48 protein-coding genes, 1 tRNA gene and 2 pseudogenes are annotated in these 48,206 nt (G+C 68.9%); 23 read left to right on the forward strand and 28 right to left on the reverse strand.

Annotation, left to right across the window (positions count from 1 at the left end; genetic code table 11):
• Window positions 1-520 precede the first annotated feature (520 nt).
• The 3 genes from ACFWY6_RS09330 (at window position 521) to ACFWY6_RS09340 (ending at window position 3,613) form a co-directional block, all read left to right on the forward strand.
• Complete coding sequence (locus ACFWY6_RS09330) at window positions 521-1,204, forward strand: hypothetical protein (protein ID WP_384687605.1); 684 nt, start codon at window positions 521-523, stop codon at window positions 1,202-1,204.
• Window positions 1,205-2,304: 1,100 nt separating this feature from the next.
• Entirely contained in the window at window positions 2,305-2,697 is a 393-nt protein-coding gene (locus ACFWY6_RS09335) for a hypothetical protein (protein WP_384687606.1), read from the forward strand.
• 1 nt (window position 2,698) lies between these two features.
• Window positions 2,699-3,613: a hypothetical protein gene (locus ACFWY6_RS09340; RefSeq protein ID WP_384687607.1), complete on the forward strand. Its 915-nt coding sequence runs from the start codon at window positions 2,699-2,701 to the stop codon at window positions 3,611-3,613.
• Between the two features lie 510 nt (window positions 3,614-4,123).
• On the opposite strand, the gene ACFWY6_RS09345 is transcribed toward ACFWY6_RS09340, so the two are convergent.
• The 7 genes from ACFWY6_RS09345 to ACFWY6_RS09375 form a co-directional block, all read right to left on the reverse strand.
• Window positions 4,124-4,357, reverse strand: coding sequence for a hypothetical protein (locus ACFWY6_RS09345; protein WP_384687608.1), 234 nt, complete (start codon window positions 4,355-4,357; stop codon window positions 4,124-4,126).
• Window positions 4,358-4,626: 269 nt separating this feature from the next.
• The gene (locus ACFWY6_RS09350) at window positions 4,627-5,469 is read right to left on the reverse strand and encodes a helix-turn-helix domain-containing protein (RefSeq protein ID WP_384687609.1); all 843 of its coding nucleotides are present in this window, start codon (window positions 5,467-5,469) and stop codon (window positions 4,627-4,629) included.
• Complete coding sequence (locus tag ACFWY6_RS09355) at window positions 5,459-5,983, reverse strand: DUF6879 family protein (RefSeq protein ID WP_384687610.1); 525 nt, start codon at window positions 5,981-5,983, stop codon at window positions 5,459-5,461. Before ACFWY6_RS09355 ends, ACFWY6_RS09350 begins: the two co-directional genes overlap by 11 nt.
• Window positions 5,967-6,173, reverse strand: a complete 207-nt coding sequence (locus ACFWY6_RS09360) for a hypothetical protein (protein WP_384687611.1) — start codon at window positions 6,171-6,173, stop codon at window positions 5,967-5,969. Before ACFWY6_RS09360 ends, ACFWY6_RS09355 begins: the two co-directional genes overlap by 17 nt.
• Before the next feature lie 254 nt (window positions 6,174-6,427).
• Entirely contained in the window at window positions 6,428-6,931 is a 504-nt protein-coding gene (locus tag ACFWY6_RS09365) for a phosphoribosyltransferase (protein ID WP_384687612.1), read from the reverse strand.
• 8 nt (window positions 6,932-6,939) lie between these two features.
• Window positions 6,940-7,515 carry a dCTP deaminase gene (dcd, locus tag ACFWY6_RS09370; protein WP_121787742.1) on the reverse strand — a complete coding sequence of 192 codons (576 nt, stop codon included), beginning with the start codon at window positions 7,513-7,515 and terminating at the stop codon, window positions 6,940-6,942.
• 95 nt (window positions 7,516-7,610) lie between these two features.
• On the reverse strand, window positions 7,611-7,793 hold the full coding sequence (locus ACFWY6_RS09375) for a hypothetical protein (RefSeq protein ID WP_384687649.1): 183 nt from the start codon (window positions 7,791-7,793) through the stop codon (window positions 7,611-7,613).
• A 269-nt stretch (window positions 7,794-8,062) separates the two neighbouring features.
• On the opposite strand from ACFWY6_RS09375, the gene ACFWY6_RS09380 reads away from it, so the two are divergent.
• Together ACFWY6_RS09380 and ACFWY6_RS09385 are read left to right on the forward strand one after the other, a co-directional pair.
• Window positions 8,063-8,133, forward strand: a tRNA-Gly gene (locus tag ACFWY6_RS09380).
• A 91-nt stretch (window positions 8,134-8,224) separates the two neighbouring features.
• Window positions 8,225-8,959, forward strand: coding sequence for a transporter substrate-binding domain-containing protein (locus tag ACFWY6_RS09385; RefSeq protein ID WP_384687613.1), 735 nt, complete (start codon window positions 8,225-8,227; stop codon window positions 8,957-8,959).
• A gap of 66 nt (window positions 8,960-9,025) precedes the next feature.
• On the opposite strand, the pseudogene ACFWY6_RS09390 reads toward ACFWY6_RS09385, so the two are convergent.
• Both ACFWY6_RS09390 and ACFWY6_RS09395 read right to left on the reverse strand, forming a co-directional pair.
• A pseudogene (locus ACFWY6_RS09390) lies at window positions 9,026-9,988 on the reverse strand (serine hydrolase domain-containing protein); the annotation flags it as partial.
• A 171-nt stretch (window positions 9,989-10,159) separates the two neighbouring features.
• The gene (locus ACFWY6_RS09395) at window positions 10,160-11,524 is read right to left on the reverse strand and encodes a hypothetical protein (protein ID WP_384687614.1); all 1,365 of its coding nucleotides are present in this window, start codon (window positions 11,522-11,524) and stop codon (window positions 10,160-10,162) included.
• A gap of 191 nt (window positions 11,525-11,715) precedes the next feature.
• Here ACFWY6_RS09395 and ACFWY6_RS09400 point away from each other — a divergent pair, with 191 nt between their 5' ends.
• On the forward strand, window positions 11,716-12,120 hold the full coding sequence (locus ACFWY6_RS09400; protein ID WP_384687615.1) for an SHOCT domain-containing protein: 405 nt from the start codon (window positions 11,716-11,718) through the stop codon (window positions 12,118-12,120).
• Between the two features lie 45 nt (window positions 12,121-12,165).
• Here ACFWY6_RS09400 and ACFWY6_RS09405 read toward each other — a convergent pair whose 3' ends face one another.
• Both ACFWY6_RS09405 and ACFWY6_RS09410 read right to left on the reverse strand, forming a co-directional pair.
• Window positions 12,166-13,380, reverse strand: a complete 1,215-nt coding sequence (locus tag ACFWY6_RS09405) for a cation:proton antiporter (RefSeq protein ID WP_384687616.1) — start codon at window positions 13,378-13,380, stop codon at window positions 12,166-12,168.
• 11 nt (window positions 13,381-13,391) lie between these two features.
• Complete coding sequence (locus ACFWY6_RS09410) at window positions 13,392-13,538, reverse strand: hypothetical protein (RefSeq protein ID WP_384687617.1); 147 nt, start codon at window positions 13,536-13,538, stop codon at window positions 13,392-13,394.
• Window positions 13,539-13,709: 171 nt separating this feature from the next.
• Between ACFWY6_RS09410 and ACFWY6_RS09415 the strand changes: the two genes are divergently transcribed.
• Both ACFWY6_RS09415 and ACFWY6_RS09420 read left to right on the forward strand, forming a co-directional pair.
• Window positions 13,710-14,321: a TetR/AcrR family transcriptional regulator gene (locus ACFWY6_RS09415; RefSeq protein ID WP_384687618.1), complete on the forward strand. Its 612-nt coding sequence runs from the start codon at window positions 13,710-13,712 to the stop codon at window positions 14,319-14,321.
• Window positions 14,322-14,374: 53 nt separating this feature from the next.
• Window positions 14,375-16,021: an acyl-CoA dehydrogenase family protein gene (locus tag ACFWY6_RS09420; RefSeq protein ID WP_384687619.1), complete on the forward strand. Its 1,647-nt coding sequence runs from the start codon at window positions 14,375-14,377 to the stop codon at window positions 16,019-16,021.
• 55 nt (window positions 16,022-16,076) lie between these two features.
• Here ACFWY6_RS09420 and ACFWY6_RS09425 read toward each other — a convergent pair whose 3' ends face one another.
• Genes ACFWY6_RS09425 through ACFWY6_RS09435 form a run of 3 tightly spaced genes read right to left on the reverse strand, consistent with a single transcriptional unit; the run spans window position 16,077 to window position 22,425 of the window.
• Complete coding sequence (locus ACFWY6_RS09425) at window positions 16,077-17,057, reverse strand: tetratricopeptide repeat protein (protein ID WP_384687620.1); 981 nt, start codon at window positions 17,055-17,057, stop codon at window positions 16,077-16,079.
• A complete protein-coding gene (locus tag ACFWY6_RS09430) occupies window positions 17,054-21,541 on the reverse strand; it encodes a hypothetical protein (RefSeq protein ID WP_384687621.1) in 4,488 nt (1,495 codons plus the stop codon). Before ACFWY6_RS09430 ends, ACFWY6_RS09425 begins: the two co-directional genes overlap by 4 nt.
• The gene (locus ACFWY6_RS09435) at window positions 21,538-22,425 is read right to left on the reverse strand and encodes a hypothetical protein (protein ID WP_384687622.1); all 888 of its coding nucleotides are present in this window, start codon (window positions 22,423-22,425) and stop codon (window positions 21,538-21,540) included. Before ACFWY6_RS09435 ends, ACFWY6_RS09430 begins: the two co-directional genes overlap by 4 nt.
• A gap of 152 nt (window positions 22,426-22,577) precedes the next feature.
• Between ACFWY6_RS09435 and ACFWY6_RS09440 the strand changes: the two genes are divergently transcribed.
• Entirely contained in the window at window positions 22,578-23,108 is a 531-nt protein-coding gene (locus tag ACFWY6_RS09440) for a Pycsar system effector family protein (RefSeq protein ID WP_384687623.1), read from the forward strand.
• 15 nt (window positions 23,109-23,123) lie between these two features.
• Here the strand turns inward: ACFWY6_RS09440 and ACFWY6_RS09445 are convergent, their stop codons facing one another.
• From ACFWY6_RS09445 to ACFWY6_RS09455, 3 genes are all read right to left on the reverse strand, one after another.
• A complete protein-coding gene (locus ACFWY6_RS09445; protein WP_384687624.1) occupies window positions 23,124-23,822 on the reverse strand; it encodes a Crp/Fnr family transcriptional regulator in 699 nt (232 codons plus the stop codon).
• Window positions 23,823-23,925: 103 nt separating this feature from the next.
• On the reverse strand, window positions 23,926-24,144 hold the full coding sequence (locus ACFWY6_RS09450; protein WP_384687625.1) for a hypothetical protein: 219 nt from the start codon (window positions 24,142-24,144) through the stop codon (window positions 23,926-23,928).
• Between the two features lie 107 nt (window positions 24,145-24,251).
• Window positions 24,252-24,800 carry a DUF6232 family protein gene (locus ACFWY6_RS09455; protein WP_384687626.1) on the reverse strand — a complete coding sequence of 183 codons (549 nt, stop codon included), beginning with the start codon at window positions 24,798-24,800 and terminating at the stop codon, window positions 24,252-24,254.
• A gap of 258 nt (window positions 24,801-25,058) precedes the next feature.
• On the opposite strand from ACFWY6_RS09455, the gene ACFWY6_RS09460 reads away from it, so the two are divergent.
• Window positions 25,059-25,766 (forward strand): DUF4232 domain-containing protein, encoded by a 708-nt coding sequence (locus ACFWY6_RS09460; RefSeq protein WP_384687627.1) that lies wholly within the window; start codon window positions 25,059-25,061, stop codon window positions 25,764-25,766.
• Between the two features lie 65 nt (window positions 25,767-25,831).
• Window positions 25,832-26,197 (forward strand): PH domain-containing protein, encoded by a 366-nt coding sequence (locus ACFWY6_RS09465; RefSeq protein ID WP_266864213.1) that lies wholly within the window; start codon window positions 25,832-25,834, stop codon window positions 26,195-26,197.
• Here ACFWY6_RS09465 and ACFWY6_RS09470 read toward each other — a convergent pair.
• Entirely contained in the window at window positions 26,175-27,083 is a 909-nt protein-coding gene (locus ACFWY6_RS09470) for an LLM class flavin-dependent oxidoreductase (protein WP_384687628.1), read from the reverse strand. The genes ACFWY6_RS09465 and ACFWY6_RS09470 overlap by 23 nt on opposite strands.
• Window positions 27,084-27,182: 99 nt before the next feature.
• On the opposite strand from ACFWY6_RS09470, the gene ACFWY6_RS09475 reads away from it, so the two are divergent.
• Window positions 27,183-27,608 (forward strand): MarR family winged helix-turn-helix transcriptional regulator, encoded by a 426-nt coding sequence (locus ACFWY6_RS09475; RefSeq protein ID WP_266864217.1) that lies wholly within the window; start codon window positions 27,183-27,185, stop codon window positions 27,606-27,608.
• Between the two features lie 14 nt (window positions 27,609-27,622).
• On the opposite strand, the gene ACFWY6_RS09480 is transcribed toward ACFWY6_RS09475, so the two are convergent.
• Both ACFWY6_RS09480 and ACFWY6_RS09485 read right to left on the reverse strand, forming a co-directional pair.
• On the reverse strand, window positions 27,623-28,744 hold the full coding sequence (locus ACFWY6_RS09480) for an NAD(P)/FAD-dependent oxidoreductase (protein WP_384687629.1): 1,122 nt from the start codon (window positions 28,742-28,744) through the stop codon (window positions 27,623-27,625).
• Between the two features lie 97 nt (window positions 28,745-28,841).
• The gene (locus ACFWY6_RS09485; RefSeq protein ID WP_384687630.1) at window positions 28,842-29,228 is read right to left on the reverse strand and encodes a nuclear transport factor 2 family protein; all 387 of its coding nucleotides are present in this window, start codon (window positions 29,226-29,228) and stop codon (window positions 28,842-28,844) included.
• Window positions 29,229-29,455: 227 nt separating this feature from the next.
• On the opposite strand from ACFWY6_RS09485, the gene ACFWY6_RS09490 reads away from it, so the two are divergent.
• On the forward strand, window positions 29,456-30,370 hold the full coding sequence (locus ACFWY6_RS09490; RefSeq protein ID WP_384687631.1) for an SGNH hydrolase domain-containing protein: 915 nt from the start codon (window positions 29,456-29,458) through the stop codon (window positions 30,368-30,370).
• A gap of 13 nt (window positions 30,371-30,383) precedes the next feature.
• Here ACFWY6_RS09490 and ACFWY6_RS09495 read toward each other — a convergent pair whose 3' ends face one another.
• Entirely contained in the window at window positions 30,384-30,827 is a 444-nt protein-coding gene (locus ACFWY6_RS09495) for a PIN domain-containing protein (RefSeq protein WP_384687632.1), read from the reverse strand.
• A complete protein-coding gene (locus ACFWY6_RS09500) occupies window positions 30,824-31,090 on the reverse strand; it encodes a CopG family transcriptional regulator (protein ID WP_384687633.1) in 267 nt (88 codons plus the stop codon). Before ACFWY6_RS09500 ends, ACFWY6_RS09495 begins: the two co-directional genes overlap by 4 nt.
• 146 nt (window positions 31,091-31,236) lie before the next feature.
• Here ACFWY6_RS09500 and ACFWY6_RS09505 point away from each other — a divergent pair.
• Window positions 31,237-31,671, forward strand: a pseudogene (locus ACFWY6_RS09505) (hypothetical protein); the annotation flags it as partial.
• 213 nt (window positions 31,672-31,884) lie between these two features.
• A complete protein-coding gene (locus ACFWY6_RS09510; protein WP_384687634.1) occupies window positions 31,885-33,732 on the forward strand; it encodes an alkyl/aryl-sulfatase in 1,848 nt (615 codons plus the stop codon).
• 18 nt (window positions 33,733-33,750) lie between these two features.
• On the opposite strand, the gene ACFWY6_RS09515 is transcribed toward ACFWY6_RS09510, so the two are convergent.
• Entirely contained in the window at window positions 33,751-34,377 is a 627-nt protein-coding gene (locus tag ACFWY6_RS09515) for a MarC family protein (RefSeq protein ID WP_384687635.1), read from the reverse strand.
• A gap of 26 nt (window positions 34,378-34,403) precedes the next feature.
• Complete coding sequence (locus ACFWY6_RS09520) at window positions 34,404-35,315, reverse strand: LysR family transcriptional regulator (RefSeq protein ID WP_384687636.1); 912 nt, start codon at window positions 35,313-35,315, stop codon at window positions 34,404-34,406.
• Between the two features lie 162 nt (window positions 35,316-35,477).
• Here ACFWY6_RS09520 and ACFWY6_RS09525 point away from each other — a divergent pair, with 162 nt between their 5' ends.
• Entirely contained in the window at window positions 35,478-36,761 is a 1,284-nt protein-coding gene (locus ACFWY6_RS09525) for an SGNH/GDSL hydrolase family protein (RefSeq protein ID WP_384687637.1), read from the forward strand.
• Window positions 36,762-36,773: 12 nt separating this feature from the next.
• Here ACFWY6_RS09525 and ACFWY6_RS09530 read toward each other — a convergent pair whose 3' ends face one another.
• Together ACFWY6_RS09530 and ACFWY6_RS09535 are read right to left on the reverse strand one after the other, a co-directional pair.
• Window positions 36,774-37,190: a hypothetical protein gene (locus ACFWY6_RS09530; RefSeq protein WP_384687638.1), complete on the reverse strand. Its 417-nt coding sequence runs from the start codon at window positions 37,188-37,190 to the stop codon at window positions 36,774-36,776.
• Window positions 37,191-37,262: 72 nt separating this feature from the next.
• A complete protein-coding gene (locus ACFWY6_RS09535; RefSeq protein WP_384687639.1) occupies window positions 37,263-37,703 on the reverse strand; it encodes an SH3 domain-containing protein in 441 nt (146 codons plus the stop codon).
• A gap of 165 nt (window positions 37,704-37,868) precedes the next feature.
• On the opposite strand from ACFWY6_RS09535, the gene ACFWY6_RS09540 reads away from it, so the two are divergent.
• The 3 genes from ACFWY6_RS09540 to ACFWY6_RS09550 all read left to right on the forward strand — a co-directional run bounded on the left by ACFWY6_RS09540 (window position 37,869) and on the right by ACFWY6_RS09550 (window position 40,219).
• Window positions 37,869-38,885: an ATP-binding cassette domain-containing protein gene (locus ACFWY6_RS09540; protein WP_384687640.1), complete on the forward strand. Its 1,017-nt coding sequence runs from the start codon at window positions 37,869-37,871 to the stop codon at window positions 38,883-38,885.
• Window positions 38,882-39,733 carry an ABC transporter permease gene (locus ACFWY6_RS09545; protein WP_384687641.1) on the forward strand — a complete coding sequence of 284 codons (852 nt, stop codon included), beginning with the start codon at window positions 38,882-38,884 and terminating at the stop codon, window positions 39,731-39,733. The genes ACFWY6_RS09540 and ACFWY6_RS09545 overlap by 4 nt, the downstream gene beginning before the upstream one ends.
• Before the next feature lie 138 nt (window positions 39,734-39,871).
• A complete protein-coding gene (locus ACFWY6_RS09550; protein WP_384687642.1) occupies window positions 39,872-40,219 on the forward strand; it encodes a hypothetical protein in 348 nt (115 codons plus the stop codon).
• Here ACFWY6_RS09550 and ACFWY6_RS09555 read toward each other — a convergent pair.
• Complete coding sequence (locus ACFWY6_RS09555) at window positions 40,152-41,426, reverse strand: cytochrome P450 (protein ID WP_384687647.1); 1,275 nt, start codon at window positions 41,424-41,426, stop codon at window positions 40,152-40,154. The two genes, ACFWY6_RS09550 and ACFWY6_RS09555, sit on opposite strands and share 68 nt — an antisense overlap.
• A gap of 342 nt (window positions 41,427-41,768) precedes the next feature.
• On the opposite strand from ACFWY6_RS09555, the gene ACFWY6_RS09560 reads away from it, so the two are divergent.
• Both ACFWY6_RS09560 and ACFWY6_RS09565 read left to right on the forward strand, forming a co-directional pair.
• The gene (locus ACFWY6_RS09560) at window positions 41,769-42,797 is read left to right on the forward strand and encodes an endonuclease/exonuclease/phosphatase family protein (RefSeq protein ID WP_384687648.1); all 1,029 of its coding nucleotides are present in this window, start codon (window positions 41,769-41,771) and stop codon (window positions 42,795-42,797) included.
• Between the two features lie 38 nt (window positions 42,798-42,835).
• A complete protein-coding gene (locus tag ACFWY6_RS09565) occupies window positions 42,836-44,800 on the forward strand; it encodes an FUSC family protein (protein WP_384687643.1) in 1,965 nt (654 codons plus the stop codon).
• A 56-nt stretch (window positions 44,801-44,856) separates the two neighbouring features.
• Here ACFWY6_RS09565 and snpA read toward each other — a convergent pair whose 3' ends face one another.
• Window positions 44,857-45,528, reverse strand: coding sequence for a snapalysin (gene snpA / locus ACFWY6_RS09570; protein ID WP_384687644.1), 672 nt, complete (start codon window positions 45,526-45,528; stop codon window positions 44,857-44,859).
• Window positions 45,529-45,728: 200 nt separating this feature from the next.
• Between snpA and ACFWY6_RS09575 the strand changes: the two genes are divergently transcribed.
• Window positions 45,729-46,691, forward strand: a complete 963-nt coding sequence (locus ACFWY6_RS09575; protein ID WP_384687645.1) for a LysR family transcriptional regulator — start codon at window positions 45,729-45,731, stop codon at window positions 46,689-46,691.
• 223 nt (window positions 46,692-46,914) lie between these two features.
• Window positions 46,915-48,063, forward strand: a complete 1,149-nt coding sequence (locus tag ACFWY6_RS09580; RefSeq protein ID WP_384687646.1) for a hypothetical protein — start codon at window positions 46,915-46,917, stop codon at window positions 48,061-48,063.
• Window positions 48,064-48,206: the final 143 nt, after the last annotated feature.

Consider the following 48,206-nt stretch of genomic DNA (forward strand, 5'->3'; position numbering starts at 1 on the left):
GGTTGGGTCGATGCCATGCTGAGAGCAGGAGGACGCACCGCACCGGCCGACCAGCCGTTAAGCGGAAACAGGGTCAAGGGTTCAGAGCGGTAGCCGCTCCCCAGTCGCCCCGAGTTCAAGCAGGAATGGCACAACAAGGAAACGTACTGAGCATCTGCACTGACGAGACAGGGCGGGAGATTCGGAATGGCTAACGGAAAGATCATCGAATCCACCTATGACGGGTGGTCCTGGATGGATGAGAACGACACCTGTTGGGCTCGGATGACATGCGAGGGGTGTGAAATCAGTGGGTGCACGGGCTGCTGTCCGGCTGGCACTGAGACCAGGATCTATGACGGAGGAATCCTGTTCAACGTGGACCACGCATCTGCCATCTGTACGGCCTGGTACATGGTGGCAAAGCTTGAAGGTGCGATCGTCTAGCCGCTAGTTCCATCAGCAAGAGAGCCTCTCCTCTGGGGAGGCTCTTCTATTTAGGTTGCATCACTTTTGTTCCAATGAATGGGGGATCATACGAGTGACGACTGTTGCTATTGAGCTTGTGTGCTTTACCTGCAAGGAGCCGTGGACTTACGAGAAGCCCGAGGGGCGGAAGGGCAGGCACCCCCGCACCAATCCCGCTCACCCGAAGTGCAAGACCAAAAGGGAGAACAAGGGCCGCGTACGACGTCGAACCGAAGCTAAGGCCGAGGGTGTCCGGGAGTCTGAGCGCTCGCGAGAGGGCTGGAAACTCCCCAAGCATTCCGGGGTTACCGAGGACGAGCGTCAGGCTCTAGAGGACGCGACCAAGGGTCATATCAGGTGGAAGACATCAAGGGGCGAGGATGCCCTCACGGGTAGTCCCGTGGATTGGCATGGTGGTGAGCCTGCCAAGGATGATTTCAAGCGTCCTGATCCTTTGGAGGAGCACGCCAGTGCTCGGGATATCCAAGACAACCTCATGTACGACGACTACGCACCAGCGATGACTGAGGATTGGGAGCGGTTCCGGTACATCCCCAAGGGGAAGCGAGAAGCGGTTAAGACTTGGTTTCGTACCAATGACCACAGGCTAGAGTCAAGGGAGTACAGCGGGAGCTTCGACCGACCCAGGGCCAAGCATGTGCTCGGCTCGATGGATCCCTGGTATATCGCTGAGCTTCCCCGTATGGGGTCGGTGCAGCCGCTCCCCAAGATGGAACCTTTCGTCATGACGTTCTGATCTACACGGCTGTTCCGCCCCCGGTGTCTTCGGATGCCGGGGGCTTCCCTGCACCCCGGGCCAGCGGCATAGGGGCAGAAGCCAAGACGTTCCCACTGGTAATCTGCATACTCATCAGGTTCTGACGCTCATATGCCTTGACCTGGTGTTACATGCGTGCCGGCGGATCCCTTCCAGCGAATTGCATCGGTGACGGCCGTTGGCCCTGTCCTGTTTTAATCATTAGCTATGGAGGAGTGATCCTCTGGGGACAAGCGCACTCGGCGGTGTGCCTCTGTCGTAGTCGAGAGACTAGGCCTTATCCACAAGTCGAGAGCCTTGACGGTTCGCACGGTGGCTCACCGGATACTCCCTCTGAGAGATACCTGATGAGTAGCTCTACTCCTGAACTTCTAAAGTCTGGGGGTAGGGGGACCTTATCTTCCATCCGTTTCTCTTCTGAGTATCTATTGCCGCCCTTAAGGCGGCCACAGAATGATAGGACACTGGATAGGGTGCCAGACGAAACTGGACCCCTGGATCCCAACTTCGTTAGTCCGCTGCTGTAGTCGCTCCGCCACAATGCGCGGACGTTCCTAGCGCTGACCTCCTAACAGCGCTCCTGTCTCTCCCTGGTCCCGCACTGCCAGGGAGGGGCAGGCTCCTCTACTCGCAACACCGCAGCCTTCGGGCTGCTTTTTTATTTTGCTTTCACTGTTCAGCCTGAACCCAGAAAGGGAGTCCCGATGGAAGCAACTACCAAGGCATGCAGTCGGTGCCAGCATGACAAGTCTCTTAGTCAGTTCAACCGTAGCAAGCAACACAAGAGCGGTCGGCAGGCTTGGTGCAAGGACTGCTTTAGCGACTGGCACAAGAGCCATGACCGCCCCTACTTCCGGAAGAAGGACGCAGCATGAATGAAGCGTGCAAGCCTCGATGTATCGAAATCTCGGGCACGACTCATGAAGAGAAGCTCTACTACCGAACTAATCCATGGCGAGGCCATGAACAGGATTGCCCGAATGCAAGCCACCCCGGACGAGTGAGGCGACCCAGAACCTTTAACAGCTATGCCGACACGATCCGCATCGTTCAGGAGCAGATGAGGGAGGAAGCCAGGAATGACCAATAGCACTACACCACGGTTGCTCGATCCCAAGGGGAGTCGAGCTGTTTTTTATGCCCGCCCGAATCTCAAGACTTCTGAGGACCGGATTCCAGTACGACTCACCTACTCAGCTCGGGTGCTTCATCACGTAATCCCAGCTGTACCAGGAGCAGCCAACGGCGCCGCCGTGGGGTTCGCCCTGGTCGCCTTCCCAGACGGCTCCGCGCGGGTCTACAGCGGCCCCGTGGGGGAGTTCTTGGGGTTGGTCGAGCGGGGGCCCAGAGGCTGGCTCCAGAGGATCCGGCTAGAGAGACAGGCCCGGCGTAGGGCCATGCAAGAGCAGAACGAACTCAAGAAGCAAGAGCAGGCAGAGGCTATCGCTTCCGACATCCTGAAGGAGAACTGAAATGATCTATGGAAACGGTGAACTACTGGAAAGCTACATGCCCAAGCCGATGGACGATGTTCCTGACATGAGTTACGGCGCACAGCCGATTTCCATGGGCCATCTGGTTCAGGAGCGGGACAAGTTTGAGCGGGAGCTTTCCCAGCTTAAGGACCCTGCATACCGAGAGCCGTTCGAACTTCCTACCCTTCCCGCCGGATATCAAGAGCACAAGACCGATGATGCAGCCGTTAAGGCTGCTGGCAAGGAACTGAATCAGCGACTGAGTTACATACAGAAGAACTCGGATGAGTATGAGATCCAGTTGGCTGAATTCCAAGGTGCCGTGTCACGGCGTGCGAAGAATGAGGCCGATTACCAGGCTCGTGTAGCTACTGCGGTCGAGGCGGAGGAGGATATCCCCGATCCGGTAGAGCACGAGAATTTGCCTCCGCTCCACAAGGAGCTGAACAAGCTTGAGAATGCCATCACGGTTGGCGTCAAGATTGCCCATGAGAGTCGAGCCAAGCTGGACGAGGCCTACGAGAATCTGTATTCCTCGGAGCCTTACCGAAAGTGGGCTGACAAGGAGATTGCTGCTCTTACCGAGAATGCCGCGAAGGCTGTTGCGCTGCTCCGTGAGGTTCTTGCCAGTCGTGAGGCTCTGGTGGCCAAGCTTCCGGACGCCTTTGCCGACCTTGACGGAGTCCCTTTCATCGAGCCGGTTGCGCGGCGTAACTCGATTGGCTTCGGTGGAATGGATCCCTTCTCGGGTGAAGAAAAGTCGGTGTCCCTGGGAGAGGCGCTGGCAAAGCTTGAGAGTGTCACCATTCCGGGTGACGGCATTCGGCCTTGGAAGCTGGACCAGCTCAACGAGGAAGAGAGGCAGGTGTATGCGGAGCGAGCTGCACGGGCCAAGGTGAATGCCAGTGAGTGAGAACAATGCATTGGAGGAAGCAAGGGCTTGGGTTAGGCGACGCCGAGCAGGGGAGCGAGGGGAAGCCTATAGAGCGCCTGATAATGACACTGGTGTTGATGTTGTTGATTCCGGGTTGGGTACAGGAGGTCTCGACCCGACTGATTCGGTGAGTGTGATCGATCTGAGTATTGATCTGGATAACAGGACGCCGATCAAATGGCTTTCCTAGGGCACACGAGAGCCCCCTACCGCCAGTAGGGGGCTCTCGTGCTCGGGGTCAACAAGGGTCCGGGTTGACTCCCAACCTGGTGCGCTCAGGCGTGGGTGAGGCACGGTCCTCCCTCGCGCACCAGGGTCCTTAGCGGCTACTAGCGCGGTACTCGCCCGGCTGGCCACCGTGTTCGTCCACCCACCACGCCACGGCGCAGTCAAGACACCTGTATCGCCATCGTGGCTTACGTGTCGCAGGGTCATTGGGGCGCGACAGGATCACGTGAATGCTGCGGCATTTCGCGCACCGGACGGCCTTCACGAGCGGACTGACGGCGAGATCCGCACGGCCTCCGCTATCCGCTCGATGTGTTCGGCCTTGATATCAGGAAGAGAGACATACGCGTGCCCCTGGCGGCGGCCCACCATGGGTCGGATTCCGTCGCAGACTTCTGGGGGGATGCCTAGGGCGGCGAGCGCTTCTCGGAGCGCGTTGCTGGCGTCAGCCGCTGTCCTGAGACTGTCTCGCCATTTCTGCATTTCGATGTCCACGGGGCTCACCTGTGGTCGTCTTGGTGGTGCTGTCTGAGTTCCACGTTCGTGTCTGTCACGCCGCTGTAGTTGCCGGTGGATCTGAGGTTCTCTCGGTGGTTGCAGATTCCCAGACAGCGCTTACAGCCGGGGACTGCACGGGGTTCGGGGGGAAGCTCCGTGAGTCCGCTGTAGCTCTGTTGTTTCTGAGTCACGATGTGGCCTCTCCGCCGTCCACGTCCGCCCTGAGCACGTAACAGTGTCGTCCTGCGGATGACGGGGACCTATTCTTATTCGCGTTGTCGGGTAAAGATCATGGACCACTCGGCCAAGAGTTCTCTGCAATCGTCTCCGAACGTGGCGTACTGCTCGTACCTGTCGAAGTCTTCTCGGTATGCAGTCACGTCTCTGTGGTCACGCAGGATGAGCGCGCCTGTGCCCGTTTCGACGGTAGCTAGGCGGCGATCGTAGACCGTAAACGTATTGAGGGGTCTCTCTGGAATGTGGCCACTCAGAGGAAGTACCCCTAGGCGCACATTGGGGATCCGGGAGACGGACGCTAGACGGTCAAGCTGCATAGCCATTGCCAAGGGAGGAAGGATAGGCCACCTGACAGCTTGTTCAGTGAGAAGGAACGTGAACGACTTCTCGGGGTCGAGTAGCACGCTCTGACGCTCAAGCTTCTTCGCAATGGTCTTGGATTGATCCCCAGGAACGTCGGCAATGCTGGCACGCACATACTCGGGTGTGGCGAGTAGGCCGGTAATCATGGACAGCAGGAAGTACCGGAACTCTGTCGAGGCTGCTTCGAGCCTCGCTAGTTCGTTCTGCTTCTTGTCCAAGCCACGGCGACGGGATGCCCAGTGGTCTTGCCATTCGGTGTTCGCCGATCGGGCAAGGGTCAGTATCTCGACCGCGAAGGGGCCCTCTGCGCCGAGCGCTTCAAGGATTAGCTCAACGTCAATAATGGCGGGTGTGAGCTTCCCGCTCTCAATGTTGCTGATCTTTGTTTGTGACATGTTGCAGCGCTTAGCGAGCCGGATTTGAGTCCAACCAGCCCGCTTACGCTGATCTTTCAAGGTTGTCGCTAGGTCTGACCTTGACTGGCCTAGCTCCTCAGGCTCAAAGCTCAAGACCCTTCACGTACTCCTCAAACGGCACCGACTCAGCTACAGCGATCCGCTGGTATTCGATGAACGGTGCCGTGTCTCCGTCGTGCACTTCACGGCTGATCTGCCTACCGTCCGGGTGGTAGTTCATGAGCACCACTTCGGAGTGATCGAACATCCAGAAATCCTGTGCCCCTTCAAGGGGGTTGGGCCTGTCGGTCACATCGAGAATGCGGATCTGTTCACCGGCCAAGGCATGAGCCTTGTAGTAGTGGTGGAACTCGAACCTGAGGTAGTCAGACAGAGGTCGAGTGACCACGTGAACGCGCCCCTGTGTACGGCCCTCTGCGGCTTGTCGGCGTAGCCGGTCGGTGTACTCGTTCTCGACCGCGTCAGGGTCGATACGGGCGCCCGCACGGAACGCTGAGAACTCTTCTTCTTCCTGCGGCATGAGGTACTGCGGCAGGGTCTCCAGTCGCCACGCTTCCCGCGTGAAGCCCTCGAATCGCGCTGCCCACTGCTCACCAGCCAAGAGCACGGAAAGCCTCCCTCAGCGTCTCTTCGGGGATCTCGACCAGACCCTCACCGTTGGGCGCCATGAAGGCTTGGGAGATATCGCCCTGGACCACGAATGAGCCTGAGGCGGTCCGGTAGACGTTGGGACAGTCGTCCTTGCCGCACTCGCCGTTGCCATTGCCTGTCAGTCGGGTCAGTTCCTCGCGTGCCATGCCGGACTCCCCTTCGACTGGCCCCTGTTGGGGCGTCTGTCCCGACCGTACGAGCGGCCGTGAACAGCGTCCATGCGCTAGCCCGAATATTCGCGTCATCGCATAAAGACGAGAGCATCGTAGGAGCCCCTACGCTTCCTAGACCCCCGCCCTACGCAGAGGGCGGGGGCACTCTGGGTTGAGCGTGGCCCTACCGGTTCCGGACATAGCAAGAGGGACCACCATGGTGGTGGTCCCTCGGCCCTGACCTGCTGCTACGCGTCCAGGACAGTGGTGTGCTTCCTCACGATGGGCGGCTCAACCGACCACGGGAAATTAATCCAGACCGAGTCATCGGTCCGCTTCCACACGTACTCGCACTTCACGAGCGAGTGCGACTTCTCATAGATGACGGCGGACCGCACTTCAGCCACATGATCGAGGCAGAAGTCATGGACGAGCTTCAGCGTCTTCCCGGTGTCGGCGACATCGTCGGCGATCAAGACCTTCTTGTCGGTGAAGTCGATCGCGTTCGGCACGGGCGCGAGCATGACGGGCATTTCCAGGGTGGTCCCGACCCCGGTGTAGAACTCCACGTTCACCAGGTGGATGTTCTTGCAGTCGAGCGCGTAGGCGAGCCCGCCGGCGACGAAGACGCCCCCGCGGGCGATGGAGATGATGACATCGGGCTGGTAGCCGTCGTCGGCAACGGTCTGCGCGAGCTCCCGCACAGCACGGCCGAACTTCTCGTACGAAAGATTCTCGCGCACGTCACTCATGCTGGATGTCACACCTGTGTCCGATGGAAATTGAGGAAGGAGCGGGAGGCGGTCGGCCCGCGCTGCCCCTGATAACGCGACCCGTACCGCTCCGACCCGTAGGGCGACTCGGCGGGCGAGGTCAGCCGGAACATGCACAGCTGCCCGATCTTCATCCCCGGCCAGAGCTTGATCGGCAGCGTGGCGAGGTTCGACAGCTCCAGGGTCACGTGCCCGCTGAACCCCGGGTCGATGAACCCGGCGGTGGAGTGCGTGACGAGCCCGAGGCGTCCCAGGCTGGACTTGCCCTCCAACCGGCTCGCGAGGTCGTCCGGCAGGCTGATGACCTCGTACGTAGAGGCAAGCACGAACTCCCCGGGGTGGAGGATGAACGGCTCGTCACCCTCGGGCTCCACGAGCCGCGTCAGATCGGCCTGCTCGACGGAAGGGTCGATGTGTGGATACCGGTGGTTCTCGAACACCCGGAAGTAGCGGTCGAGCCGCACATCGATGCTCGAGGGCTGCACCATGGATTCGTCGTACGGATCGATCCGTACCCGTCCGGCGTCGATCTCGGCCCGGATGTCCTTGTCTGAGAGAAGCACGCACCGAGGATACGCAGAGCGCGCGGGCCCGCCCCAATCGGACGTGTCCGCGCGCCTCACTGCTGCCGCCTGCGACCGTCTCCGGTCGCGCCCCGCTACCGCTTCTGCGCCATGACCGGCACGGCATGCCGCAGCCGGGCACATCGTGGACAGCGGATGAGACGGCCGGGCCCGAGCCGGTCGGCCTTCTGCATCGGGAACGAAGCGGTGCTGAACACGTGCCCTTCGGCACAACGGACGACGGTGCGCTCCATCAAGTCCTCGAGTCCCTTCCCCAAAGCCGTAGTTGAGCTCGCAGCTCCTCGCACAGTGCACGCACGGTGCGCGTACGCGAGCTGACGACGAAGGGCCACATTACGGGACGAAAGGGGCGCCCCTCCAGGCGGCACTCCGACCCCCCACGGTACGCCCCAACTCCCGCGCCCCGCAGCGCCATCCACGCCCCGAACGCCCCCCGGACACCAGGAAGCCCCGGGGAGAAAACACCCGGGGCCTGGCATGAGGTAGAGTGTGCGGCATTACGACACCGTCTCGGACGGCGTCTTACGCGGGTGTAGTTTAGTGGTAGAACATCAGCTTCCCAAGCTGAGAGTGCGAGTTCGATTCTCGTCACCCGCTCTTCTTTGAACCCCCAGGTCATGGACCCGGGGGTTCTTTGCTGTCCAGGTTCGGTGGCTGCATGACAGCCGCAGCCGCCTAGGCTCGGGCCATGACGCCCATAGACGCGGAGCTTGCGCATGACCTGGCCCCCACCGGTGTGCTGCGCGCCTCCATCAACCTCGGCAACCCGGTCCTCGCCCAGGGCACCCCCGACGAGCCGTCCGGAGTCACGGTCGAGCTTGCCCGCGAGGTTGCCGCACGGCTGGCTCTGCCGGTGCGGTTCAGCTGCTTCGATGCGGCCCGCAAGTCGTATGCCGCGATGGCCGAGGGCCGCGCCGACCTGTGTTTCCTGGCCGTGGATCCGGAGCGCGAGAAGGAAGTCGCGTTCAGTGCGCCGTACGTGCACATCGAGGGGGTGTACGCGGCTCCGGTGAACTCGGCGTTCGTATCTGCCGATGACGTGGACCGGGACGGGGTGCGCGTCGGCGTCAAGAAGGGGTCCGCCTATGACCTGTACCTGAGCCGTGCCCTGCGTCACGCCACCGTGGTGCGCGGCGACGAGGGGGTCGACGTCTTTCACGCCGAGGGCCTGGACGTGGCGGCCGGCATCCGCCAGCCGCTGACCGCGCACGTTTCCCGGCGGGCCGAACTGCGCCTGCTGGAGCCCGCGTTCATGACGATCCGGCAGGCCATGGGCACCACGAAGGGGCGGCGTCCGAAGACCACGCGGTTCCTCAGTGAACTCGTGACCGAGCTGGTGGCGTCCGGGTTCGTCGCCGAGGCGCTGCGCCACTCCGGTCAGGATCCGACGCTGGCCGGGCCTGGACGTGGTCGGGGCTGCTAGCGCAGCGGTAGCGGGCGGTCGTAGGTGTTGTCGGGGGTCACGATCTCTGTGATGGCTCGGGCCACCTTGCTTCTGGGTCTCCGGGGTGAGGAGTGTGCCGGTCGCCACGACCTTGGCCCAGCGGCGCAGGTCGTGCATGTTCGAGATCATTGCCCCGGCCGTCCAGCTCCAACTCGGGTTCCAGTGAGTGGAGTCCGCGACGTTGCCGCTCAGTGTCTGGTTCGTGTAGCCGCGCGTGTGCGGCTCGGGGAACTCGGCGCCGTCGGGGAACAGCGTGTGGTCGAGGTGGGCCGGGCGGAGCACCCGCTCGTTGATGACGTCGGCGGCACGGTGGCCGGTCACCTTCTCGATCACCAGGCCGAGGAGGACCAGGTTGCTGTTGGAGTACTGGAACTGCGTGCCCGGCTTGAACGTGTTGTGGTGCTTGAAGCCGTTCGCGAGGACCTCGTGCGGGTTGAACGAGCTGCCCGGGTCGCTCAGCAGGTCGTGCACGAAGTCCTTGTCATCCGTGTACGGGAACAGGCCGCTGCGCATCTCGGCGAGGTGGCGCAGCGTGATCCGGTGGCCGTTCGGCACGCCGTGGACGTACCACGAGATCGGGTCGTCGATGCCGATCTTCCCGTCGTCGACGCGTTCCAGCAGCGCCGTGACCGTGAAGGTCTAGGTCTCGCTGCCGATCCGCGAGTAGAAGTCGGTGCTCATCGGCCGGCGGGTGGCCTTGTCGGCGACACCGGTCGCGCGTACGTAGCAGCCCTTGCCCGGCATCCACAGCCCGACGGCGACACCCGGGATGCCGGCCTCCTTGCGGACCCCCGCGATGGCCTTGTCGAGGCGGGCGGTCAGGCCGCGGCCCAGGCGCTTGTCCGGCGGGCAGTCGTTCTTGCCGTGTCCGTCGGTTCTGCCGTGCACGGCGCCGGCCGCGAGGCTGACCGCCGTCGCGGTCGTGGCTGGGGTCGCCGCCATCGGGGCCAGTACCGACGCCACGAGCAGCGCGGCCGCGAACAGACGTCGGGGGTGAGTACGTCGCATGTCGGGCGCTTCTTCCGGATCGGGGCCGAGGGGGCGACGTCAGGGGGCAACGTCAACGGCACCATCCGGAGTCCGGTGGGAGGTCCTCCTGACGTGCACGCCCCTTTGAGTCCACGCGATCGGAACGATGTTCGGCCGCCGACGCAGCAGCACCTGCTCGGTCAGGTCGCATCAGGTTGGGGTGGGGCCTCCTTTTTGTCCGGGGGCTGCGGGCGCGTCGAGCTGTGCCTCGTCCTCCGGATCGAGGAACTCGATGACGGCGAGCAGTGCCAGCAGGCCCAGGGCCAGCCAGAAGGTGACCATGCCCGTCGGGTGGTCCCACAGGGCGAAGGCGAGGGCCGTGAGGAGGACTGCCGCCCAGTTCAGCCAGGTCTTGTGGGCGTGGACCCACGGTCCGACCGGACCTGTCCGTACGCCGGACGCTCCACGTACGGCGCCGATTCCCGAGCGCCACATGGTGCGCGCCCTGACCGCCCACGTGCCGGGGCCGCTGAGCCAGCTCCCGAGGGCGACGAGCGCGCCGAGGGTGACGACGGCGCGGACGGTGTAGCGCAGGAAGCGGGTGAGGGCGTCGTAGACCGAGCCCGCGGCCGGGCGGCTGATCGAGGCGGGCACGGCGTCCAGGTAGAACGCGCGGAAGACGGCGAGGCCGATGCCGAGGATGCCGACCGCGACGGCGACGGCCAGGGCCGCGGTGATCAGTGCTCTGCGGCGGCGTACGGCGAGCAGGACGCCGCCGGCCGCCAGGACGACCGCGATGACCGGGAGCCAGGCGCCCATGAGCTGCAGGAGGCGGAAGCCGGTCTTCGCCCTGCCGATCTGGTCGGAGGTCATGACGGTGAAGTCGGTGTGCACCTCGGGGATCCTCGACGCGACAGTCAGTCCGCTGTCGACGAGGCGGTCCTTGACCTGTTCCACGACGGGCGCCAGATCGACGGTGACCTTGTCGCCCTTCAGCCGCACCGCGCCGTCGCCGCTGCCGGTGAGGGCTTCGTCCACCGTCTGGTGGACCCGGCGGTTGAGTTCCGTCCACAGGGTGTCGAAGGCGTCGCTGCTGACGAAGCGGGCGGTCACCGACTCGACGAGGCCGCGAAGGCCGCTGGTGAGGGGCCCTTCGAGCCCGCCGAGGGCGGCTTCGAGGCGGGGGCGGTCGGCCGGGGCGACCTGCTGGAGGAGCAGCTCCACGTCCACCCGCTCCATCACCGCGTCCGTCACCCGTTTGGTCACACCGGCCTGTACGTCGGGGTCCGAGGCCAAGGGGGCGACGGTCGCCACGTAGCGGTCCGTGTCCCCGACGATGCCGTTCGCCCATACGGCGACGACGGCGAGGGGTGCGAGCACGGCCGCGACGGTGATCAGTACGACGGCGAAGAACGACCGGGTGTGGTGCTTCCTGGGCTTTGCGGCACGGGCCTCGAACGCGCTGAGCCTGGTCCGCAGTTCGGCGAGCTCGGCCCGTTCAGCGGCGGACAGCGGGCGGTCGTCGGCGGCATCGGCGTCGTGATCGGCATCGGCATCGGCATCGGCATCGGTCATGGCACCTGCACCTGTCCTCGCTGACCGTGATCCGGAACGGACAGATCCAGATAAGGCCAGGGTGAGGTGGCGCGCCATTCGCGCGGCCCGCACAAGCCCGCACCAGCTCGCACCAGCTCGCACCAGCCCGCACCAGCCCGCACATACATCACCGACAGGACGAAACGGGTAGTTAGCGGGAAAATTAGGGCATGGACGATTACCCGCTCCTCGACGTCTTCCTGACCATGCTCTGGTTCTTCCTCTGGATCATGTGGCTCTTCCTGCTGTTCAAGGTCGTCGCCGACATCTTCCGGGACCATGAACTGAACGGCTGGTGGAAGGCGCTCTGGCTGATCTTCTGCATCGTGCTGCCGTATCTGGGCGTGCTGGTCTACATCATTGCCCGCGGCAAGGGCATGGGCCGCAGAGACATCGAGCAGGCCAAGGCATCGGAAGCGGCCTTCAAGGACTATGTCCGCAAGGCGGCCGGCAGTGCCGAGGGCGACGGCAGGGCGAGCCACGTCGACGAGCTGGCCAAGCTCGCCGATCTGAAGGAGAAGGGCGCCCTCAGCGAGGACGAGTTCCAGGCGGCCAAGCAGAAACTGCTCGCCTGACTGCCCCACCAGGCTCGTCTGACTGCCTAACCAGGCTCGCCTGACTCACCACGCCTCCGACTCCGAAGCAGGCCCCTCCGGCATCGTCGCCTTGCCCTCCTTGGCACGCACCCGCAAGGCGAGCAGCGGGAAGACCAGGACGGAGACCATGGCGGCGCCCACCAGGGCGGCCGCCTCGCCCTTCTCCAGGACCTTCTCGTCCAGGCCGATCGTGGTGATGGCCACGACGAGCGGCAGACAGGTCGAGGAGTACAGGGTCAGCGCCCTGCGGTCGGCGGGGTTCAGGTCGCGCGGTGCCAGTGCGTACGCCGGAAGTCCTCGTACGACGAGGAACAGGAGCAGGAAGACCGGGAGCAGCAGGAGGGCGCGGCCGCCGTCGAGCAGTGCGGCGAGGTCGAAGTTGATGCCGGTGACGATGAAGAACAGCGGGACGAGGAAGCCGAAGCCCATCGCCTCCACCTTGCCGAGGACCTCGTCGCCGCTCTCGGGGGCGGCCCCCTGGAAGACGAGCCGGGTCAGCAGACCCGCGGCGAACGCGCCGAGCAGCACGTCGAGGCCGAACGCGTGCGACAGGGCGAGCATCGCGACGAGCAGCAGCATCACGAAGCGGACGGCGAACTGGCCGCTGGTGTGCAGCGTCGTACGGATGATCTGGGCGAACCACGGCGGGTGGGGGCGAAGGGCCCAGTAGATCGCCGCCGCCGTGATGACCGCGAAGGCGGCGAGGACCACGGTGGACACTCCCGGGTCGCGGCCGCTGAGCAGCACCGCCATGGCGATGATCGGCCCGAACTCGCCGACCGCGCCGAAGGCCATGATCACGGTGCCGAAGCGGCCGCGCAGATCGCCGCTGTCGCGCAGGATCGGCAGGACGGTGCCGAGGGCCGTGCTGGTGAGCGCGGTGCCGATGACCACGCTCTTGGAGAGGTCGAGGCCGGAGAGGGCCAGGGCGATGCCGAGGCCTAGGGCGAGGGAGCACCCCCAGGCCCAGACGGAGCGGCGCAGGGTGTCGCCGCGGATCGCCGCGAACTCGATCTCGTACCCGGCGAGGAAGATGAGCATGGAGAGGCCGAGTTCCGAGAGCACCTCGATGAGATCGTCCTGATGCGCCCAACCGAGTACGTCGGGGCCGATGAGGATCCCGAGCACGATCTCGAAGATGACCAGGGGGACGCGCACCCAGCGGCCCGCGCCGTACGCGAGGAGCGGCGCGAGCACGGCGACGGCCATGATCAGGATGAGGGTTCCGGGATAGTCCATGCCGCTGCCGGTCAGTCCCTGCCGACGGCGGCGGCAGCTGGTCGCATCAGGTCGGGTTCGCTGTCGTCGTCGCACGCGGGGGGCGGCAGCAGGGTGGCGGCGAGGGCGACGGCAAGACGTGTACGGGTAGGTGTACGGGTACGGGTACGGGTGCGCATGGTCCGAGCGTCGGGGTGGTGGCGGCGTACCGCATGTGGGGGCGGACCGTGCGGGCGAATTGTGGGGGCGAAGTCGCTGTTCTGCCCTGTGGTTTGCTCCGTGCGCCGACACCGCAGGCCCGGTGCGACCGACCCCTGGCGGGAAATTCTGAATGCTGGTTCACTCCTTGCATGGCCTACCGCAAGACCCCTGCCGAGCTCCGTCGGCTCGAAGCAGCCCGGGAGCACCTGATCTCCTGCGCCACCTCCGTCGTCGCCGAGGTGGGCTGGTCACAGGCATCCGTGACCGCCGTCGCCGACTCGGCCGGCATCGCGGCCGGCTCGGTCTACCAGCACTTCCCGTCCAAGGCCGCGCTCGCCGTCGAGGTGTTCCGGCGGGCCGCGGGACGCGAGGTCGAGGTGCTCGGCGAGGTGCTGCACGGCCCCGGCGACCCGGTCGAGCGCCTCGGCCGCGGCGTCGAGGTGTTCGCACGGCGCGCCCTGGAGAACCGCGGCCTCGCCTACGCCCTGCTCGCCGCCCCCGCCGAACCGGCGGTCGGCGCCGAGCGCCTCGACTTCCGCCGCCGCTACCGCGCGCTGTGGGCCGAGGTGGTGCGGGAGGGCATGGCAAGCGGCCAACTGCCCGCCCAGGACGGCGAGATCACCGCGGCCGCACTCACCGGCGCGATCGGCGAAGTCCTCGTCGACCCGCTCGGCACCCCGGACGAGAAGGCCACCGACGAACTGCTCACCGAACTCACGGCCACGGCGCTGCGCTGCGCGGGCGCCGCTCCGAACGACTGATCCGGCCGACTGGCCCGACCGGCTGATCCACCCGCCACCCCAGAGGAGATCCCATGCCCGTGACCAGTCGCCCCGCCGCCGTGACCCACGAAGTGACCAACCAGGCGCCGCCGTTGACCGGGCACGACGTCGCCGATGACCCGGTGCTCCTCGAAGGCGTGCGCAGGGAGGGCGCCGAGTGGCACCTCGGCGAGTTGCACCGGTTCGGGCTGTTCGCCGGCAGTGAGGAGGCGCGCGCCTGGGCCGACCAGGCCAACCGCCACGAGCCCGAGCTGCGGACGCATGACCGGTACGGCAACCGCGTCGACGAGGTCGACTTCCATCCCGCGTACCACTCGCTGATGGAGGCCACCGTCGGCGCGGGCGCCGCCGGTACGGCCTGGGCGGACGAGCGTCCCGGCGCGCATGTGGCGCGCGCCGCGACCTTCATGGTGGCGACCATGCTGGAGCAGGGCCACATGTGCCCGGTCTCCATGACGTACGCCGTCGTCCCCGCCCTGCGGCGCGCCCCCGACCTCGCCAAGGTGTACGAGCCGCTGCTCACCAGCAAGGTCTACGACCCCGGTCTGCGCACCCCCGCCGGCAAGCGCGGCCTGCTCGCCGGGATGGGCATGACGGAGAAGCAGGGCGGCACCGACGTCCGCGCCAACACCACGTCCGGCGTCGAACAGGCCGACGGGACCTGGCGGTTGCGCGGACACAAGTGGTTCACCAGCGCGCCGATGAACGACCTCTTCCTCGTGCTCGCGCAGGCGCCCGGCGGCCTCTCCTGCTTCCTCGTCCCGCGCGTACTGCCCGACGGCAGCCGCAACACCTTCCGCATCCAGCGGCTCAAGGACAAGCTCGGCAACCGCTCCAACGCCTCCAGCGAGCCCGAGTTCGACGACACGGTGGCGTGGCTCGTGGGCGACGAGGGCAAGGGCGTACGCACCATCATCGACATGGTGACGATGACGCGTCTGGACTGTGTCCTCGGATCTGCCGGGCACATGCGCGAGGCCATCGCGCAGGCCGCGCACCACACCCGGTACCGCTCGGTGTTCGGCGCCAAGCTCATCGACCAGCCGCTGATGCGCAACGTGCTCGCCGACCTCGGCCTGGAGTCGGAGGCCGCCACCACGCTCGGCCTGCGCCTCGCCGGTGCCGCCGACCGGGCCCAGCGCGGGGACGCCGGCGAGCGCGCGTTCCTGCGCCTTGCCACCGCCGTCTCCAAGTACTGGGTGTGCAAGCGGCAGCCCGCCTTCGTCGCCGAGACCCTCGAATGTCTTGGCGGTAATGGATATGACGAGGCGTCAGGCATGCCGCGGCTGTACCGCGAGGCCCCGCTCAACGGCATCTGGGAGGGCTCGGGCAACGTCAACGCACTCGACATGCTGCGGGCGTTGGCGCGCGAGCCCGAGTCCCTCGAAGCCTTCCGTACGGAGATCGAGGCGGCGTCCGGCGCCGACCCGCGCCTCGACACGGCCTGGCGCGAGCTGCAGGGCGAACTCGTCCTGACCGAGGACGCACCTCTGCGCGCCCGCCGTGTCATCGAGCGGGCCGCACTCGTCCTCCAGGGCTCGCTCCTCGTCCGGCACGCGCCGCCCGCCGTCGCCGACGCGTTCTGCGCCTCACGCCTCGCCGGCGACCGTGGCCTCGCCTTCGGCACGCTGCCGCCCGGCACGGACTTCGCGGCGCTGCTCGACCGGCTCCCCGCCTGACGGGCGGCCGGGCGGCCGGGCGGCCGGGCGGGACGAGCACCGGAGAGCCTGGGGGTCAGAATTTGGGGATCCCCCCGTTGACCTCGTCGGCCTCCTCGTCCCGCCCGAGCGCCCTCAGGTTCGCCTCCAGGCGGCTGCGCGTGCGCTTGGTCGACGAGTGGTCCTTTCCCGCCGTGCGCTGGAACTTCGGCAGGAGGTCCGCGTTGATGGCGCGGGCCGCCTCGTGGTCGCCGAGCTTGTCGAGGGTCATGGCCACGTTGGCCTCGGCGCCCAGCGTCAGCAGAGAGTTCTCGCCCGATGTCCGTCGGCGCCGCTTGTGGATGTCCCGGTAGCGGGCCAGCGCCTTGCGGAGTTGACCGAGCCGGAGCAGGCTGCTCGCGAGGTTTCCACTGGCCAGGATCGTCGTCTCGTGGTCCTTGCCCAGGCGTCGCTCACATCTCCGTACGGTGTCCTCGTTCAGCCGGAACGCCTCTCGGTGCTCGCCGAGTTGGGTGATGCACGCGCCCAGGTTGCAGGCCGCGAGGAGGGCGGAAGGATCGTCGTCGCCGAAGGTCCTCGACCGCAGGAGCAGCACCCTCTCGAACAGTGGCCGGGCCTTCTCCGCGTCGCCCTCCGCGAACAGGCACGCGGCCAGTCGTTCCAAGGCCCTGAGGGTGTCGTGGTGCGTCTCTCCGATCCCGGCTTCCCAGTCGCGGTGGACGATCTCCGCCAGGAGCATGCCCGGCGCCGCGTCGTCGGCCTCGTAGAGGTAGCAGAGGACCTGGATCAGCAACGCGCGGAAGCGCTCCGGCTCACTGCTCGGTACGCCCGCCTCGCGCAGGTAGCCGATGAGCGTCTGTACGTCCTTCGTGATCAGTGCGTACGAGCTCCAGGTGCGCGGATCTCGATGGTCGAGGGGCGGGAGCGCCGCCAGCCGGTCCCGGGCCGCGCGGCATACGGCTGCCAGTTCGGCGGGACCGTCGGCCGGATTCTCGCGGAACAGGGCGATGACGTCCGCGTGCGCCTGCGACACCGCGGGGTCGACGGGATGCGTCATGGCGTCCGCCTCCGGTCCATGGTGCCGGTGGCGGCGAGTTGCGCCGGCCGTATGCCGTCCACGACTTCGGGTGCCGTGCCCTGGGGCGATGTGCAGGCGAGACCGCGGGCGATGGCCGCGCCGAGGGTGGCGCCCGCGTCGGCGTCCCATGCGTCGAGCAGGGCGTCCGGAGCGTGTTCCAAGAGCGCCATGGCGTAGGACCAGTTCGTCGAGGTGACTTCGTAGAACTTGCGCAGCGCGACCGCCGGGGCGCGCTCAAGCAGGGCGGGGAACAGGCGGGCGGTGGCGTCGCGGGGGATCCATGTCTCGCCCGGCCAGGCGAACTCGCAGCGTTCCGCTTCACGCAACAGGCCGACGGGATCGACCAGTTCACCGATGCCGGGCGCGGCCACCAGGGCGGCCAGTGCGTCCAGGCCGATCGCCGAACCGTCCCCGGCCTTCGCGACGACCTCGGCGGCCAGCTCGCGGAGTTCGCTGCGGTTCTCCGGCCTGGCTTCCGCGCCGAAAGCGAGCAGTTCGGCCGCAGCGGGCAGCGGCCCTGAGTCCAGCATCCCCCGCAGCCGCCGCGCGAACGCCGGGCTGAGGGGCGCTCCGGGGGCCGGCGTCACGAGGTCGATCGCGGCGGCGTAGATCGGGTCGTCGATGCGCACGCTCGCCGGGCGGAAGGCGTGTCCCGGCACCTCGCGTGCGATCCGGTGCTCGTGGTGTGCGGCCGCGGCCGCCGCGCTCTTGGCCATCTCGTCGATCTGGTTCAGCTCTCGTACGGGGCAGAGGTTCTGGAGATGGAACTCGCCGAAGATCTGCGGGGGGCGCCTCCCCTCGATCACGTCGGCGGCATACACCTCGGACGCCCATGCGCGCCTGGAGTGCTGATGGGCGATGGACAGGTAGGGCAGCTCCTCGACGGCCAGCATGTCCGACTCCCGGCAGCCCAGGGCGCGCACCGCGAGCTCGAAGCAGACACGGTGGTCGGGACGCACGTACGCCCATGCCTTCTTGTCCGCGTCATCCCCGAGGGGAACCGTCCACCGGTAGCGCGGCAGTTCGCTGAGCGCGCGATCGATCTCCTTGGAGAACGCCTCCGCATCGGGGCCGTGGTGGGACGCGCTGCCGGGGCCGTGCGCGGCCCGGTGCAGGTCGGCGAAGCCGATGGCCCGCTCTCCGGGATCCGCGATCGACTGGACGAGGGCGCCCGCCCGGGAGAGGTCACGCTGCGCGAGGCGCACCGCGAGGCGGCGTATCGCTCGGGCCGTGCTGCTGTACGAGCCGATCTCGACGGCGCGTACGACGTCGGCCGGATCGCGGTAGAAGTGCGCTCGCGCGCGGGCGGCCCAGTCATGGCTCAGGTTGAACAGGGCCGTGAAGCCGTGGATGTTCACCCGTTCCAGATCGTGCCGGGGAGCCGGTTCGAGCGACTCGGGCGAGGAACTCACGAAGGTCGCACCGTCACCGCCGCCGCCACCGAGCGGTACGGGCCGCTCCCCGCTCCTCAGCATCTCTTCCAGAAGCGCGGCGGCCTCGGCGCTCTCGCCTCGGGCGACGTGGACGTGCGCGATGTCCGCGAGGAGCGAGTACCGGTCGCGTCCGACGACCTCCTGCTCCGTGCTCGTGGTCCCTTCGATGGCGCCGCGTTCCCAGTCAGTCTGGGCCATCCCCCGCGCCATCTCCGCCGCCCGGCCGAGGTCGTGCCCGGCCATCCGCCGTGCCACCGCGGCCAGCTGGTCGTCACGCTCGCGGCTGCGCCATCCGTACGCCCGTGGATCGGCGGGCGGCGCCGGGACGGCGGCATGGACGCGCTCGATGATCCGCAGCTCCTCCGCCGGGCTCGACTGCCCGAGGGCTCGCATGACGTCGAGCTCCACCCAGTCGCCGTTCGCCCACGCGCGGTACCGGTCGACGAGGGCCCGCGCCCGCTCGGGCGCCCCCCAACGGATCCACAGCCCCGCACCGTCCAGGGCGGCGCGGTCCATATGGCCGTTGACCACCTCCGTGTCCAGGCGGGCGAGCAGAAAGCGTGCGGTGGGCCGGTCCACGTCCGCCAACAACCGGGCTGCCTTGACCAGTTGACGGGCAAAGCGGAACCCGTTCCTGTCCTCGTCATCGGCTTCGAAGACCTGCGCGCGCACCTCCGCGAGAAACCACCGGCAGGTGTCCGGATCGTGGTTCGCCCACGCCGCGGCCAGTCTCGCCAGGGCCAGCAGGCGGTTCGCCGCGCCCACGCCCTGCAGCGACGCCTCGGCCGCGCGCATCAGCCTGAGAACCGTTGCCGGGTCGTCGGCGCGATCGGCCAGGTCCAGGTAGTCCGCCCAGCGCTCGCCGCCGATCCGGTCGATGAGGGTGCGGGCCTTGTCCATGTCCTGCTCGGCGGCGGCGAATGCGGCGGCGCGGTACACGGCGTCCGGCTCCTGGTCCGGCTTGGTGCCGGAATCCCGCGGCTGCGACTTCTCCTGTCCGTACCGCCAAAGCCGCAGGGCACGTTCGAGGTCGTGCGGGGCGAGGAGCCGTGCGGCCGTCCCGATCCCTCCCCGTGCGTCGAAGTCGCGGTGGTCGCCGGTGCCGCTCAGCGGAATCGACAGCGCGCACTCGACAAGCAGGTCGAGCAGTTCGTCGGTCGAGGGGTCATCAGGTCCGGGACGCGCGTACCGCAGGATCTCCGCGAAGGCACTGCACTGCCACAGCGACGGCGCGATCCCGGCGGCGTGCTCCAGCGCCTCCTTGAGGCGTCCCGTCCGGGCGAGGAGGCCGATCACCCGTGGCGGCAGCGCGTTGCTGGCCTGCGCGGCCTGATGACGTACGACACCGAGATACGTCAGGACGGATAACCCGGTGGCGACGGAACCGCTGTCCGCTACGTGGTGGGCGATGCCGTCCACCAGCTCCAGAAACCTGGCCTCAGCCCCGAACTCGCCTCTCACGGCCCGCCGCAGACCGGGGCAGACCAGGTCGACGGCCTCGGCGGAGACGCGCGGCCCGGCGTTCAGGACGTGCGCGACGAGATGGACCAGGCCATAGCGATCCACCTGAGCCCACTCCACCTCCGCCCAGTTCGGCGCGGCGCCGCGATAGTGCCGCGCGATCTGTTCGTGCCATCTCGCCTCGTCGATCCAGCACTCCGGGTGCTGCTCGCGAGCTTCCTGTCCTACGAGGAATTCACCGATCGAGGTGTGGAAGAAGGCGATCCGGTCTCCTCGGCGGTCAAGGAGCCAGCGCAGGCTTCCGAGGACTTTCTGCGCGGGCGCCTCCCGTACGGGCGTACCGGACAGGGCGGAGAGCTGCCCCTCCGTCAGTGCCTCGCGCGCCACGGTCAGCACACCGATGATCGGCAGCCCCACCCCTTCCCAGCCGCCCGGCTCACCGGTCCTGCCCCGCTGCCGTGGCGTGAGCTCCTCGCGGACCAGCTCAACGAAGAATCCGTAGAGGCCGGTCAGCCGCCCTGGTACGCCGTTGAAGACGAGCAGCCTGTCGACGAGCTCCTCGTCCCGTCCGGCGGCGGCTTCGTTCAACGCCCTTGCGTAGGTGGCCAGATACAGGAAGTTCCCGGCGGCCCTGCGCACGGCGTACCGCTTCGTACTGCCGGGGAGGTTGCCTCGGGCCCGCTCAGCGGCGATGACGGCGGCCGTCTCCAGAACGCGGTTCGCATACGTGTGGAGATCGCCCACGACCTGGGGCGATCCGGCGTCGATGACGACATCCGTGAGCCGCTCCTCGCGCGCCGAGCGGAAAAGCCGGAGCCCCGAGTGCGGCCGCGACGTCATGACCACTTTTACGTTGGCGGGCAGTTCTGGAGAGCGGGCCAGCCAGCGCAGCAGCCCGTTCCTGGGCTCGGTCGTGTCGTCGTCGGCGATCTCGTCGAGGGCGTCGAGCAGGATGACGATGCTGGCCTCGGGGTCCTGTGCGGCAAGGACCTGCGCGGGCCCGATCAGCGCGAGGTGCGCGAGGTTGTCGGGGTCGAGGAGCCGGGGCTCCAGGTGGGCCGTGCCGATCTCGACTCCGACGGCCGTCCCCTCGACGGCGCCGATCCGCTGCTCCACCTCCAGGGTGGCGGTGCGGTGGAACGGGGACACCTTCAGGTCCTCGATCCTGATCCCGACCACGCGTCCTTCGGCCTCGACGGAGTCGATGTGCTGCTGGACCGCCACCGCGAGGCGTTCCGGCTCGAAGAGATCCGGGTGCACCCGGGCGAGCTGATGCCCGATGGCCAGGAGGAAGGACTGGATGTCACCGCCGGTGAGCGCGGTGCGGCTGTCCCGCCGGAAGAAGTAGCGCAGCCGCTCGGGACGGGCCTTGGCCATGCCCGCGAGCAGGCTGGTCTTGCCCGCCCCCGGCTCGCCCGTCACCAGGACGTACTGGCCACGCTCCGACTCCAGGGCCCGCTCGATCTCGTCGTACAGCCACCGGCGCTCGACGAAGTCCGCCTCCGTCCGGGCCCGGACCACGTCATCGAAGGCGCGGCCGCCGCCCGGCCGGGCGCGGTCGGCGGTCACTTCTCGCCTCCGGCGGTGCGGATGTCGACGCCGACGACGCTTCCGCCGGCCGCTACGCGGCCGATCTCGGCCGTGCTCTCGATGGTGCCGCCGGCCTGGTCGGTGCGTACGCCGGCGGCGTACCCCGCCACCTCATCCGCGACGAGCTTGACGCGGACGGCGGCCTGATTGGTGTCCGGCTTTGAGTACGGCTTTGGCTCCGCGCCCGGCTTTGGGTCCGCGCCCGGCTTTGGGTCCGCGCCCGGCTTCGGGTCCAACTCCCGTACTCCGCCACCCCCCGGAACCCAGATCCACGCCTCCCCCCGGTACTCCTTCTCCTCGACCCGCACCTGCCGGAACTCGTCCCTCCGCAGGCTCGTGTACGCCTCTCCGCGTACGACGTCGTGGAAGACGACGGCCGAGACCCCGACCGCAAGGCAGGCGTCCGACGCCTCCGCCAGGGCGCTGCGCAGAGCCGTGGAGTCGAGGATCCGTCCGATCTCGACCGGGGCCGAGCCGACGAATCCATTGGCGCCCAGCGAGGCCGGGCCGAAGTGGACGGCTGCCCGCAGCCGGAGCCAGGCCTGCCGCACCCGGTTGTGGTTGAAGGCCCGCAGTCCGGCGTCCAGGCCACGCATGAACGCGTCGACCAGGACGGGCTCGGCGGCGCCCAAGTCCGCAGGCAGGACCGCGAACAGCGAGTCCCCGCCCTCCTGCGTCACCCATCGCGCGCGGTCGAGCCCGGCGGCATCGGCCGCCTCCCCCGACAGCCGCGCGATCGCCTCCTGGAACTCGCGCTGCGTCAGCACATCGGCGCGGCCGTATCCCTCCGCGTCGACCGCCAGCAGCAGTCTGCGCCCGAACTCTCCCATGCCGCCCCGCCCATCCTGACCGTTCCCTGCCATGACACCTCTCGGGTTACACACATTCGTACACCCGCGCACGGCGTTGAACCCTGTGGAAATACGGATTGCAGAACCCACAGAAGTGACTGGTTCGGTACGGGAGTTCGCCCTGTAGTGGAAGAAGCACACCTTCAGCGACCGGAGGAACGTCCATGGCACGGACCGGGCAGGTCATCACCGGCAACCGCCCCGCGCAGTACATGTTCACCGCGCTGCAGACCACCCATCAGCACGCGGACGCCAAGGCGGGCATCCTCTCGGCGGCGCAGGCGGGCCTTGCCGTCACGGCGGGCTCGTGGAGCGGCCGAGCGGTGCAGATCTGGGACCGTGGCGGGGTGGCCGCGGCGGTGGCGGGGACGCTCCTGGCCCTGTTCGTGTGCGGTCTGATCGGCGGCGCGGTGAGTCTGGCGGCGGCGTTGAGCCCGCGGCTGCTGCGGGGCACGGACGTCAACCGGTACAGCTTCGTGCACCTGGCATCGGGCCCCGACATCCTGCCCAGCACCACCACCGAGGACGCTCGGCCCGACGAGGCTGCGGACCGGCGGGAGTTGTCGCACACCGTGCGGTTCCTCGCCCATGTCGCCGTACGCAAGTACCGCTGGCTGACGGCGGCGGTGGTGTGCACGGCCGTCATGGGAGTCAGCGCGGGGCTGAGCGTGACGTTGCAGCCGGCACTGCTGTGAGCCCGAACCGGCGGGCTAACGGGTTTCACCTGCCAGGTCCCCGAGTTGTCTGAGGCTCGGCAGGTCGCGGATGGTGGTGGAGCGGTAGCCGGTCTCCAGCAGGCCCTCGTCGCGGAGTTCACGCAGCACCTTGTGGATGGTCGTCTCGGCGGCGCCGACCAGCGTGGCCAGCTCGGGCTGCGTGAGCCGGCAGCCGATGACGACTCCGCCGCTCCGAGCGGATCCATAGGACGCGGCGAACTCCACCAACAGCCGGGCAAGGCGCACCTTCGCCGGATATCCGCGGAAGTCGAGGCGCCGCCGGTTCGCCCAGCGCAGCCGGTCGGCGACGATGCCGGTCAGCGCGATGGAGACCTCGGGGCGGCGCAGCTGCAGCTCGCGGAAGTCGCCGGTCCGCAGTACCCGGGCGGTGACCGGACCGCAGGCGGTGACGGTGGCCGAGCGGGGGGCGCCGTTCATGGCCGCCATCTCGCCGACGGTGTCCCCTGCGGCCCGCACCGCGAGGAGCGAGGTCTCGCCGTTCTCGACGCTCGCGGTGACCTTGACGAAGCCGGACAAGAGCAGCAGTACGTGCCGGTCGTCCATGCCCTCGCGGAGCAGTACGTCACCGGCGTCGAACCGGACTTCGGTGCCCAGGCCGAGGAGTTCCTGCCGCGCCGCGGGTGACAGCATCCCCAGCAGGCTGCGGGCGGGCCACTCCTCGGGCTTGGACATGGGCCAAAGGTAGTTCACGCCCCGGATCGGGGTACGCCCGTTCTGTCCGTCCGTCTGTCGGTCCGTCTGTCGGTCCGTCTGTCGGTCCGTCTGTCGGTCCGTCTCATCCGGCGATGAGCGCGAGGACCCGTTGGATCGCCGCGACCACGGGGGCCCCGACCTCGCCGACGACCGTCGCGACCCCGCCGATGGCGCTCAGGGCGAGCCGCAGGGTTCCGGGATCGACGTCGCCGCCGGCGCTTATGGTGCCCAGGGAATCATCGATGACGCGACGGTCCTCGGCGGAGACCTGACCCCGCAGCACCTGAATTGCCTGGATCATTTCCCTGAAGGCCGCCTGCGGGTCAACTGGCCCTTGATTCTTGTTGATTCCGACATTCCCCATCCCGCCGGTCTGCGTGACGGAGTCCCCATAGTGATTGCCGCCGTTCAACTTCCCACCCGCTTCCCCGTGTTACCGACGCCGCCGATCTGATTGATCTTGTCGCCGATGTGGCTGTTGTAGAAGTTAGTGATCTCCGTACGGAAACTGGCTGCCTGCGGATTCGATATCGCATCCGTGATCTGATGCACGAGCCCGCCCACTTCACGCCAGTCGGCGCTGACCAGCACGGCCCGCGGCGTCCCCGAAGTCTCGATGACCAACGCGTAGTACGTCCGCATCGCGAGGACCAGGCACAACTGGATCGTGAAGGCAGCGGCGAGGACCAGCACGACGATGGTCACGCCGCGCATGACGTCCTGCTCGTTGCCGTACTCACCGCCCGACCATTCGATCCTGTCGCTCACGGCAAAGGCGGCCACCGTCAGGATCGCCAGGATCACGGCGTACCTGATGAAACGCCACACGGCTGCCTTGCGGTCGGGTTCGATCCTGATCGTCGTGGCGCGGGCGATGTTGTGCAGCGGATATGCCTCGCCACCGACCCAGAGAATTCCTCGGGCCACTTGAACAACAATGACCGTACGTTTGGCCATGCTGATCCCTCCCCCGAAGCGGACATGGTCCGCCGTGAGGGAGAGCATCCTCCCGAACCGCCTTTGCTACAAGGGGAATTGAACAGGACGACCCGGTCGAGCTACGCGCGGAAACTCACCCACCCCTGACGCCTCAGAGGGACGTTAGCGAGACGTCAGCCTGGCGTGAGTGGGACGTCAGCGGGCCCCGGCAGGGTGGTGTTCACCGCGGAGGACATCCCCGCGGAGACCCAGACCACCGCACGGGGGAACCTCACAATGCGCACCAACCGAATCCGCGCCGCCGTCCTCGCCGCAGCCGCCACCACCCTCGCCCTGGGCCTCACCGCCTGCGGCAGCGGCAGCGGCAGCGATGGCGACAGCGCCAAGGCCGACACCGGCAAGAGTGTCGGCACCAGCGTCGACGGCTCGAAGGGCTCGGAGGACTCGGGCCACTCGGACAGCTCGGACGGCTCGGACGACTCCGAGGCAGCCGGGACTCCCGGCAGCACCGTGCAGGCCGACAACGGCAACGCCGGCTCCGGAGCCGCCACCACCGCCCAGCAGCCCTGCAAGGGCGACGAGATGTCGTACTCCGTACTGCACCGCTTCCCCGCAGAAGAGGGCGAGCACCTGCTGATCACCGCGACGAACGCCGACACCAAGCCCTGCTGGGTCACCTCGTACCCGTCCGTCATGCTCGGGGACACGACCACCGTCCTGCCCCATTCCTCCAAGGACGCCGACGGCGCCGCCAAGGTCACCGTCAAGCCCGGCGGCAAGGTCTACTCCGCGGTGAGCCTCTTCACCGACGGCGACAAGACCAACACCTCCTCGAAGCTCTCCCTCGCCCTGCGCGATCAGACCGGCGACAGCGGTCCGGGCTACGACAACGAGGCCTTCGACGGGAAGGGCGCGCCCTCGGAATTCACCTGGGACACCGCCGAGGTCACCAACTGGAACACCGAGAAGCCGTACGACTTCTGACCCCGTTACAGTCGGAAGATCCCGCTGGATCAGGTCCGGCGGGGCCAACCACATGGGGGATCGTCATGGCACTGTTCGGGAACGCGCACACGATCAATCCGGGCAAGGCGCAGCAGGATTACGCGCGGCTGCTCGGGCACGGTGAGCAGGTGCAGGCCGCGTATCTGCTGATCCGCGACACGATGCTCTTCACGGACCGGCGGCTCGTCCTCGTCGACAAACAGGGGATAACCGGCAAGAAGATCGAGTACCACTCGGTTCCGTACCGGAGCATCACGCACTTCGCGGTGGAGACCGCCGGGCACTTCGATCTCGACGCCGAGCTGAAGATCTGGATCTCGGGCGGCCATGAGCCGATCCAGAAGACCTTCACCAAGGGCGTCGACATCTACGAGGTGCAGGCGATCCTCACCCAGTACGTGGCCCGGTAGCCGCCCGTACCGCCGGGACGATCTCCTCTGCCCAGCGGCCGAGTGAGACGTCCAACGGGGCGTCGCCCACCGGGAAATGGATGATTCCGGACGCGCCGTGTTCGAGCACGGCGCCGGTCAGCTCTTCCGTCCACTGGGCGACCGAGCCGCCGAGCCAGCGGCCCTCGGCATCGCGGGTGGTGGCCAGCGGGGTCTCGGTGATGACGCCGGGGATGTTGTAGACCGTGGCGATGTCATCGGGGGACCGGCCCGCCGCTGCCGCCGCCTCGTCGATGACGGGGCGGGACTCGCGGTAGCGGGGGCTGAGCCAGTCCGCCGCGTGGCCCGGGATCCAGCCGTCGGCCACCCGGCCGGTGGCGGCGAGGGACTTCGGGCCGACCGAGCCCGTCCAGACCGGGGCGGCCGCGGCGGCAGCCGGTTCCAGACCGGTGACCTGGTAGAACTCACCGTCGAAGGTCACCGGATCGCCACCGCCCGACAGGAGCTTCACCAGCGTGATCGCCTCCTCGAAGGCGCGGACCGCCGCCCCGGGGCCAAGGCGCGGCGTCCCGAGTCGGGTGATCTCGTCCCAGAGGCCGCCGACGCCCATGCCCAGCACGATCCGGCCGCCCGACAGCGCGGACAGCGAGGTCACCGTGCGCGAGAGCATCGGCGCGGGGCGGCTCGGCAGGTTGGTCACGCTCACCAGGCCCGCGATGGACTCCGTACGGCCGAGGACGAAACCAAGCTGGGCGTACGCGTCGAGGCGGGCGCCGTAGTAGGGGTGGTCGGAGACCGTGAAGAGGTCGAGGCCCGACCGGTCCGCGCGGACCGCGAGCCGCAGCGTCTCCTCGATCTCGTCCACGGCCGTACTGATCCCGACTCCGAAATGCACCTTTTCAGCCATGCCCCTCACACACCCTTCTCAGTAAGTAGTTCGTGGTACGAATCTCATCACGCCGCCCTGCCGTATTCTGAGGCAATGGGGAATTCCGAGGGTGAAGAGATGAGGATCGCGACCGCACTGGTGCGCTCCTCGTTCCTGGTGAACGCCGTGTACGCGGAGGCCGCCCGGGAGTACGGCCTCACCGCTCAGCAGGGGCAGTTGCTGTGCGTCCTGATGGGCCGGCCGCTCGGGATGAGCGAGCTCGGCACCATGCTCGGGCTCGCGAAGTCGAGCCTCACGGGGCTGGTGGACCGGAGCGCCCAGCACGGGCTCGTGCGGCGCGAGCCGGACCCCCGGGACGGACGGGCGGTCCAGGTGGCGCTCACCCCGAAGGGCCGCGGCGTCGTCGAGCCGTTCTACGCCGAGACCTGCCGCCGCGTCGACGAGCTGCCGGTCGGCTTCAGCGAGGCCGAGCGCGCCAAGCTCGTCGAGCTCCTCGCCCGCGTGGTGCGGGACAACAAGGTGCCCGCCGTCTTCGCCGACTGAGACAGCCCCCCGGGTCACGCCGTGCCGAACAGCTCCGCGAAACGCCCAGCGAAGAGGTCCTTGCCCTTGTACTCGCTGACCGCCTGCGCCGGGAGAACCGTCGGCCCGTCCGGCGTCGGCACCTGACCCACACCTCCGTCCGGGCCCAGCGGAAGCAGGACGGAGGGGGTCGGCGCGTGGGTGTAGGTGGCCGTAGGCCCCTCGCCGCGCAGCTGGGCGGTGATGTTCTCCGCGATCACCTCGGCGTGCTTCATCGCGTACCCCGCCATCTTGGCCTCCGCGAGGGCGGTCAGATCGCCGAGCGCGTAGATGTGGTCGTGACCGATGACGTTGAGCGTCTCGGTGACCCGGATCTGGCCCTGCGGGGTACGGGCGGCGGCGAAGGCCCCGAGGTAACCACCGTTGACACGTACGCCGTAGCAGCGGAACCAGAGGTCGGCGGTGACGGAACCGCCGTCGGTCGTCGCCGCGGTGAAGGTCTTCGTACGGCCCGGCTCCGCCGGCGGCTCCTCGGCGAGCGCGGTACCGAGCCTCAAGTCGACGCCCAGCACATCGAGTTGACGGTGCAGCTCCTCGCGCACCTCCGGCAGGAATCCCGGCATGAGCTGCTCGGCCGGGTCGATGACCGTCACCTGCTTCTCCGGCCAGACCGCCTTGATCTCACCCGACAGCTCAAGCCCGACGGGCCCGGCCCCCACGAGCAACACCCTCTGCGCGCGTGAGAGTTCATCGTGCGCGGCATGGATGCGCTCAAGCGCCTCGCTGGTCACATCCGTATCCGTCTTGGCCGGGAAGGGATACCCGGAACCCGACGCCAGGACGACGTAGTCGGCGTCCACGCGCGCCCCGGATTCCAGGGTGACGCCGGCGACGTCCGCCGACGCGGCCCGCTCCCGTATGACCGTGCCGCGTCGCAGCAGCCTGTCGTACGGGAAGAACATGTTGTCGCCCGCCCAGTCGGGCCGGACCAGGGCCCGCAGTGATCCGGCCGCGTGCACGAAGGCGTCCTTGGGCTCGATGAGGACGACGTCGGCCTCGTCGTCCAGGGCCTTGACGACCGAGGCGCCGCCGTATCCGCCACCGATGACCGCGACGGTACGACGGCCGGCCTGTCCAGCAGTTGTTGCACGACTCATGGTTCTCGCTCCTGGTGACCCGAAGAGGAAGTAGTTCGTTCCACGAACCATATTAGTTCGTGGAACGAACTGCAATCCATTCAGGTGTACAGGCCGTTCAGTCCGTCGGCACGCGGTCCAGGAATCCGTGCACGGTGCGGATGCGGCCGTCGTCGGCGAGCGCGATGACGTCGAACCCGGCGACAGGGGCGGACCCGTCGGCCACGGAGACCAACTCCCACCCGAAGCGCGCGATGTGGTGATGGCCATCGACCGAGCCCTCGGTCAGCCGGAACGTGAAGCCGGGGAACTGCTCGTGCGCCCCGGCGATCACGGCGGCGAGGGCGGCGTGCCCGGAGACGTCGGCCAGCGGGTCGGTGTAGGTGCCGTCCTCGGTCCAGGCGGCGGCCACGGCCTTGGCCACGTCGTCGGCGCTCTCGGCGTTCCAGGCCTCGAAGTAGCGGGCGACGGCGGTCTCGTACGCGGCGGTGTCGTGTGCGGTCATGAAATTCAGCCTCCTGCGATTTAGTGGCCGACCGGCTGGCCGGCCGACCGGCCAACCGGCCAACCGGCTTGGTGTGGCGATGAGTTGAGCTTGCCGGGCCGCCGCGCAGGGGTCGATTACGTCCGGGGTAATGCGAACGCGCCAGGACGCTGCCCCGTGTCTTCTCACACGGGTGCGACTGTGCTTGCCTGGGGGACCCTTTCGGTCGCTGGGGCGGGAGTTGACGTATGCGCAAGCCGTGGATCGGTGGGGTCATCGCCGGTGTACTGCTGCTCGGGGCATGTGGCGACCCGGGTTCCGGCCCGGGGGCCGCGCCGGCCGACGCCCCCCGGGCCGAGCGCCCGGCCGAACCCTCCGGGCCGCTGCCGTCGACCACGCAGCAGCGCGCCGCCGAGAAGCCCCGGCCGAAGGCCCCGAAGGTGCTCTACCTCGGCGACTCCCTCGCCATGGAGAACCAGAACGTCCTGGGCGAGCTCCTGCGCGACGAGCTGGGCGCGGCTTACCGCAGCGCGCCCTACTCCGGCACCACCCTCTGCGACTACCTCGACGACACGGGCAAGGACTCCCTCGTCCCCGACAAGCACAAGGCGGCCGCCCTGGTGCGCGCGGAGCGGCCGGATGTCGTGGTGCTGCAGTTCTGGGGCAACGCGTGGGGCTATACGCCGTGCATGGACGGCATCACGTACGACAAGCAGCGCGAGAAATACTTCGAGCGGTACGCGGCCGACGCGAAGGCGCTGGCCGCGCAGATCGACGCGGCGGCCGGGGCGGACGGGCCCCGTGTGGTGTGGGTGCTGCAGGGCCCCGACCCGATCACGCCGGACCGCGTGCGGCGCGTGAACGGCATCTACGAGAGGCAGGCGAGGGCCTCGGGCGGACGCGTGGCCGACGCGGGCGGCACGGTCGCCCCGGCATCGGACCGATACACCTGGGTCGAGAAGCTGCCGTGCACGGCGTACGAGCGGGAACACCCGGAGTACTGCACGGACTCCGGCAACCGCACGGCCCTGCACCGAGCGGACGACTACCTGCACTTCTGCCTGGCCCCGACGACACCCAAGTCCCGCCCCTGCCCGACGCGTTCACCCGGTATCCGCAGGATGGCCGCCGAGATCACGCGGGCCGTGGCGGAGGCGTCCTGAGCCCCGGACGACGTCAGAGGGGAAGGTCGTCCGGCAGAACGCGGAACGCCTTGTGCCGGCCGAGCGGGCGTACGGCACGGAAGTCACGACGGTCGAGGGTGAGGATCGCGTCGGTGTCGTACTCGGCGGCGAGGGCCACGTTCACCACGTCGGTGAGATCGAGGTCGAGCGACCGGTAGCGGGCCCGTACGGACTGGGCGATGCCCAGGTGGCCCTCGGTGATCTCCGGGGCGACGACCCTGCCCCGGCGCATCCAGCCCCGGATGTCGTCGACCGCGCTGACAGCGGCCTCGCGGCCGAGTTCACGGGTGGCCACGTGGTCGAGTTCGGCGAGCAGCAGCGGGGACATGACCAGGAGCCCGGCGGACATGATCGCTTCCTGTGCCGCCTCGCACTCGGGGTGCGTGGAGTCGAGTGCGGCCAGCAGGCCGGAGGTGTCGGCGACGACGATGATCACGCGGCACTTCCGGGTCCGGGCTCGGCTTCACGCGTCACGGCGTCGGCCACGGCGTCACGGACCTCACCCTTGGCCAGGGTGCGCCCCGGCCCCGCGAAGGTCCGGGAGAACAGCGGCTCGTCCCAGACGCGATTGGCCATGGCGGCGAGATGGATGCCCTGCCGGATGATCTCGGCCTCGCTTATGCCCCGTCTCTTGGCCGCCTCCTTGATGATCGCCAGGTCCTCTGGGTCCGCATACACGTTGGTTCGCTTCATGGACATGTACCAACGATAGCCCATGTACCAGTCTGATGTATGTAGATGCCCCGGTGGCGGACCGGTCACTCCAACGGCCCAGGCCCGGTCGCGGGGCCCCGGCGGCCGTCCCAGGCTCGGACACACCTGTACAGACAGAAAGAGGGGCGGCCATGAGCAGCGCGTCCAGCAATCCCCCGTCCGGAGGCGCAGGCGGCGCGCCCCGCCGAGGTGCGAGCGCCGAGAATCTCTGGGCATCCGGCGGCACCATGTTCGCCGGTGTGCTGATGCTCATGAACGGCATCCTCGGCATCCTCGAAGGCATCGCGGCCGTCGCGAAGGACGACGTGTACGAGCGCATCGGGGACTACGTCTACAAGTTCAATCTGACCGCCTGGGGCTGGATCCACATCGTCCTCGGCGTCCTGGTGGCCGTCGTCGGCTACGGGATCCTGAAGGGCACGTCCTGGGGCAGGGCGACCGGCGTAGCGGTGGCCACGGTCTCGGTGCTCATGCAGTTCATGTGGCTGCCGTACCAGCCCGTGTGGGCCTTCATCTCCATCGCGATCGGCGTCTTCGTCATCTGGGCGCTGTGCACGGACCGCTCGGACCGCTCGGACCGCTCGGACCGTGACGACGCGGGCAGGGTTGCCAAGTCGACAGCCCAGTCGACAGCCCAGTCGACCGCCAAGTCGAGCGGGAGCACGGGGAGTTGGAGCACTCCTGGTGGCACCGGCGCAGGCGGATCCGGGACCCCGGGCGACACCGGTCGCGATCCCTACGCACCCTGACCCCGCCGCTCCGTCGAACGGAACCGCACCATGAGTGCCAGCGCCAGCGACCCCGCGAGCAACCTCCCCTTCGACGACACCGCCGACTTCGAGAGCGCCGACCGCGGGTTCCTCGGCGCGCTCGTACCGGCCGTGATCAGGACGGACGGCGGGCGGGTCGTCTGGGACAACGACGCGTACGGGTTCCTCAGGAGTGACTGCCCCGAGAGCGCCAACCCCAGCCTGTGGCGGCAGGCCCAGCTGTGCGCGCGGCAGGGCCTGTACGAGGTCACCGAGGGGATCTACCAGGTCAGGGGCCTCGACCTGGCGAACATGACCCTCGTCGAGGGCGACCGCGGCGTCATCGTCATCGACCCGCTGATCTCCGCCGAGTGCGCGGCCGCCGCCCTCGCGCTCTACCGCGAGCACCGCGGGGACCGCCGCGTCACCGGCCTCATCTACACGCACTCGCACGCCGACCACTTCGGCGGCTCGCGCGGCGTCCTGCCGCGGGGCATCGGCGACGGCGTACCGATCCTGGCGCCCAAGGGGTTCCTTGAGCACGCGGTCAGCGAGAACGTCTACGCGGGCCCGGCCATGACACGGCGCGCGAGCTTCATGTACGGCGACCGGCTGCCGAAGTCGCCCGACGGGCAGATCGGCGCGGGGCTTGGCATGACTACGTCGACCGGCACGTTCACTCTGATCCCGCCGACCGTGGACGTCACGCGCACCGGCCAGGAGGAGGTGGTCGACGGCGTACGCATGGTCTTCCAGCTCACGCCGGGGACCGAGGCGCCCGCCGAGATGAACTTCTCCTTCCCCGACAAGCGCGCCCTGTGCCTGGCCGAGAACGCCACGCACAACATGCACAACATCCTGACCCTGCGCGGTGCCGTGGTCCGCGACGCCCGCGTCTGGTCCCGCTACCTCGACGAGGCCATCGGCTTCTTCGACGAGACGTACGACGTCGCCTTCGCCTCGCACCACTGGCCGACGTGGGGCCGGCGGAACGTGGTGCGGTTCCTCGCCGAGCAGCGGGATCTGTACGCGTATCTGCACGATCAGACGCTGCGGATGATCAACCAGGGGCTGACGGGCCCCGAGATCGCCGAGGAACTGAAGCTGCCGCCCGCCCTGGAGCGGGCCTGGCACGCGCGCGGCTACTACGGCTCGGTCAGCCACAACGTGAAGGCGATCTACCAGCGCTATCTGGGCTGGTTCGACGGCAACGCCGCGCATCTCTGGGAGCATCCGCCGGAGGAACTGGCCCGTCGTTATGTGGAGTTGGCGGGCGGTGCGGATGAGGCGCTTGCCAAGGCTCGGGCGTACATCGACGCGGGTGATCTGCGGTTCGCCGCCACGCTCCTCAATCACATCGTCTTCGCCGACTCCGGGAACACGGCGGCGCGCGAGGCCCTGGCAGGCGTGTACGAGCGCCTTGGACGCGGGGCCGAGAACGGCACCTGGCGCAACTTCTATCTGACGTCCGCCCTCGAACTGCGCCAGGGGCCCGGCTCCAACGAGCTCGATCTGGCCAACCCCGAGGTGGCGATGGCGCTCACCACCGAGCAGCTCATCGACTCGATCGCGGTCACCATCGACGGACCGCGCGCCTGGGACGAGAGCCTCACCATCGACCTCGTCCTCACCGACGAACAGCACCGCCACCGCCTGACCCTGCACAATGGCGCGCTCACCCACCGGGACACCCCGTTCGGCGAGTTCCCGCACACATCGGCGGGGCTCACGCTGACCCTCAACAAGCCCCAACTCCTCGGCGTACTGGCGGGGAAGGGGCTTGGCGGGATCGTGACCGAGGGCGATCCGGAGCTGTTTGCCCGCCTTCTGTCGTACGCCACGAAGCCGGACAGGTCGTTTGGCGTGGTCACCCCCTGAGCCAGGCACTTCGACCCGTCACTCGCGCTCAAGGCCCGGCACGCCGAGTGCCAGGAGTCCGTCGAGGACCAGGTCCACGCCGACGGCGGCGAGCAGCAGGCCGAGCAGCCGCCCGAAGAGTTCGACGGTCGCGTGGTGCGTGCCGCGCATGAGGCGGGCGAGGATGATCACGCAGACCAGGTCGATGGCGATCACGGTCACGTACGCGCCGACGACCGTCGACCGCCATGACCAGGAGTCGCGGGCCGCCGCCTCGATGAGCACGGCCGTCATGGCGAGCGGACTCACGATGTACGGCATCAGCAACTGCCGTACGCCGCTGACGAGATCGGACGCGTCCTGGTCCGAGCCGTCCGAGCCGAGGTGGATTCCGAGGACGAGCCCCACGGCGTAGATGAAGAAGATGAGGCCGCCCGCGAGCTGGAGCGCGGGCGTGCTGATGTGGAAGAGGTCGAGCAGCCACGGCGCGGTGATCCCCGCGACCAGGCCCACCAGTACGGCGGCGGCCGACGAGACGAGGGCGATCTTCCGGAGTTCGGTGACCTGATGGTTGTGCGCGAGGCCGCCGAAGGCGAGCAGCACCTTGGGCGGGCCGACGACGGAGAAGAAGGTGATGAATGCGGCGGAATAGCTCAGAGCGTTCACGCACGGAATGATCGCCGCAGACCGGGCTAGAAGGGGGCCGGGCCGCCGTTTGCCTCGACCGTGTCGCGGACCGCCTCGATGAACGCGTCGACGCGCGGATTCGCGCCCGCCGCCGTGCGCCAGATCAGCGCGACGTCCGCCGACGGGACGTCGTGCAGGGGTACGAAGGTGATGTCCGGGCGCGCGTAGTACTTCTCCACGGATGCCACCACCGGCGAAATGCCCTGCCCCGTGGCCACCAGCGTCATCAGCTCCTGGAAGCCGGCGACGGAGCGGCCGCGGCGGATCGGGCGGCCGCTCGGCGTGCGCGGCGGGACGTGGAAGTCCCACCAGTAGGCGGGTGCGCCGTTGACCACGCCGAAGAACGTCTCGCCCGCCAGCTCCTCCAGGGAGACGCTCGCCCGCCCGGCGAGGCGGTGGCCGAGCGGCACGGCGAGCGCGCGGGGTTCGTTGATGACGACGGGGCCGACCGTCAGGTCCGGCTCCTCCACCGGCAGGCAGGTGAACAGGACGTCGACCGTGCCGCCGCGCAGCGCGCCCAGCGGGTCCTCGAACTGGGTCTCGCGCATCCGCACCTCGCAGCGCGGGCGGCGCTCGCGGAACGTCTCCAGGATCGCGCTCGTCAGCGTGCCGGCGCCGGAGCCGAGGAAGCCGATGGTCAACTCGCCGTCGACGCCGCGCGCCACGCCCTTGGCGCGGGCGAGCGCGGCCTCCATCTCGCTGTGCAGCGGGGCGAGATCGTCGTACAGCTGACGGCCGAGGGGAGACATCCGCACCCTGCGGCTCGTGCGCTCGAAGAGCGGGGCGCCGATCCTGCGCTCAAGGCGCTTCACGGTCTGGCTGACGCGGGCCTGGGAGAGGAGGAGGCGCTCGGCGGTGCGGCCGAAGTGCAGCTCCTCGGCGAGCGTGAGAAAGGTTTCGAGCTCCTGCCGCTCCACGTGCCCTCCCGGTGAACCGTGCCTGACCTGCATCGATAAGTCTGAGCGCGGTAATCGTTTCATGGATCGCCGTTGATCGGGCCGGGATGTCGGCGGATCTTTGAGGAGTCCGGTTCGCCACGGACCGCATGCGCTTCCTTCCTCAACTCCCCGGAGATTTCCATGCTTTCGCGTACCCGCAAGTCCGCTGTCGCCGCCACCGCCGCCCTCGCCCTGACGGCGGGCCTCGCCGTCACCGGCGCGCAGGCCTCCGCCGGCCACGAACCCCGCAAGGAGGCGGCCTGGACCGCCGCGTGGGCCGCGTCACCGCAGCGCGCCAGCACCGGCTTCAAGCCGAACTGGTCGGAGGACGGCTTCTCCGGCCAGACCCTGCGCCAGGTCGTCCGCGTCACCGAGGGCGGCGACAGGGCACGCATCCGGCTCTCCAACGCGTACGGCACGTCCCCGCTGCACATCGCCGGCGCGACCATCGCCCGTACGAAGAAGGGGGCCGCGGTCGAGGAAGGCTCGCTGCGGCGGCTCACCTTCGAGGGGAGGCGGTCGGTCTCGATCCCGGCGCACGGCCAACTCTCCAGCGACAAGGCCGGGTTGGACCTGAAGGCCTTCGACTCGGTGACGGTCACGCTGCATCTGGCGCGGACGACCGGCCCTGCGACGTTCCACGCGCAGTCGTTCGCGACGAGCTACCGGGCGGAGGGTGAGCACACCGGGGACACGGGGGCGTCGGCGTTCGACGCGTCGACGGAGTCCTGGTACTTCCTCTCCGGGGTGGATGTGGGCGGGCAGAAGTCCCGCCGCGGGGACGGGAACAGGGACGGGATCGTGCTCTTCGGCGACTCCATCACCGACGGCTTCGCCTCCTCCACCGATCGCAACCGCCGCTGGTCCGACGCCCTCGCCGAACGCCTCGCCGAGGAGGGCACGCCGCGGCCCGTGCTCAACGCGGGCATCGGCGGCAATCTCGTCCTCAACGACTCCGCCTGGTACGGCGAGCGGGGCACGGCGCGGATCGGACGCGACGCGCTCGACCTGCCGGGGGTGGGCACGGTGCTCGTCCTCGCGGGCGTGAACGACATCGGCTTCAGCGAGAGCGACACCCCGACGTACAAGCCCGCGCCGAAGGTCAGCGCGGCGGAACTCATCGCGGGCCACCGGGCGCTGATCCGCGCGGCGCACGCGAAGGGCGTCAAGGCGGTGGGCGCGACGCTGCTGCCGCTGGGGGGCTCCGACCACTACGGCGAGCGGGCGGCCGCGGTGAGCGAGGAGTTCAACGCCTGGGTGCGGAGTTCCGGCGAGTACGACGCGTACGTCGACTTCGACAAGGCCCTTGCGGATCCCGCGGATCCGGAGCGGATCGCTCCCGAGTACGACAGCGGGGACCACCTGCACCCGAACGACGCGGGGTACCGGGCGATGGCTCGGGCGGTGGACCTGGCGGTGCTGTAGGGGCGGCCCTGCTCAGTCCGTCTCGCGCGTGTAGTAGCGGTAGAACGTCACCATGAACACCGCCGTCGCGATGCCGAGCGCCATGATCGTGGAGCGCAGGACGGACGGGCCCGGCATCCCCTGGCTGTACACGTAACCGAACGTCACACCGGCGAAGGTCGCCCACGCCGTCGCGCGCAGTTCGCGCGGCAGGCGGGGCGCCATCGCGTAGACGCCCATGAAGAGGGCGGCGAAGAGGACACCGGTGACGATGCCGAGCCAGGCGTTGCCGTCCGCGACCGAACCGGCGTCCCGCTGGACCACCACGATGCCGTACAGAAAGCCCATGACCACGGCCGAGACACCGGCCCAGGTCGTGCCGGACCCGGCCAGGATCCGCGGTGCGGATGAAGCGGGTGAGGTGGGTGAAGTCGGTGCCGCATGTGCCATGACGGGTCCTCCAGACTCTTTCGCCCCAGTACCAGGGCACACCCGCACCCGCCGAGAGGCAACTCGACGGCATCAGTGGTAGCGGTTGCAGCCGTCCGGACACGGGTCACAGCACGGCTTGTGCTGCGGGCAGGGATCATCCGGCGGCACCGCACAGCTCGGCACATGCCTCCCGCCCACGTCGATGTACTCCGCACTCGCCCAGCCCTGCGCACCGCCGAGCCAGTACCACCACGTGTTGCCGAAGACGCTCGTACCCTTCGTCCGGCACTCGACCCGGTCCTGGCTGCCCGACGAAAGACGGTCGACGATCGTGGCGCCGGTGGACGGCGCGTCCCGCACCTTCAGGTCGCCGGGCGAGACGACCTTCCCCCAGATCACGGCGTGATGGCGATTGTGGTTGTCGCCGTCCGCTGTTGTGGCGGATGCTGGGGACGCACCCCCGAGTGCGAGCGAGCCACCGGTCAGGAGCGCGGCGGCAAGGGTTCCCAGAACGGCCGGAGTGGTCCGCATGATCGACCTCCTCGATCCCCCGCTCCCCCTCCACCCCTCCACCCCTCCTCCCCACCTTCCAGCAAACACCCGTTCGGACCAACGCTCCACCGGGCGATGAGTTTGCGCCGCGGCGCAAGTCTGACCTCGTAACGGAACGCACTGACCTGGAGAGGGCGTACGGACATGAACAGCGTGGCCATCGAGACCGCGGGCCTGGTGAAGACCTTCGGCGACACCCGCGCCGTGGACGGTGTGGACCTCACCATCCCGGCCGGGACCGTGTACGGCCTGCTCGGCCCGAACGGCGCAGGCAAGACCACCACGGTGAAGATGCTCGCCACCCTGCTGCGGCCCGACGGGGGCGACGCCCACGTGTTCGGCCATGACGTCGTGCGCGAGGCCGACGCCGTACGCAGCAGGGTCAGCCTGACCGGTCAGTACGCGTCGGTCGACGAGGACCTGACCGGCACCGAGAACCTGGTGCTGCTCGGCCGCCTCACGGGACATGGCAAGAAGGCGGCGTACGACAGGTCGGCGCAACTCCTCGAAGCCTTCGGGCTGAGCGACGCGGCCACCCGCCAGGTGAAGAACTACTCCGGCGGCATGCGGCGCCGCATCGACATCGCGGCATCCATCCTGAACACGCCTGATCTGCTGTTCCTCGACGAGCCCACCACCGGGCTCGACCCGCGCAGCCGCAATCAGGTCTGGGACATCGTGCGGGCCGTCGTCGGGCATGGGACGACCGTTCTGCTCACCACCCAGTACCTGGACGAGGCCGATCACCTCGCATCCCGCATCGCCGTCATCGACCACGGCAAGGTCATCGCCGAGGGCACCAAGGGCGAGCTGAAGGCGTCGGTCGGCGCGGGCTCCGTGCATGTGCGGCTGCGGGACGCGGAGCAGCGGGCCGATGCCGAGAAGGTGCTGCGGATCGCGCTCGACGCGGAGGTCCAGCTGGAGCCGGACCCGGTCGCGCTCACCGCCCGCGTCGGCAACGGCGAGCGCAACGGCAGGGGCGCGGCCGAGAAGGCGTCCCGGGCGCTCGCGGAACTGGCCCACGCCGGGATCACCGTCGACAACTTCTCGCTGGGCCAGCCGAGCCTGGACGAGGTCTTCCTCGCCCTGACCGGCACCCCGCACCACATGACGGGCACGGCTGGAACTGCCGGCACGGCGAAGGAAGAGGCATCGGCATGAGCACCGCGACCACCACATCCGAGGCCCAGGACCTCGCGCCGGTCAAGGCCGAGTCCCTCGCCGAGCTCCTGATCGCCGGTGACCGGCCGCAGCGCCCCAGCGCGTTCGCCGCGTCCCTGACGTTCGGCTGGCGGGCCATGCTCAAGATCAAGCATGTGCCGGAGCAGCTCTTCGACGTGACGGCGTTCCCGATCATGATGGTCCTCATGTACACGTACCTCTTCGGAGGGGCGCTCGCCGGATCGCCGAGCGAGTACATCCAGTACCTGCTGCCGGGCATCCTCGTGATGTCCGTCGTCATGATCACGATGTACACGGGCGTCTCGGTGAACATCGACATCGAGAAGGGCGTCTTCGACCGCTTCCGTACGCTGCCGATCTGGCGCCCCTCGGTGATGGTCGGCTACCTGCTCGGCGACATGCTGCGCTACGCCATCGCGTCCCTGGTCATGCTGGCCGTCGGCATGATCATCGGCTTCCGCCCGGACGGCGGCGCCCTAGGCGTCCTCGCCGGAGTGCTGCTGCTCCTGGTCTTCTCGTTCGCCTTCTCGTGGGTGTGGACGATGTTCGGGCTCCTGCTGCGCACCGAGAAGTCGGTGATGGGCGTCAGCATGATGGTGCTGTTCCCGCTGACGTTCCTCAGCGACATCTTCGTGAAGCCCGAGACGATGCCGGGCTGGCTGCAGGCCTTCGTCAACAACAACCCGATCACCCATGTCGCCTCCGCCGTCCGCGATCTGATGGCGGGTACGTCACCGGGCTCGTCGCTGGTCTGGGCGCTCGGCTGGGCGGTGCTGCTCGTCGCGGTCTTCGGTCCGGTGACGATGCGGCTCTACAACCGCAAGTAGCCCAGGGGCAATGGCAAGAACCTCAGGAGCTACGGCAAGTAGCCCGGGAGCGGGAAGTAGCCCAGGAGCGGGAAGCACTTGCCCCATCTGCAGTCGCCCCGGTCGCGTATCGCGCGACCGGGGCTTTGTGTTGGCGGCGTGCCCCTCCACGTCGCGGGCCTCTGGCTCCCGCTCGCCGCGGTGCTGCTCGCCATGGCCGGCATCCTCCTGGCCCTGCACCGCCGCCGGGCCGTCATCCTCACGTCCCTCGGCACGGCCCTCGCGGGGGCCTTCCTCGCCCTGGCCGTCACGGTGACCCGCGGCATCACCCTGGACGACCTCCCCGCCACCGCCTCCAGGGCGGCGGCGGGGTCGGTCTACGACGCCTTGACGCATGCGCTGCGGGTGGCGGCGTGGGTGATTCTGGGGGTGGGTCTTGCTACCGCGGTCGCCGTGTGGCTGCTGCGGCGCCGTCGGTCACCGGCGCCGCCGAGTCCGTCCAAGTGACCGGCAGCGCTGCCGGTCCGTAGATGTTGGCGTGCTCGCGCATCCGCACCTCCGCCGGCGGCACCGCAAGGCGCAGTCCGGGGAAGCGGGCCAGCAGCGCGGGGAACGCGACCGTCATCTCCACGCGGGCGAGCTGCTGGCCCAGGCACTGGTGGGGGCCGTGGCCGAAGGCCAGGTGCCCGGTGGCCTTGCGGTGGATGTCGAGGCGGTCGGGGTCGGGGAACCTGTGCGGGTCGCGATTGGCGGCCTGCACGGAGATCGTCACCGTCTCGCCCGCCTTGATGACTTGGCCCGCCACCTCGATGTCCTCCAGCGCCGACCGAAGGAGCGGGTCGGCGACGCTGAGGTAGCGGAGCAGTTCCTCCACGGCCTGCTCGGCGAGTGCGGGGTCGGCGCGCAGGGCGTCCAGCTGGTCGGGGTTGCTCAGCAGGGCGAAGGTGCCGAGGCCGAGCATGTTCGCGGTGGTGTCGAGCCCGGCGGCCAGCAACAGCCCGCCGATTCCGGCCAGTTCCTCGTCGGTGAGGTCGGATGTGGTCAGATCGCTGAGCAGGTCGTCGGTGGGCTCGGCGCGCTTGGCGAGGACGAGCTCGCCCTGGTACTTGAGCAGCTCCGTATAGGCCTCGCCCTTCGCCTCCGCTTCCGCCGCCTGGTCGAAGATGGTCGCCACGTGGCCGTTGAAGCGATCCCGGTCGGCGTACGGCACACCGAGCAGCTCGCAGATCATGAGCGCGGGCACGGGGTGCGCGAACGCCTCCACCAGGTCGGCCGTGGGCCCGGCCTGCTCCATGGCGTCCAGGCACTCGGCGGTCAACTGCTCGACCCGCTCGGCGAGTCGGCGCATCCTGCGGACGGTGAACTTGCCGACGAGCAGGCGCCGGTAGCGGGTGTGCTCGGGGGCGTCGAGGCCGATGATGTCGCCGACGGGCGCCGGCGGTACGTCCCCCGTGTGGCCCGGCACCGGCTCCGGCAGGTGCAGGAGTTCGTAGCGGGAGCTGATGCGCGGGTCGGCAAGGAGCTCGCGGGCGATGGCATGGCCGGTGACCAGCCAGCCCAGGTGTCCGTCGGCGTAGCGCATGCGGCGCAGCGGCCGGTCGCTCAGCGCGGTGAGTCCGGCGGGCGGGTCGAAGGGGCAGCCGGTGTGCCGGTCGGTGGGCAGGGTGGGCGGCCCATCGGCGGCGCTGCCGGTGACCGTCGGCTCGTACGACATGAGGTCCTCCGTGACGTAGGGCGTGAGCTCCGTGACGCCATGATGGCGCATCAGCAGCGCCATTGCGAGCCACATTGGCACTTTGATCGTGAACACGCCTTTGAACTGGGGATTCTTCTGCGCCTAAGCAGGGAACAGCACCTCTGGAGACGAGGTCTTGGCTGGCGGGGACGTTCGCGGCGGTGTCGTCGCGACGCCACTTGAGCGGCGAATTGGTGCCATCTGAGGCCCATCTGGCGCCGGCGCCGGCGACCGGGGAAAAGGAACCCTTTCCCCGCATCCATCCGTCTCTCAGGGAAGATTCGAGAACCACCCCTACGGAGAGGCCGGTCCTTGGACAGCATGACGGCGGCAGCGGCAGGGCGGCAGGAGGACCGGGCGGAGGGCGGCGAGCCGGCGCGGCGGCGGCTCCGGAGCCGGGGCTCCGCCTGCCTCGCCGCCCTGCTCCTGACCGGCGTCACCGGCCTCCTCGGCTTCCGCGTCGCCGACTCCGACGGCTTCACCCCCGTCCCGCAGCTCCTCGCCTTCCTCCCCTGGCTCCTCGCCCCGACCGTCGCCGCGCTGCTCCTGGCCGCCCTGGCGAGGTGGCGCATCGGCCTGGTGTGGGGAGTACTCGCCCTCGGCGGCGTCGCCTGGTTCCTGGAGCCCTACGGCCGGGCCGACGCCCCGGACGGGCCCGCCGTCGCCGAGATCCGCGTCATGGCGTCCAACGTCGAGTTCGGGCGCGGGACGCCGGGTCTTGTGGACGCCGTCCGGAAGGAGAAGCCGGACCTGCTCTTCGTCCCGGAGTGCGACTACACCTGCTCCGACACGCTCCGCGACGAGCTGCCCCGCGCCGAGTACCCGTACCGCAGCGGCAGCGAGGCGAGCGGCGCCGAGGGCTCACTCATCGTCAGCAGGTTCCCGCTGAAGAAGGCCAGCGGCATCCCCGGCACCCTGGGCATGCCCGGCGCCGTGGCCGAGCTGAAGGACGGCCACGAGATCCGCGTCCAGCTCGCCCACCCGATGCCGCCGCTGCCCGAGCAGGTCGGCGTATGGCGCTCCGAGCTCGCCGGTCTTCGCGACTACGCCGCCGCGGGCAAGGGCGGCTCCACCATCATCGGGGGCGACTTCAACGCCACCCAGGACCACGCCGCCTTCCGCGACATCCTCGACACGGGCGGGCTGCGCGACGCAGCCCGGCTCGCGGGATCCGCCCGCACCCCCAGCTGGCCGGCCGCCCTGATGTCCCCGCTGGGCACCCAGATCGACCATGTGCTCGCCACCCCGGACTTCTCGGCCCGTGACGCCCGCTTCCTGGAGATCGGCGACACGGACCACCGGGCGCTCGTGGTGGACCTGACGCTGCATCGGCAGGAACAGGACCGCTGAGGTCCGGGCAAGTCGCGCAAAGCGGCGATAATGGGCGCATGCCCCGTCCCGAATCACCCGGCCCCGCGGGCCCCCTGAGCACACTCACCCCGCCCGGCTGGCTGGTCAGGACGCTCAAGCCGCAGTCCGCGCCCGTCCCGTGGGCCGCGGTCGCCCGCGCCTCCGTCGCGATGGCGCTGCCGCTCGTCATCGGCCTCGCGGCCGGCAAGCCCGCCTACGGAGCGCTCGCCTCCATGGGCGCGCTCTCCGGCGTCATCGGCGACACCGCCGACGCGTACCGCATGCGGATCTACAACATCGCCGTGCCGCAGCTCTTCGGCGCCCTCGGCGTCACCGTCGGCTCGCTCGTCTTCGGGCACGGCTGGGTCGCGGTCGGGGTCGTCACGCTCGTCGCCCTCGTCTCCGGGATGATGTCGACGATCGGCGCCGTCGCCTCCGTGTCGGGGCTGCTCCTGCTGCTCAACTCCGTGGTGGGGGCGGGACTTCCGATGCCGGGGGAATGGTGGCTCGCCCCCGTCCTGATGACCAGTGGCGGGCTGCTCGTCCTCGCCCTCGCGCTGCTCGCCTGGCCGATGCGGTCCGGCGTCCCGGAGCGGGCCGCCGTCGCCGACACGTACCGCAGCGTGGCCGCGCTGCTCGAAGCCGCGGGCACGGACGGGTACGGCGATGCGCGCACCGCCGTCACGGCCTCGCTGAACCAGTCGTACGACCTGGTCCTCGCCCGCCGCACCCGCTCGCACGGCCGCAACCCCGAACTGGTGCGCATGATCGCCCAGTTGAACGCGATCACCTCGGTCGTCGAGGCCGCGCCCGCCGCGCACCAGTGCGGGGTCCCGCTGTCGCCGGAGGTCCCCGCTGAGGTGCGGCGGCTCGCGGACGTGGTCGCCGGGCCGGGTGGCGTGACCGTCCCCGAGCCGGTGCTCCCCGAGCCGGGCAACCCCGCCGCCCGCGCCGTCGACCACGCGCTGCGCCACGTCGCCGAGACCCTCAACGACCCCGACCCGCACGGCATCGTCAACGTCGACGACCGCCTCGGCCGCCCCGCGGCCCTGCGCGTACGCGCCCGCCGCGCGGCCCGCAACGTCCTGCTGACCGGCGCGTCCTGGCGCTACGGCCTGCGGCTGGCGCTCTGCATCGGCATCGCGCAGTCCCTGGTCTCCCTCATCGAGGTGCCGCGCTCGTACTGGGTGGCGCTCACCGTCACCTTCGTCCTCAAGCCCGACTTCGGCTCGGTCTTCTCGCGCGCGGTGCTGCGGGCGCTCGGCACGGTGGCGGGGCTCGTGGTGGCGGCGGCGGTCCTCGCGGAGGTGCCGCGGGGTTGGTGGGACGTGCCGGTGATGATGGTCCTCGCCGCGCTCATCCCGGCGCTCACCCCGCGCGGCTACGGCTACCAGACGGCCGCGATCACCCCGGTGATCCTGCTCCTGTCGGACATCCTGAACCACCAGGGGTTCGGGCTCGTCGTGCCGCGCCTCGTCGACAGCCTGATCGGCTGCGCGATCTCGCTGGTGGCCGGGTATCTGCTCTGGCCGGAGAGCTGGCACACCCGGATCGGGGACCGGCTCGCGGACGCGGTGGCCGATACGGCTTCGTACGTGGAGTGCGCGTTCGGCGCCACCGAGGACCCGGCGGCGCGGGCGCGGATGCGGCGCCGCCTCTACCGGGATCTCTCCGTCATCCGTACGGAGTTCCAGCGGGCGCTGACCGAGCCGCCACCGGTGGGGACGCGGGCCGCGGCGTGGTGGCCGCTGATGGTCGCCGTCGAGCGGGTGGTGGACGCGACCACCGCCGCGCGGGTGCGGATTCGGCATGGGGCGGCGCCGCCCGCTCCCGCGGAGGTGGCCGAAGTCGCCGCTCAGCTGCGGGAGCTGGCGCAGGGCATGCGGTCCTCCGACATCCTGGAGGAGGTCTCGGCCGACTTCACGGGCCCCAAGGACAGCGTCCTTGAACCGCTGCGCCAGGAGGTGGCGGCCGCGCGGGCGATCGCATCGCCGCGGGGGTAGGAGCCAGAGGAGCCTGAGGAGCCGGAGGGGCCGTCTCTGGCCCCTCCGGCACTGAATCAGCTCACCTTGTCCAGCTTGTCCAGCTTGTTCAGGGCCTTGGCCAGGCCGTTGGCCCAGAGCTGGTCGACCCGCGCACGCTCATTCGCGTCCGGCTGCGAGTTGGTGCAGGAGGTGCCGGGGCCGCCTCCGGACATCAGCTCGCTGCAGGGGCCCTCGTAGTGGTCCGGAAGACCGAGGACGTGCCCTGTCTCGTGCGCCGTCACGCGCGTCGAGTCGTACTCCTGGTTCTGCGCGTAGTCCAGGAAGATGTACCCGTTGCCGTGGCCGTCCGTGCTCGCGTACGAACCACGCGGGTCATTCCCCTCGCGGTACTCGAAGCTCGCACCGCCACTCCCCTCCTGGAGCTTCACATTGGACACCGCGCTGTTCCATATGGAGGTACTGCTGGCTATCTGCTGCGCGAAGGTCGGCGCACCGGAGGCGTCGTACACCACGGTGACCTGCTTCGCGCCGGGGTTGGCCGCACGCTTCTCCGCGACCGACTTCAACACGGCGTCGAAGAACGCCTTGTTGGCCGCGGCCTCCTCACCGGAGCCCGCGTACTGGGAGTACGCGGCGGTGGTGGAGGGGGAGGCCTGCGTGGGGGTCACGGCCGTCGCCGACGTCGTGCCGAGACCGGCGACAGCGAGGCCGATGACGGACGCGACCGAGAGGTAACGCTTGTTCATGTGGGGGGCTCCCTACTCGTTCGATGAAAGGTGAACGGTTCGGTAGGGGGAGTGTCGGGGAGCCAGGGGGGTCTGGGGATGATGGCAATCGGCGATAGCGCCGGGCTATCACCCGCGCTCGCGCCGCGCCCAACTCGCGTGCTTCCCGTGGGGTTTGTGAGGCTGGTGCGCCGCCGCTCGCCGCTCTACGCTCACTGACCATGGAGCTCGAGGTGAGGCACCTCCGCGCGCTGTGCGCCATCGCCGACACCGGCAGCCTGCACAAGGCCGCACGCCAACTCGGCATGAGCCAGCCGTCGTTGACCACCCAGCTGCGGCGCATCGAGCAGGCCGTCGGCGGCCAGCTCTTCGCCCGCGAACGCACCGGCTGCCGCCCGACACCGCTCGGCCGCGTCGCCCTCAGCCGTGCCCGCCCCCTCGTCAGCGAGATGCGGGCGCTCATCAGCGAGACCAAGGCGGCCGCCGCCCGCGCCGCCGAGGGCCGGCAGCTGCGCATCGGCTCCACGGCAAGCCGTGCCATACCGGGCTGGCTGCGCCGGCTGCGCGTCCACCTGCCCCCCGGCACCGAGACCTCGCTCCAGATGGACGTGTCCGCGAACGCGCTGCTGCGCATGGTCTCCGACGGGCAGCTCGACATCGCCTTCGTGCACGAGGTGGAGGGCAGCCCGCTGCGGCTCCCCGAGGAACTGCGCACGCGGGTGCTCGTGCAGCGCGAGCCCCAGTTCGTCTTCCTCGCGGCCGACCATCCGGCGGCCGCGCAGCCCGTCGTCCACCTCAGTGATCTCGCCGACGACCGGTGGATGGTCGACCCGACCGTGGACGGCGAGTGGGACGGGCTGCTCCGCGTCCTGCGCGCGGCCGGGATCAACCCCCGTGTCCTGCACGGCGATTACCTCACCGCGTCATCCCTCGTCGCCACCGGCGAGGTGGTCACCGTCTGCCAGCCGACCTCGCGGGCGAGACCCGACATGGCGGTCCGGCCGCTGCACGGCGACCCCCTCGGCGTACGACTGCTCGTGGCGGCGCGTACGGAGCGGGAGCTCGACACGGTGTACGGCGAGCTGGAGGCCGCCTACTGGGAGGCGGCGCGGCAGGCTCCCGCCTATGGGGAGTGGCTGCTGCGGACGGGGCGGGCGGGGGACGCGCCCGCCCCGGCGGCGTGACGCGGGACCTTGGTCCCGGGCAACCGATGACCTTCGGTCAAAGCGCCCCTGACCTGCACTTTTGACCGATTTACGGTTCTGCGTCGGCATATGCGGCTCTTTGTTACATTCCCTACGGATGACGCACACACAGCGCCCGTAGCTTCATGTCTGTAGCCACCGCAAAGGGGCACAAAGACGGACAGCCAGCCCGACCAGCACCAAGCACCAAGGGACCTCCGCTATGCGCGCCACCCGCCGTACCTTCCGCACCGCCGCCATCGCCACCGGAGCGATCGCCGCCCTCGCCGTCCCGACCACGGCCGCCTTCGCCGCGGACGCGCCGTCCACCCCGCAGGATCACCAGGTCGCCACGGACGACCAAGGTCAGGACCAGGCGCAGGACCCGGGACAGGACCAGGACACGAACCCGGGTACGGACACCGACACGGAGACGCCGCAGCCCGGCAGCTGGGAGTCGAAGGGCGTGACCGACCTCGGCAAGGGCTGGACCGCGGACGTCGAGGTCAACGCCTCCGCGCGCACGGCCAAGGCATCCATATCCCTCGACGGCGCTCCCAAGGGCTCGCTCACCGCGTACGAGAGCGCCTCAAGCACCACCATCGACGGCAACACCTTCACCCTGACCCCCGACGGCACGGTCACCGCCAAGCTGGTGGACAAGGACAAGGACAAGGACAAGCCCGTCCCCGGCGGCTGGGTCTCCAAGGGTGTGACCGACCTCGGCAACGGCTGGGCCGCGAAGGTCGACGTCAACGCGTCCGCACGCACCGCCAAGGCGTCCATCTCCCTCAACGGCACCCCCAAGGGCTCCCTGAAGGCCTACATCAACCCGGCGAGCACCAAGATCGACGGCTGCACCTTCACGCTCTCCGCCGACGGCACCATCACCAAGAAGGCGGCCCCGAAGCCCAAGCCCAAGCCGCAGCCCGACGGCAAGCGCGTCTACGTACGCAGCGCCAAGCTGGCCGACGGCTCCCTGGCCAAGATCTACAAGCTCGGCAAGAACCACTACCAGGCCGACATCTACGCCCACGGCGCCAAGCTCGACACGCTGGACGCCAACGGCAAGTCTGTGACCGGCCAGAACAACGGCCTGTACGTCGTCCTCAACCCGGACGGCACCATCAAGTCCTGGGTCGAGGGCAAGGCCAAGCCGACCCCGAAGCCGCAGCCCACGCAGCAGCCCCAGCACAAGACCGGCTCCGGGACGTCCACCACGGTCGTCCCCAAGGGCGGCGTCAAGGCGGGCTCCGAAGGCGTCACCCCGGCCGCCGCGAGCACCCCGCTGATCGCGGCCGGCGGCGGCATGGCGGCGCTGGGCGCGGCGGGCCTCGGCTTCGCGCTGTACCGCCGCAAGCAGAACGACTGATCTGATCGCGTGAGTACGACGATGGGGGCCCCCCCCCCGGGGGGGGGGCCCCAAGTGGTTCAGCATACGGGGGGGTAAGTTCCGCTCAGACCCCCCTTTGGGCGCCCGGCGTTGGCCACACCCCGACCACCCACCGGCGGCGC

Origin of the sequence: Streptomyces sp. NPDC059037, assembly GCF_042740015.1 — a bacterium.
GTDB lineage: Bacteria > Actinomycetota > Actinomycetes > Streptomycetales > Streptomycetaceae > Streptomyces.

Excerpts from the sequence above, each read along its gene's own strand:
- ACFWY6_RS09410 (WP_384687617.1), bottom strand. The coding sequence starts at position 13,538 with ATGCGCACCCGTACCCGTACCCGTACACCTACCCGTACACGTCTTGCC.
- ACFWY6_RS09470 (WP_384687628.1), bottom strand. The coding sequence starts at position 27,083 with ATGGCTGAAAAGGTGCATTTCGGAGTCGGGATCAGTACGGCCGTGGAC.
- ACFWY6_RS09450 (WP_384687625.1), bottom strand. The coding sequence starts at position 24,144 with ATGATCCAGGCAATTCAGGTGCTGCGGGGTCAGGTCTCCGCCGAGGAC.
- ACFWY6_RS09445 (WP_384687624.1), bottom strand. The coding sequence starts at position 23,822 with ATGTCCAAGCCCGAGGAGTGGCCCGCCCGCAGCCTGCTGGGGATGCTG.
- ACFWY6_RS09490 (WP_384687631.1), top strand. The coding sequence starts at position 29,456 with ATGCGCAAGCCGTGGATCGGTGGGGTCATCGCCGGTGTACTGCTGCTC.
- ACFWY6_RS09435 (WP_384687622.1), bottom strand. The coding sequence starts at position 22,425 with ATGGCAGGGAACGGTCAGGATGGGCGGGGCGGCATGGGAGAGTTCGGG.
- ACFWY6_RS09400 (WP_384687615.1), top strand. The coding sequence starts at position 11,716 with ATGGACGATTACCCGCTCCTCGACGTCTTCCTGACCATGCTCTGGTTC.
- ACFWY6_RS09545 (WP_384687641.1), top strand. The coding sequence starts at position 38,882 with ATGAGCACCGCGACCACCACATCCGAGGCCCAGGACCTCGCGCCGGTC.
- ACFWY6_RS09540 (WP_384687640.1), top strand. The coding sequence starts at position 37,869 with ATGAACAGCGTGGCCATCGAGACCGCGGGCCTGGTGAAGACCTTCGGC.
- ACFWY6_RS09405 (WP_384687616.1), bottom strand. The coding sequence starts at position 13,380 with ATGGACTATCCCGGAACCCTCATCCTGATCATGGCCGTCGCCGTGCTC.
- ACFWY6_RS09340 (WP_384687607.1), top strand. The coding sequence starts at position 2,699 with ATGATCTATGGAAACGGTGAACTACTGGAAAGCTACATGCCCAAGCCG.
- ACFWY6_RS09440 (WP_384687623.1), top strand. The coding sequence starts at position 22,578 with ATGGCACGGACCGGGCAGGTCATCACCGGCAACCGCCCCGCGCAGTAC.
- ACFWY6_RS09360 (WP_384687611.1), bottom strand. The coding sequence starts at position 6,173 with ATGGCACGCGAGGAACTGACCCGACTGACAGGCAATGGCAACGGCGAG.
- ACFWY6_RS09385 (WP_384687613.1), top strand. The coding sequence starts at position 8,225 with ATGACGCCCATAGACGCGGAGCTTGCGCATGACCTGGCCCCCACCGGT.
- ACFWY6_RS09460 (WP_384687627.1), top strand. The coding sequence starts at position 25,059 with ATGCGCACCAACCGAATCCGCGCCGCCGTCCTCGCCGCAGCCGCCACC.
- ACFWY6_RS09500 (WP_384687633.1), bottom strand. The coding sequence starts at position 31,090 with ATGTCCATGAAGCGAACCAACGTGTATGCGGACCCAGAGGACCTGGCG.
- ACFWY6_RS09555 (WP_384687647.1), bottom strand. The coding sequence starts at position 41,426 with ATGTCGTACGAGCCGACGGTCACCGGCAGCGCCGCCGATGGGCCGCCC.
- ACFWY6_RS09335 (WP_384687606.1), top strand. The coding sequence starts at position 2,305 with ATGACCAATAGCACTACACCACGGTTGCTCGATCCCAAGGGGAGTCGA.
- ACFWY6_RS09525 (WP_384687637.1), top strand. The coding sequence starts at position 35,478 with ATGCTTTCGCGTACCCGCAAGTCCGCTGTCGCCGCCACCGCCGCCCTC.
- ACFWY6_RS09465 (WP_266864213.1), top strand. The coding sequence starts at position 25,832 with ATGGCACTGTTCGGGAACGCGCACACGATCAATCCGGGCAAGGCGCAG.
- ACFWY6_RS09365 (WP_384687612.1), bottom strand. The coding sequence starts at position 6,931 with ATGAGTGACGTGCGCGAGAATCTTTCGTACGAGAAGTTCGGCCGTGCT.
- ACFWY6_RS09580 (WP_384687646.1), top strand. The coding sequence starts at position 46,915 with ATGCGCGCCACCCGCCGTACCTTCCGCACCGCCGCCATCGCCACCGGA.
- ACFWY6_RS09480 (WP_384687629.1), bottom strand. The coding sequence starts at position 28,744 with ATGAGTCGTGCAACAACTGCTGGACAGGCCGGCCGTCGTACCGTCGCG.
- ACFWY6_RS09425 (WP_384687620.1), bottom strand. The coding sequence starts at position 17,057 with ATGACGCATCCCGTCGACCCCGCGGTGTCGCAGGCGCACGCGGACGTC.
- ACFWY6_RS09535 (WP_384687639.1), bottom strand. The coding sequence starts at position 37,703 with ATGCGGACCACTCCGGCCGTTCTGGGAACCCTTGCCGCCGCGCTCCTG.
- ACFWY6_RS09510 (WP_384687634.1), top strand. The coding sequence starts at position 31,885 with ATGAGTGCCAGCGCCAGCGACCCCGCGAGCAACCTCCCCTTCGACGAC.
- ACFWY6_RS09560 (WP_384687648.1), top strand. The coding sequence starts at position 41,769 with ATGACGGCGGCAGCGGCAGGGCGGCAGGAGGACCGGGCGGAGGGCGGC.
- ACFWY6_RS09455 (WP_384687626.1), bottom strand. The coding sequence starts at position 24,800 with ATGGCCAAACGTACGGTCATTGTTGTTCAAGTGGCCCGAGGAATTCTC.
- ACFWY6_RS09420 (WP_384687619.1), top strand. The coding sequence starts at position 14,375 with ATGCCCGTGACCAGTCGCCCCGCCGCCGTGACCCACGAAGTGACCAAC.
- ACFWY6_RS09395 (WP_384687614.1), bottom strand. The coding sequence starts at position 11,524 with ATGACCGATGCCGATGCCGATGCCGATGCCGATCACGACGCCGATGCC.
- ACFWY6_RS09415 (WP_384687618.1), top strand. The coding sequence starts at position 13,710 with ATGGCCTACCGCAAGACCCCTGCCGAGCTCCGTCGGCTCGAAGCAGCC.
- ACFWY6_RS09565 (WP_384687643.1), top strand. The coding sequence starts at position 42,836 with ATGCCCCGTCCCGAATCACCCGGCCCCGCGGGCCCCCTGAGCACACTC.
- ACFWY6_RS09475 (WP_266864217.1), top strand. The coding sequence starts at position 27,183 with ATGAGGATCGCGACCGCACTGGTGCGCTCCTCGTTCCTGGTGAACGCC.
- snpA (WP_384687644.1), bottom strand. The coding sequence starts at position 45,528 with ATGAACAAGCGTTACCTCTCGGTCGCGTCCGTCATCGGCCTCGCTGTC.
- ACFWY6_RS09530 (WP_384687638.1), bottom strand. The coding sequence starts at position 37,190 with ATGGCACATGCGGCACCGACTTCACCCACCTCACCCGCTTCATCCGCA.
- ACFWY6_RS09575 (WP_384687645.1), top strand. The coding sequence starts at position 45,729 with ATGGAGCTCGAGGTGAGGCACCTCCGCGCGCTGTGCGCCATCGCCGAC.
- ACFWY6_RS09485 (WP_384687630.1), bottom strand. The coding sequence starts at position 29,228 with ATGACCGCACACGACACCGCCGCGTACGAGACCGCCGTCGCCCGCTAC.